Origin of the sequence: Nocardia sp. 2TAF39 (assembly GCF_052114905.1) — a bacterium.
In the GTDB taxonomy this organism is placed as follows: Bacteria; Actinomycetota; Actinomycetes; order Mycobacteriales; family Mycobacteriaceae; genus Nocardia.
Map to the genome: position 1 here is coordinate 1 of NZ_JBFRFQ010000065.1, position 55,198 is coordinate 55,198.

General features: G+C 65.8%; 53 protein-coding genes, 3 tRNA genes and 1 pseudogene. 25 read left to right on the forward strand and 32 right to left on the reverse strand.

Annotated elements, in window-relative coordinates; all coding sequences use genetic code 11:
• The 3 genes from AB4Z47_RS28085 to AB4Z47_RS28095 all read right to left on the reverse strand — a co-directional run.
• A partial coding sequence (locus tag AB4Z47_RS28085; protein ID WP_441955279.1) for a hypothetical protein occupies positions 1–629 on the reverse strand: 629 nt, incomplete at its 3' end.
• Positions 630–1,145: 516 nt separating this feature from the next.
• The gene (locus tag AB4Z47_RS28090) at positions 1,146–2,735 is read right to left on the reverse strand and encodes a DUF2142 domain-containing protein (RefSeq protein WP_441955281.1); all 1,590 of its coding nucleotides are present in this window, start codon (positions 2,733–2,735) and stop codon (positions 1,146–1,148) included.
• The gene (locus AB4Z47_RS28095) at positions 2,732–3,724 is read right to left on the reverse strand and encodes a glycosyltransferase (protein WP_441955282.1); all 993 of its coding nucleotides are present in this window, start codon (positions 3,722–3,724) and stop codon (positions 2,732–2,734) included. The genes AB4Z47_RS28090 and AB4Z47_RS28095 overlap by 4 nt, the downstream gene beginning before the upstream one ends.
• A gap of 147 nt (positions 3,725–3,871) precedes the next feature.
• On the opposite strand from AB4Z47_RS28095, the gene AB4Z47_RS28100 reads away from it, so the two are divergent.
• On the forward strand, positions 3,872–4,408 hold the full coding sequence (locus AB4Z47_RS28100) for a GtrA family protein (protein WP_441955284.1): 537 nt from the start codon (positions 3,872–3,874) through the stop codon (positions 4,406–4,408).
• A 136-nt stretch (positions 4,409–4,544) separates the two neighbouring features.
• Complete coding sequence (locus AB4Z47_RS28105; RefSeq protein ID WP_441955286.1) at positions 4,545–6,455, forward strand: glycosyltransferase; 1,911 nt, start codon at positions 4,545–4,547, stop codon at positions 6,453–6,455.
• Positions 6,456–6,711: 256 nt separating this feature from the next.
• Here the strand turns inward: AB4Z47_RS28105 and AB4Z47_RS28110 are convergent, their stop codons facing one another.
• From AB4Z47_RS28110 to AB4Z47_RS28140, 7 genes are all read right to left on the reverse strand, one after another.
• Complete coding sequence (locus AB4Z47_RS28110; RefSeq protein WP_441955288.1) at positions 6,712–7,581, reverse strand: SDR family oxidoreductase; 870 nt, start codon at positions 7,579–7,581, stop codon at positions 6,712–6,714.
• 142 nt (positions 7,582–7,723) lie between these two features.
• Entirely contained in the window at positions 7,724–8,437 is a 714-nt protein-coding gene (locus AB4Z47_RS28115; RefSeq protein ID WP_441955290.1) for a hypothetical protein, read from the reverse strand.
• Between the two features lie 210 nt (positions 8,438–8,647).
• Positions 8,648–8,995, reverse strand: coding sequence for a GTPase RsgA (gene rsgA, locus AB4Z47_RS28120; RefSeq protein ID WP_441955292.1), 348 nt, complete (start codon positions 8,993–8,995; stop codon positions 8,648–8,650).
• A gap of 93 nt (positions 8,996–9,088) precedes the next feature.
• Complete coding sequence (gene glfT1 / locus AB4Z47_RS28125) at positions 9,089–10,123, reverse strand: galactofuranosyltransferase GlfT1 (RefSeq protein WP_441955294.1); 1,035 nt, start codon at positions 10,121–10,123, stop codon at positions 9,089–9,091.
• Positions 10,120–10,956 (reverse strand): galactan export ABC transporter ATP-binding subunit Wzt/RfbE, encoded by an 837-nt coding sequence (wzt, locus tag AB4Z47_RS28130; RefSeq protein WP_441955296.1) that lies wholly within the window; start codon positions 10,954–10,956, stop codon positions 10,120–10,122. Before wzt ends, glfT1 begins: the two co-directional genes overlap by 4 nt.
• A 10-nt stretch (positions 10,957–10,966) precedes the next feature.
• Positions 10,967–11,848: a galactan export ABC transporter permease subunit Wzm/RfbD gene (wzm, locus tag AB4Z47_RS28135; protein WP_441955298.1), complete on the reverse strand. Its 882-nt coding sequence runs from the start codon at positions 11,846–11,848 to the stop codon at positions 10,967–10,969.
• Between the two features lie 229 nt (positions 11,849–12,077).
• Positions 12,078–12,683, reverse strand: coding sequence for a bacterial proteasome activator family protein (locus AB4Z47_RS28140; protein ID WP_441955300.1), 606 nt, complete (start codon positions 12,681–12,683; stop codon positions 12,078–12,080).
• Between the two features lie 242 nt (positions 12,684–12,925).
• Here AB4Z47_RS28140 and AB4Z47_RS28145 point away from each other — a divergent pair, with 242 nt between their 5' ends.
• Positions 12,926–14,128 carry a cysteine desulfurase-like protein gene (locus tag AB4Z47_RS28145; RefSeq protein ID WP_441955302.1) on the forward strand — a complete coding sequence of 401 codons (1,203 nt, stop codon included), beginning with the start codon at positions 12,926–12,928 and terminating at the stop codon, positions 14,126–14,128.
• A gap of 19 nt (positions 14,129–14,147) precedes the next feature.
• Here AB4Z47_RS28145 and AB4Z47_RS28150 read toward each other — a convergent pair whose 3' ends face one another.
• A complete protein-coding gene (locus AB4Z47_RS28150; protein ID WP_441955304.1) occupies positions 14,148–15,152 on the reverse strand; it encodes an NAD(P)H-quinone oxidoreductase in 1,005 nt (334 codons plus the stop codon).
• Between the two features lie 99 nt (positions 15,153–15,251).
• On the opposite strand from AB4Z47_RS28150, the gene AB4Z47_RS28155 reads away from it, so the two are divergent.
• The 3 genes from AB4Z47_RS28155 to AB4Z47_RS28165 all read left to right on the forward strand — a co-directional run bounded on the left by AB4Z47_RS28155 (position 15,252) and on the right by AB4Z47_RS28165 (position 17,140).
• Positions 15,252–16,490 (forward strand): lactate 2-monooxygenase, encoded by a 1,239-nt coding sequence (locus tag AB4Z47_RS28155; protein ID WP_441955306.1) that lies wholly within the window; start codon positions 15,252–15,254, stop codon positions 16,488–16,490.
• Positions 16,491–16,530: 40 nt separating this feature from the next.
• Positions 16,531–17,031, forward strand: coding sequence for a MarR family winged helix-turn-helix transcriptional regulator (locus AB4Z47_RS28160; protein WP_441955308.1), 501 nt, complete (start codon positions 16,531–16,533; stop codon positions 17,029–17,031).
• A gap of 24 nt (positions 17,032–17,055) precedes the next feature.
• Positions 17,056–17,140: transfer RNA gene (locus AB4Z47_RS28165), tRNA-Ser, on the forward strand.
• A gap of 16 nt (positions 17,141–17,156) precedes the next feature.
• On the opposite strand, the gene AB4Z47_RS28170 is transcribed toward AB4Z47_RS28165, so the two are convergent.
• Together AB4Z47_RS28170 and AB4Z47_RS28175 are read right to left on the reverse strand one after the other, a co-directional pair.
• Complete coding sequence (locus AB4Z47_RS28170) at positions 17,157–17,831, reverse strand: site-specific integrase (RefSeq protein WP_441955310.1); 675 nt, start codon at positions 17,829–17,831, stop codon at positions 17,157–17,159.
• 181 nt (positions 17,832–18,012) lie between these two features.
• On the reverse strand, positions 18,013–18,396 hold the full coding sequence (locus AB4Z47_RS28175) for an Arm DNA-binding domain-containing protein (protein ID WP_441955312.1): 384 nt from the start codon (positions 18,394–18,396) through the stop codon (positions 18,013–18,015).
• 655 nt (positions 18,397–19,051) lie between these two features.
• On the opposite strand from AB4Z47_RS28175, the gene AB4Z47_RS28180 reads away from it, so the two are divergent.
• A complete protein-coding gene (locus AB4Z47_RS28180) occupies positions 19,052–19,294 on the forward strand; it encodes a hypothetical protein (protein ID WP_441955314.1) in 243 nt (80 codons plus the stop codon).
• An 83-nt stretch (positions 19,295–19,377) separates the two neighbouring features.
• Here AB4Z47_RS28180 and AB4Z47_RS28185 read toward each other — a convergent pair whose 3' ends face one another.
• The 3 genes from AB4Z47_RS28185 to AB4Z47_RS28195 all read right to left on the reverse strand — a co-directional run bounded on the left by AB4Z47_RS28185 (position 19,378) and on the right by AB4Z47_RS28195 (position 21,714).
• Entirely contained in the window at positions 19,378–19,662 is a 285-nt protein-coding gene (locus AB4Z47_RS28185; RefSeq protein WP_441955316.1) for a hypothetical protein, read from the reverse strand.
• A 10-nt stretch (positions 19,663–19,672) separates the two neighbouring features.
• Positions 19,673–20,098, reverse strand: a complete 426-nt coding sequence (locus tag AB4Z47_RS28190; RefSeq protein WP_441955317.1) for a hypothetical protein — start codon at positions 20,096–20,098, stop codon at positions 19,673–19,675.
• 440 nt (positions 20,099–20,538) lie between these two features.
• Positions 20,539–21,714 (reverse strand): helix-turn-helix domain-containing protein, encoded by a 1,176-nt coding sequence (locus AB4Z47_RS28195; protein ID WP_441955319.1) that lies wholly within the window; start codon positions 21,712–21,714, stop codon positions 20,539–20,541.
• A gap of 312 nt (positions 21,715–22,026) precedes the next feature.
• Between AB4Z47_RS28195 and AB4Z47_RS28200 the strand changes: the two genes are divergently transcribed.
• Positions 22,027–22,287, forward strand: a complete 261-nt coding sequence (locus AB4Z47_RS28200) for a VOC family protein (protein ID WP_441955321.1) — start codon at positions 22,027–22,029, stop codon at positions 22,285–22,287.
• A gap of 220 nt (positions 22,288–22,507) precedes the next feature.
• Here AB4Z47_RS28200 and AB4Z47_RS28205 read toward each other — a convergent pair whose 3' ends face one another.
• Positions 22,508–23,605: an NAD(P)/FAD-dependent oxidoreductase gene (locus AB4Z47_RS28205; protein ID WP_441955322.1), complete on the reverse strand. Its 1,098-nt coding sequence runs from the start codon at positions 23,603–23,605 to the stop codon at positions 22,508–22,510.
• Between the two features lie 80 nt (positions 23,606–23,685).
• Here AB4Z47_RS28205 and AB4Z47_RS28210 point away from each other — a divergent pair, with 80 nt between their 5' ends.
• Entirely contained in the window at positions 23,686–24,279 is a 594-nt protein-coding gene (locus AB4Z47_RS28210; RefSeq protein ID WP_441955324.1) for a helix-turn-helix domain-containing protein, read from the forward strand.
• 279 nt (positions 24,280–24,558) lie between these two features.
• Here AB4Z47_RS28210 and AB4Z47_RS28215 read toward each other — a convergent pair whose 3' ends face one another.
• Complete coding sequence (locus AB4Z47_RS28215) at positions 24,559–25,638, reverse strand: nitric oxide synthase oxygenase (RefSeq protein ID WP_441955326.1); 1,080 nt, start codon at positions 25,636–25,638, stop codon at positions 24,559–24,561.
• A 501-nt stretch (positions 25,639–26,139) separates the two neighbouring features.
• Here AB4Z47_RS28215 and AB4Z47_RS28220 point away from each other — a divergent pair.
• On the forward strand, positions 26,140–27,171 hold the full coding sequence (locus tag AB4Z47_RS28220) for a HoxN/HupN/NixA family nickel/cobalt transporter (RefSeq protein ID WP_441955328.1): 1,032 nt from the start codon (positions 26,140–26,142) through the stop codon (positions 27,169–27,171).
• A 207-nt stretch (positions 27,172–27,378) separates the two neighbouring features.
• Positions 27,379–28,329: an alpha/beta hydrolase gene (locus tag AB4Z47_RS28225; RefSeq protein WP_441955330.1), complete on the forward strand. Its 951-nt coding sequence runs from the start codon at positions 27,379–27,381 to the stop codon at positions 28,327–28,329.
• On the opposite strand, the gene hisC is transcribed toward AB4Z47_RS28225, so the two are convergent.
• A complete protein-coding gene (gene hisC / locus AB4Z47_RS28230; protein ID WP_441955332.1) occupies positions 28,326–29,405 on the reverse strand; it encodes a histidinol-phosphate transaminase in 1,080 nt (359 codons plus the stop codon). The genes AB4Z47_RS28225 and hisC overlap by 4 nt on opposite strands.
• Before the next feature lie 118 nt (positions 29,406–29,523).
• On the opposite strand from hisC, the gene AB4Z47_RS28235 reads away from it, so the two are divergent.
• From AB4Z47_RS28235 to AB4Z47_RS28255, 5 genes are all read left to right on the forward strand, one after another.
• Positions 29,524–30,228, forward strand: coding sequence for a dienelactone hydrolase family protein (locus tag AB4Z47_RS28235; RefSeq protein ID WP_441955334.1), 705 nt, complete (start codon positions 29,524–29,526; stop codon positions 30,226–30,228).
• Between the two features lie 88 nt (positions 30,229–30,316).
• Positions 30,317–30,406, forward strand: a tRNA-Ser gene (locus AB4Z47_RS28240).
• Positions 30,407–30,441: 35 nt separating this feature from the next.
• Positions 30,442–30,514: transfer RNA gene (locus tag AB4Z47_RS28245), tRNA-Arg, on the forward strand.
• Positions 30,515–30,865: 351 nt separating this feature from the next.
• On the forward strand, positions 30,866–31,819 hold the full coding sequence (locus tag AB4Z47_RS28250; protein WP_441955335.1) for a hypothetical protein: 954 nt from the start codon (positions 30,866–30,868) through the stop codon (positions 31,817–31,819).
• A 196-nt stretch (positions 31,820–32,015) separates the two neighbouring features.
• Entirely contained in the window at positions 32,016–32,195 is a 180-nt protein-coding gene (locus tag AB4Z47_RS28255; RefSeq protein ID WP_441955337.1) for a hypothetical protein, read from the forward strand.
• Here the strand turns inward: AB4Z47_RS28255 and AB4Z47_RS28260 are convergent.
• The 5 genes from AB4Z47_RS28260 to AB4Z47_RS28280 all read right to left on the reverse strand — a co-directional run bounded on the left by AB4Z47_RS28260 (position 32,179) and on the right by AB4Z47_RS28280 (position 34,811).
• On the reverse strand, positions 32,179–33,297 hold the full coding sequence (locus tag AB4Z47_RS28260) for a hypothetical protein (RefSeq protein WP_441955339.1): 1,119 nt from the start codon (positions 33,295–33,297) through the stop codon (positions 32,179–32,181). The genes AB4Z47_RS28255 and AB4Z47_RS28260 overlap by 17 nt on opposite strands.
• A gap of 68 nt (positions 33,298–33,365) precedes the next feature.
• A complete protein-coding gene (locus AB4Z47_RS28265; protein ID WP_441955341.1) occupies positions 33,366–33,872 on the reverse strand; it encodes a hypothetical protein in 507 nt (168 codons plus the stop codon).
• Between the two features lie 99 nt (positions 33,873–33,971).
• The gene (locus AB4Z47_RS28270; protein ID WP_441955343.1) at positions 33,972–34,139 is read right to left on the reverse strand and encodes a hypothetical protein; all 168 of its coding nucleotides are present in this window, start codon (positions 34,137–34,139) and stop codon (positions 33,972–33,974) included.
• A gap of 151 nt (positions 34,140–34,290) precedes the next feature.
• Positions 34,291–34,653: a hypothetical protein gene (locus AB4Z47_RS28275; protein WP_441955345.1), complete on the reverse strand. Its 363-nt coding sequence runs from the start codon at positions 34,651–34,653 to the stop codon at positions 34,291–34,293.
• Positions 34,635–34,811, reverse strand: a complete 177-nt coding sequence (locus AB4Z47_RS28280) for a hypothetical protein (RefSeq protein WP_441955347.1) — start codon at positions 34,809–34,811, stop codon at positions 34,635–34,637. Before AB4Z47_RS28280 ends, AB4Z47_RS28275 begins: the two co-directional genes overlap by 19 nt.
• A 240-nt stretch (positions 34,812–35,051) precedes the next feature.
• Between AB4Z47_RS28280 and AB4Z47_RS28285 the strand changes: the two genes are divergently transcribed.
• Positions 35,052–36,209 carry a helix-turn-helix domain-containing protein gene (locus AB4Z47_RS28285; protein WP_441955349.1) on the forward strand — a complete coding sequence of 386 codons (1,158 nt, stop codon included), beginning with the start codon at positions 35,052–35,054 and terminating at the stop codon, positions 36,207–36,209.
• Between the two features lie 647 nt (positions 36,210–36,856).
• On the opposite strand, the gene AB4Z47_RS28290 is transcribed toward AB4Z47_RS28285, so the two are convergent.
• Genes AB4Z47_RS28290 through AB4Z47_RS28300 form a run of 3 tightly spaced genes read right to left on the reverse strand, consistent with a single transcriptional unit; the run spans position 36,857 to position 37,495 of the window.
• The gene (locus tag AB4Z47_RS28290; RefSeq protein WP_441955351.1) at positions 36,857–37,063 is read right to left on the reverse strand and encodes a hypothetical protein; all 207 of its coding nucleotides are present in this window, start codon (positions 37,061–37,063) and stop codon (positions 36,857–36,859) included.
• Positions 37,053–37,262: a hypothetical protein gene (locus AB4Z47_RS28295; protein WP_441955353.1), complete on the reverse strand. Its 210-nt coding sequence runs from the start codon at positions 37,260–37,262 to the stop codon at positions 37,053–37,055. The genes AB4Z47_RS28290 and AB4Z47_RS28295 overlap by 11 nt, the downstream gene beginning before the upstream one ends.
• Entirely contained in the window at positions 37,244–37,495 is a 252-nt protein-coding gene (locus AB4Z47_RS28300) for a hypothetical protein (RefSeq protein ID WP_441955354.1), read from the reverse strand. The genes AB4Z47_RS28295 and AB4Z47_RS28300 overlap by 19 nt, the downstream gene beginning before the upstream one ends.
• A 173-nt stretch (positions 37,496–37,668) precedes the next feature.
• Here AB4Z47_RS28300 and AB4Z47_RS28305 point away from each other — a divergent pair, with 173 nt between their 5' ends.
• Positions 37,669–38,598: a helix-turn-helix domain-containing protein gene (locus AB4Z47_RS28305; RefSeq protein ID WP_441955356.1), complete on the forward strand. Its 930-nt coding sequence runs from the start codon at positions 37,669–37,671 to the stop codon at positions 38,596–38,598.
• Positions 38,599–39,049: 451 nt separating this feature from the next.
• Here the strand turns inward: AB4Z47_RS28305 and AB4Z47_RS28310 are convergent, their stop codons facing one another.
• Positions 39,050–40,255, reverse strand: coding sequence for a cytochrome P450 family protein (locus tag AB4Z47_RS28310; RefSeq protein ID WP_441955358.1), 1,206 nt, complete (start codon positions 40,253–40,255; stop codon positions 39,050–39,052).
• Positions 40,256–40,659: 404 nt separating this feature from the next.
• Between AB4Z47_RS28310 and AB4Z47_RS28315 the strand changes: the two genes are divergently transcribed.
• From AB4Z47_RS28315 to AB4Z47_RS28340, 6 genes and pseudogenes are all read left to right on the forward strand, one after another.
• Positions 40,660–42,294: an acyltransferase domain-containing protein gene (locus tag AB4Z47_RS28315; RefSeq protein ID WP_441955360.1), complete on the forward strand. Its 1,635-nt coding sequence runs from the start codon at positions 40,660–40,662 to the stop codon at positions 42,292–42,294.
• A 287-nt stretch (positions 42,295–42,581) separates the two neighbouring features.
• Positions 42,582–43,193 (forward strand): annotated as a pseudogene (locus AB4Z47_RS28320) (transposase); the annotation flags it as partial.
• The gene (locus AB4Z47_RS28325; RefSeq protein ID WP_441955362.1) at positions 43,102–44,313 is read left to right on the forward strand and encodes an SDR family oxidoreductase; all 1,212 of its coding nucleotides are present in this window, start codon (positions 43,102–43,104) and stop codon (positions 44,311–44,313) included. The pseudogene AB4Z47_RS28320 and the gene AB4Z47_RS28325, both read left to right, overlap by 92 nt.
• Positions 44,252–48,163 (forward strand): SDR family NAD(P)-dependent oxidoreductase, encoded by a 3,912-nt coding sequence (locus tag AB4Z47_RS28330; protein WP_441955363.1) that lies wholly within the window; start codon positions 44,252–44,254, stop codon positions 48,161–48,163. The genes AB4Z47_RS28325 and AB4Z47_RS28330 overlap by 62 nt, the downstream gene beginning before the upstream one ends.
• The gene (locus AB4Z47_RS28335) at positions 48,160–49,182 is read left to right on the forward strand and encodes a ScbA/BarX family gamma-butyrolactone biosynthesis protein (protein ID WP_441955365.1); all 1,023 of its coding nucleotides are present in this window, start codon (positions 48,160–48,162) and stop codon (positions 49,180–49,182) included. The genes AB4Z47_RS28330 and AB4Z47_RS28335 overlap by 4 nt, the downstream gene beginning before the upstream one ends.
• A 104-nt stretch (positions 49,183–49,286) precedes the next feature.
• The gene (locus tag AB4Z47_RS28340) at positions 49,287–50,594 is read left to right on the forward strand and encodes a protoporphyrinogen/coproporphyrinogen oxidase (RefSeq protein ID WP_441955367.1); all 1,308 of its coding nucleotides are present in this window, start codon (positions 49,287–49,289) and stop codon (positions 50,592–50,594) included.
• 102 nt (positions 50,595–50,696) lie between these two features.
• Here AB4Z47_RS28340 and AB4Z47_RS28345 read toward each other — a convergent pair whose 3' ends face one another.
• Positions 50,697–51,422, reverse strand: a complete 726-nt coding sequence (locus AB4Z47_RS28345) for a maleylpyruvate isomerase family mycothiol-dependent enzyme (RefSeq protein ID WP_441955369.1) — start codon at positions 51,420–51,422, stop codon at positions 50,697–50,699.
• Between the two features lie 203 nt (positions 51,423–51,625).
• A complete protein-coding gene (locus tag AB4Z47_RS28350; RefSeq protein ID WP_441955371.1) occupies positions 51,626–52,018 on the reverse strand; it encodes a RidA family protein in 393 nt (130 codons plus the stop codon).
• Between the two features lie 126 nt (positions 52,019–52,144).
• On the opposite strand from AB4Z47_RS28350, the gene AB4Z47_RS28355 reads away from it, so the two are divergent.
• A complete protein-coding gene (locus AB4Z47_RS28355) occupies positions 52,145–53,683 on the forward strand; it encodes an esterase-like activity of phytase family protein (RefSeq protein WP_441955373.1) in 1,539 nt (512 codons plus the stop codon).
• Between the two features lie 7 nt (positions 53,684–53,690).
• Here the strand turns inward: AB4Z47_RS28355 and AB4Z47_RS28360 are convergent, their stop codons facing one another.
• Together AB4Z47_RS28360 and AB4Z47_RS28365 are read right to left on the reverse strand one after the other, a co-directional pair.
• Entirely contained in the window at positions 53,691–54,389 is a 699-nt protein-coding gene (locus tag AB4Z47_RS28360; RefSeq protein ID WP_441955375.1) for a DUF998 domain-containing protein, read from the reverse strand.
• Between the two features lie 244 nt (positions 54,390–54,633).
• The gene (locus AB4Z47_RS28365; protein ID WP_441955376.1) at positions 54,634–55,065 is read right to left on the reverse strand and encodes a very short patch repair endonuclease; all 432 of its coding nucleotides are present in this window, start codon (positions 55,063–55,065) and stop codon (positions 54,634–54,636) included.
• Positions 55,066–55,198: the final 133 nt, after the last annotated feature.

Consider the following 55,198-nt stretch of genomic DNA (forward strand, 5'->3'; position numbering starts at 1 on the left):
AGTTGGCCGGCGAGGGTGCCGAGGGCGCCGACGGCGATGATGCCGCCGAGGCAGCCGATGGCGGCGGCCGGGATGAACGCGCCGAACAGGCCGACGATGGTCGCCGCGGCGACGGTCGCGCCGGCGATGCCACCGAGGACGCAGCCGACAGCGCCGCCGCCGAGGCCGCCGACCATGGTGCCGATGGTGGCACCGGTCGCGATGGTGTCCTTCATGCGGTTCCAGGCGGCCTGTTCACGGTCGTATTCGGTCTTCCACGGAGCCTTGTCCTCGAAGGGAAGGGCGACCGGCTTGTAGATCGCGTGCTCCATGTCGAACTGTGGGGTCAGGGTGGCGGTGTGGTCCGCGATATCGGCAGCGACTGGGAACTCGAAGTCGTCCACCCGGAAGGTCAGCGGCACGCCGGTGAGCACGTTACCGTTGGCGGCCTTGACTTCGAAGACGCCGTCCTCGACGACCATGGAACCGGCATCGGTCGTGATGATGGACTGGGTGTCGGTGTTGTGCGCGGTGAAGTTCACCGCGTCGTTGTCGGCCTCGGTGGCCGGGGCCGCGTTGACGGTGCCTGCGGTGACGCCGAGGGCGGCGATCAGCAGTGCCGACGTCGCGGCGAATTTCCTCATCAGCATTTGTTTCGAACCTCGATGTGAAGCGTTCGGAGGGGACTGGACCAGCAAAATCTAGACCAGCTAACGCGTAGTGACCAGATCGTGACCTTTTTTAAATATGTTCGCTGTTGATTCTTGTGGTCACGCGTAATCGGCGAAACGCCTACGCTGCCCCGGTTTTTCGCAACGAGCGACATCGACCACTTCTATCGCAATGTGACTCAGATCACAATGCAACTCCGGTCTACGCTTGCGGCCTCGCTGTCCGAGTCCGTCGCCGGCGTGAGATCCCCACGTCGAGTCATGTCGGTGCGATTGCTCGGCGGCGGTGGTGCCGGATCCATCGGCGCGAACTTCGTCCCTCGCCGGCGGGATCGTGAGCGGAAGAAGGAGTGAACCCGCCGGAGATTCACCTGGAGGGGTTCCGGCTGTTCCGCGAGCAGGGGTACAACGAGACGACGATCGAGCAGGGCGATAAGCGCAGCACTGGACTGCCTCGAGCGCGGGCGCGGTGGCACGCTCGGATTCCGCTGTGGGTCAGCCCCAGACGACGGTGTAGTACTTCGCCGCGGCCGCGATCAGCGCCACGGTCGACGCCGCGACCACGGTGACAGCCGGGCCTACCGTTGGCGTCTTCCCGGCGGTGTCGGTGAGCCGCAAAGGCATCCAGCGCAGCAGCACCGCGAGCCCGACGATCGCCAAGGGCACGAAGTAGCGGCCCTGCACGCCGTCGATGATGTAGTAGCCGACCGGCGTGAACGACATGTAGAGCGTCACGTAGATCATCGCCACGCTCGCCGCCATGGTGAGCGCCACGATCAGCGTGCGCCGGAAATTGGCAGCGTTCATCCGGTCGGCGACGCCGACGCTCACCGCGAACGCGAGCAGGCAGGCCAGCATCGCCACGGCTGGAACGTCGACGTAGGCAAAGCCGAGTTCGCCGAAGAACTGGCTGAACCAGCGCTCGTCGCGCAGCGCGATGCTCTCACCGAACACGTGGACGAAATCCAGCGGGTGGCGCAGGATACCGCTCAGCTGGTCACCGGTGCGAACCGAGTGCCACTGGTGCTGCGGCCGCATCAGCCCCATGCCGTCGCCGGTCGGCGCGGCAATCTTCATCCACACCGCGAAGGCGAGCGCGCCCGCCGCGGCGAAGGCCCACGGGATACCGCGCCGCCAGCCGGTGAACCCGAACCGGTCGGCGGGCACCAGCACGACGAGCATCGCGAGCAGCACGTAGGTCGGCTTGCTCACCGGAAGCAGGATCGTCGCCGTCAGCAGCGCGCCGATCTCCACCCGGCCGAGTCGCTCGCCGAGGAACAGGGACTTCACCAGCAGCGCGGAGACCAGGATGGCCAGCGCGTTGGTCATGGTGTCGGCGGTGACCGTACCCGCCTGGAACACCGCGATCGGCAGCACGGCGACGGTGAACGCGAGCCACTGCACCCGGTGCGCACGCAGCGCGAACAGGCCGAAGCCGACCACCGCGAGGTAGGCCGCCAGCCCGGCGAGCCGAGTGAGCAGGACGAGGCCGCCTACGTCGAGCCCGAACAGCTCGGCGAGCCGGATGCCGATCGCGGCCGGCACGTAGGGGACAGGCGAGTATGCGGCGGTGTTGGTGAACCAGACCGGTTCGGTGGCGTCCGAGACCGGTGTGCTCTCCAGCTGCTCGTAGCCGCCGGGATTCTCCACCATCGGATCGGGCTCGTCCGGGTTGGTCGTGTAGTCCTTCATCGCGTAGCCCATCAGCTTGCTGATGCTGGATGGGACGTCGCCGCCATAGGAGATGCCGCGTTCGTCGTGAATCCGCTGCGGGCCGAACCCGCCGTGCGCGACCTGGTAGGCGCGGCCGAACTGGGTGATCTCGTCATGACCCCAGAACGACGGGGTGAGGACGCTGAACAGCGCGCCGAAGATCGCGGCGAGCACGGTGAAGGCGACCGTCGCGGCGCCGAGGCGTGTCCCGATCCGGCGCGCGAAACCTATGATCGCGCCGCTCGCGGGCTGGTCAGCGGTAGCCCTGGCCGCACCATCGAGGTCAGCGGCGGGCAGCGGCGCGGTGGCCACTGTGGGCAGCGGTGCGGTGTCCGAGGTCTGTGCCGCGGTCCGATCCGCCGATGTCGTCAACGCCCGGCTCCACCGTCACGGGCGTCACCGCCGTTGTCGTCGGCGGGTGCGCCGTCCGCGCTCACCGCCGCATATCGCAGGTAGGTCAGACGCGCGGTCTCATGCCGTGAGCGGCGGATGCCGTCCAGGATCAGGCCCGCGGTCCACGCAAGGCTGCCCAGCAACAGCAGGGTGAAGCCGAGGAACAGCGTGGGGAAGCGCGGTACCTCGTGGGTGTTGTAGAACTCGACGACGATCGGGATGGTGAGGACGATCGAGACCAGCCAGCTCAGCGTCCCGAACAGGCCGTAGAACGCGACCGGCCGTTCGTGCCTGGCCAGCCCGATGATCAACGCGAGGATCTTGAATCCGTCGTGGTACGTGCGCAGCTTGCTCGCGCTGCCCGCGGGACGATCGCGGAAGCCGACCGGCACCGCCGTCCGCGGCACCCGCAGGTGCAGCGAGTGCACGGTCAGCTCGGTCTCGATCTCGAACTCGCGGGAGACCGCGGGGAAGCTCTTCACGAACCGGCGAGAGAACACCCGGAAGCCGGACAGCATGTCTTCGACGTTCTCCCCGAACACCTTGCCGACTACGCCGTTGAGCACCTTGTTGCCGGTCTCGTGGCCCGCACGGTAGGCCGAGGCGCCCTCGTCCTGCCTGCGCACGCCCAGCACGTGGTCGTAGGGGCCGTCGAGCAGTGTCTTGATCATCAGCGGCGCGGCCGACGCCTCGTAGGTGTCGTCGCCGTCGATCATCAGGTAGACGTCGGCTTCGATATCGGCGAAGGCGCGGCGCACTACGTTGCCCTTGCCTTTGGTGTGCTCGTGTCGAACGATCGCTCCGGCCGCACGGGCCCGCTCGGCGGTCTTGTCCGTGCTCAGATTGTCGTAGACGTAGACGCTGATTCCCGGCACGGCGGCCTGCAGGTCGGCGACGACCTTGGCGACCGAAGCCTCTTCGTTGTGGCAGGGAACCACGGCGGCAATACGAAGCTCGGTGGAGTCCACCCGGGTCAATCCTCGCGATCGGTGGTGAATTTGGGAACACCGGGAGGGTACAGGGATCTCACAGAGAACGCGTGGCCGACCTCACCGTGCCGACTGACGAATTCGCACTCGCCGCCCGTTCGCCGTGGCCTGCGGTAGCGTCGGGCCGTGCCAACCAGTGAGTCCACCGCACCCGCAGGCGAGTCTGTGACGCAGGAGCCGGGGTCGATCGTCCGGAAGGTGCTCACCGCGCTGCGGCAGGGCGGGGCCTTCCTGGTGGTCGGCGCGATCGGGTTCCTCGTCGACGCGGGGACCTACAACCTCTTGGTGTTCTGGGGTGGAGCGGGCGTCCTCTACCACTACCCGCTGCCCGCGAAGATCATCGCGATCGTGGTGGCCACAGTGGTCACCTACTTCGGCAACAAGTGGTGGACCTTCGCACACAAGCAAACCGACAACCCTGGTCGCGAATACCTTTTATACGCGGTGTTCAACGTCGTCGCGATCGCTCTGCAACTGGGCTGTCTCGGTTTCTCCCGCTACGTACTCGACTTGTCGAGCCCGCTGTCGGACAATATCTCCGGCACGCTGATCGGGCAGATCGTGGCAGTTGTGTTCCGCTACTGGGCTTATGACACATTCGTCTTCACAGGGTCGAGCAAGGCTGGCGACAGCGTCGCGGTCAACGCTTCGGCGAACGACTAGCAATGGTGTGGCGATACGGCCGCCCTGTTCCGAAGCAGGCACGTTACCGGGCCGGTTGATATCCTCACCCCCGCCGTGAACGGCAATCCAGGGGCGTATCTGTCCCGTCCGGCACAATGAGAATTTCGAGGATTTCATGGATCAGTCGGCTACCCAAGCCGTTACCGAAACAAACGATCGCTCGACGGCTGTTGACGCGCCTGCTTCGCTGCGCGCCGACCATCGGGCACCGGATCTGCTGGTGCTGCAGCGCGGCATCTTCACCGGTCCGTCGGCCAAGGTGAGCGACGAGCTCTATGCCGTCGTCAAGGGTGGCGCGCGTCGGGAACGCCAGACGCTGAGACTGGACAAGGGCGCGACCGCGCACACCAATACCTACTTCGGCCGGTTCGCCGCCAGCTATTGGCAGCGCTGGACCACGGTCACCGAGGTACGGGCCACTATGGTGCTCGAGGTCGCGAAGAAGGCCGCGGTCCGGGTGGTCGCCTCCGACATCGCGGGGCACCGCAGGATCATCGACAGCGCACACGTGAACGACGGCGGTACGTTGACGCTGACCGCGCCGCTCGATCAGTATGTCGACGGCGGCGCGCTGTGGCTGGAGTTCGACGCCGTCGGCGGCGAGCTCGGCATCGCGGAGCTGACCTGGAGCACGGTGGCGCCGGAGCGTGTGCGGCCGGTCGCCATCGCCATTTGCACCTTCAACCGCGCCGAGGACTGCGCCGAGACCGTCGCCGCGCTCTCCTCCGACCCGACCGTGCTCGCGGCCATCGACGCGGTGTACGTCGTCGACCAGGGCACCGATCTGGTCGAGAACCGGCCGCGCTACCAGGAGGTCGCACCGGTCTTCGGTGACAAGCTGCGCTACATTCGCCAGCCGAATCTCGGTGGCGCGGGCGGCTTCACCCGTGGTCTGTACGAGGTGTCCGCGGCCAACGAGCACGCCGACGTCATCCTGATGGACGATGACATTCTCTGCGAGCCGGAAACGGTTTTGCGGCTCAACGCCTTCGCCAACATGACGGTGGAGCCGACTCTGGTCGGCGCGCAGATGCTGTTTCTGCTCAACCCCGACTACCTCAACGTCGGCGCCGAGGAAGTACACCTGCACCGGCTGCGGCACGGACAGAAGGTGCCGAAGGCGCTGCGCAATACCAGCATGTTGAAGAAGAACCAGGAGCGCCGCGTAGACGCGGGCTACAACGCCTGGTGGACCTGCCTCATCCCGGCCGAGGTGGTCGCGAAGATCGGTCTTCCGGTCCCGATCTTCTTCCAATGGGACGACGTGGAATACGGCATCCGGGCGCGCGAGAACGGTTTCGTCACCGTCACGCTGCCCAACGCCGCGGTGTGGCACGCGGACTTCTATTGGAAGGACTACGACGACTGGGCACGCTACTTCAGCACGCGTAACTCGTTGATCGTCGGTTCGCTGCACGCGGATCTGGACGCGAAGGCGATCAGCCACAAGCTGTTCCGTGAGCTGGCCGAACATCTGGTCGCCATGCAATACGGCCTGGTGCACACCACGCTGCAGGGCATCGAGGACTTTCTGCGTGGGCCCGAGGTGTTGCGCGACGGCGGTGTCGCGGCGCTGGCCGCCGCCCGCACCAGCCGGGGTGAGTACGGCGAGACGATCAAGCACCCGGCCGCGACGCCGCCGGTGCGCTCGGCCGACATCCAATTGCGCCGTGCCGGTGGGGAACCAAGCCGTGTGACGCTGGTGCTGATCAAGCGTGCACTGAACCAGTGGTTCGGCCGGACCCAGCACGGTGTCATCGGCGTCACCAGGGAAGACGCCTATTGGTGGCACGTCTCGCTGTTCGACCACGTCGTGGTCACCGATGCCTCGCAGTCCGGGGTGCGGGTGCGCAGGCGCGACAAGGCCCGCGCCCGTCAGCTGCTGCGCCGCACCTTGCGCGTGCTGCGCCGCCTGCGCCGCGAACTGCCCACAGTGCAGGCGCAGTACCGTGCCGCCGTGCCGGAACTCACCAGCCGCGCCAACTGGGAGCGGTTGTACGGCAGTTCCGCCTCTCCGGATCTTTAGGCCGTACTAGTCGGGTGGCGCGGGATTTGCGTTCAGGTCCTGCGCTGGGTGCCGATTGTGTTCTGGGCGTACCCGGCGAGTTACCCATGTACGTGCGAGATCGATTGTCGGGTTGGTAATCGGCTCCGCCGTTCTTCTGGTAGCCGCACGTCCGGCAAGAAACGTGGCGAGGCGGGTGTGCACATGGGTAGCTCGCCGGGTACTCCAAACTGGTCAAGGCCCTGAACGCTGCTTTAGGGTGCCTGACCGGTACGGCCTAAATACGCGGAGATGCGGGCAAGAACAGGTCGGTGGTGAGTTCGCCGGTGCCGGGGGTGACGCGGTACTTGTCCAAGTCGGTGATGCCGTGGGCGGCGAGGACTTCGTCGTCGATGAAGAAGTTGCCGCTGGTCTCCTCGGCCGGCGAGGTGAGCACGAGGTAGGCGGCGTCGGCGTAGATGTCGGGGGTGCGCGAGGTGGATACCATTTCCTCGCCGCCGAGCAGATTCTTGACCGCGGCCGTCGCGATGGTGGTGCGCGGCCACAGCGAGTTGACGCCGATGCCGTTGCCCTTCAGCTCCTCGGCGAGCCCGAGCGTGGTCAGCGACATCCCGTACTTTGCGATGGTGTAGCCCAGCGCCGCGCCCGCCCACTTCGGGTCCAGGTTCAGCGGCGGGGAGAGGGTGAGGATGTGCGGGTTGCGCCCGGCCTTCGCCGATTCGCGCAGGTGCGGGATGCTCAGCTTGGAGAGCAAGAAGCTGCCTCGGCAGTTGATGTCCTGCATGAGGTCGTACTTCTTCATCGGAAGCGCGTCGGTGGGGGACAGGTCGATCGCGGAGGCGTTGTTCACCACGATGTCGATGCCGCCGAACCGCTCGACCGTCTGCCGCACGGCCTCCGCCACCGACTCGTCGATGCGGACGTCGCCGACGAATGGCAGCACCCGACCGCCCGCTGCCGTCAGTTCCGCGGCGGCGGTGTGGATGGTGCCGGGAAGCTTGGGGTGCGGCTGGTCGGTCTTGGCGATCAGGGTGATGTTCGCGCCGTCGGCCGCGGCCCGCTTGGCGATCTCCAGCCCGATGCCACGGCTGCCGCCGGACATGATCATTGTCCGGCCAGCGAGCGGCTTGGAACCCGGTTCTGTCATGTGACCTGCTCCTTCGTGTCTGCCGCGGGTGGGATGCCCGCAGCTGTCGGCGCTGTGCACATTAAGCGTAAACCCCGGTAATATGCAATCAGTTGCATAGTGGGTGGTAAGAAAGGGCACCGGGTTTCGGTGCCCTTTCGCGCTAGAGCGTCGCCAGCGTCAGGATGTTCAACAGGATGATCAGCACGGCCAGCGCCCAGCTGATGTACAGGAACACCATGCCGGGCGCCTTCTGGGGCACCGGGCCGATCGCGCCATTGAGGAAGATCACCACGGGTGCCTTGTAATAGAACCGCGTGGCCTGGCCCTCGGCCATCGGCACTGTCACGGTGGCCGGACCCATGTCGAACAGCCACGGCGTGGCGACCCGGACGTGGTACTGGCCCGGGCCGACCGGAATATGGTTCGCGCCCCAGCGGGTGTTCGGCACCCGCTGCCCGTTGACCAGGATCTTCGGTTTGGTCAGCGCGAGCAGGAACGCCCAGCCGGAGTACGAGGCATCGATCGTGATGCCCGGCGGATCGGCGGGCTGGCCATAGGCCTGCTGCGGCGCGAACGGTTGCGGCTGCCCGAACGGTTGCGGCTGCCCGAACGGTTGCGGCTGCCCGAACTGCTGGGGCTGGCCGGCCTGCTGGGGCTGGCCGTATTGCGGCACGGGCTGCCCATACGGGGGCTGCCCCACCGCGGGCTGTACGAGATGCGGTTGGCTCGGATTCTGCCCCGCGGGCGGCGCGTACTGCGCGGGCACCTGTGGGGGCGGGTACTGGCCGACGGGCGGCTGCTGACCGAACGCCGGCTGTCCAGGCCATTGCCCGGGTTGCTGGCCATGAGGCGGGTACCCGCCGGGGTGACTCATGTATCCCTCCCATATAGCGAACAGTGCGAGCCGACCCTACCGTGCGCCGACGGAATCAACGCCGCGAGTTCCGCTCCTTGTTCAGTCTGCGCTGCTGCTTCGTGCTGCCCTGCCAGGCTTTTCGCGTTCGGCCTTCAGCCGCTTATCGGTGCACGCTTGGATCCACCCGTTCTCCCGCGGGTTTGGTGGTGACTGGCGAGTCGGAGCTGGTCAGCGCACCGGTCTCGACCGCCTCCAGCACCGCGCACCCCGGTTCGCCGCGGTGCGCGCAATCGCCGAAACGGCGTTGTGCGGCAAGGGATTCGATATCGCTGAAGGTCTTCTCGATCCCTTGGGGAGCACCCCACAGCTCGACGCCGCGCAGCCGAATGTATCGATCAGCGTCCCACTGCCGGGCAGTGGACGCAGCTCCCGATGCACTGTGGTGTGCCTGCCCTTCTTGTTCGCTGCACGGACTGCGTTGGTGGCGAACACCTCCGCGCCGAGCAGCGCGTTGCCAAGGGTGAACTTCCCAGCACCGGAGGGCCCGATCAGTGCGACCGTGTCGTCGAGCGGCACCGGCGCCCTCCGAAGTTCTCGCACCCTCGATTAATTTCTCGCACGCCGCTCAATTGGTGTGAGGAGGGAATCGGGTACGTGCCGCGGGCACTGTCAGTCGGGTTTGCCGAATTGTTCGTGGCGGCCGAGGGAGCGTAGATGGAACCATTCGCGCAGGCCGGCGGGGTCGCGGCGGGTGACGAGGAAGAACCAGGCGAAGCGGATCCATTCCTGGGGGAGGAGTTTGCGCATGCCGGGCTGGGACATCAGATAGCCGCGGTTGCGGTAGGTGAAGTAGCGCTTCACCGGATCGTCCGGGTACTGGGTGTGCATGCGGCCGCCGAGGATCGGCTTGAACTCGGCCGCGCCGTTGGGGTGCAGGTACGCCGTCTGCAGGCAGGTGCCGAAGGGGACGCCGGAGCGAACCAGGCGGCGATGCACCTCGACCTCGTCGCCGCGGACGAACAGGCGCAGGTCGGGAACGCCGATCACGTCAACAGCCTTCGCCGAGATCAGCGCGCCGTTGAACAGGGAGGCGATGCCGGGCAGGAAATCCTCGTCGCCGAGTTCGGAGCGCAGCCGCCGCCAGACCACGCCCCGGCGCAGCGGAAACGCGAGGCGGTCGGGTTCGTCGATGTCGCAGACCACGGGTGACACCTCGACGAGCCCGTGCCGGTCCGCGCAGTCCAGCAGAGTGGACAACACGTCCGCGCCTTCGGGCCTGCCGTCGTCGTCGGCGAGCCACACCCAGTCCGCGCCGATGCTCAGCGCGTGCAGCATGCCGAGCGCGAATCCGCCCGCGCCGCCGAGGTTGTGCGCCGAGCCGAGGTAGGTGGATTCGACCGGCTGGTCGCGCACCAGATCGGCGACCTCCGGTTCGTTGCCGTTGTCGATCACGATCAGGTGGTTCACCGGCCGCGACTGGGACGCAACGACTTTCAGTGACTCGGCGAGCAGCTCGCGGCGCTTGTGCGTGACGACGACGGCCACGATGCGGGCGCCTGGCCCGGTATCGGGCGCCGCACCGGCGTCCTGCGTGTTCGCGCCGCCGTCCTCGCCCGCCGCGGCGCCGGAGCCCTCCGGCTCGGAGCCGACCCGGGCCTGCGCCCCTGCGTCGATCGGGGTGTCCTGCCCGGTCGGCTCACTCATGCCTGATTTCGCTCCAGTTCTCGCTCGGTTCCGATGGCCCGTTCGGCTTCCATTTCGCGCAGCACGGTCGCGACGTGATTCCCCGCGTCCGGACCTTCATACGCTCGCACCACTTCTTCGATACCGCCACGCAATCGAATCTGCCCGTGATCGATCCACAGCGCGGAATCGCACAGTTGCGCGAGAAATTCATTGGAATGGCTGGCAAAAACCAGAATGCCCGATCGCGCGACCAAGGACTGCAACCGGATTCTGGCCTTCTTCATGAACTCGGCATCCACTGCGCCGATCCCCTCGTCGAGCAGAAGGATCTCCGGATCGATCGAGGTCACCACACCCATCGCGAGGCGAACCCGCATGCCGGTGGAATAGGTGCGCAGCGGCATGGACAGATATTCTCCGAGTTCGGTGAAATCGGCGATCTCATCGATCTTCGACAGCATCTGCTTGCGCGTCTGCCCGAGGAAAAGGCCGCGGATGATGATGTTCTCGTAACCAGAGATCTCCGGGTCCATGCCGACACCGAGATCGAATACCGGCGCCACCCTGCCGCGGATGCGCGCACTGCCGCGCGAGGGTTCGTAGATGCCCGAGAGCAGCCGCAGCAGCGTCGATTTGCCCGCGCCGTTGTGCCCGACCAGGCCGATCCGGTCGCCCTCTCGGAGCGAAAGGTTGATGTCGCGCAACGCCTCGACCACGACGACGTCGGACTGGTTGCGCCCGATCGCGCCGCCTGCCTTGCCGAGGAACGCTTTCTTCAACGACCGCGATTTGGCGTCGAAGATCGGGAATTCGACCCACGCCTGCTGGGTTTCGATACTCACACGACTCATCGGGGCGCTCCTATACCCAGTACGGCACGCGCGAACGGTACTGCTTCATGGCGAAGATCGCCACGATCCAGCCCACCAGTGTGATCGCGCCGACGACCACCCAGTGCCGCAGTTCCTGCGGTTCGCCGAGCAGCGGGGCCCGGACGATTTCGAGATAGTGGAACGTCGGAACGAGTTCGGCCAACCGGGCGCGGTCGCCAGTGCCCATCTGCGATTGCAGGGTCTTGGTCGTCCACATCACCGGGGTCAGCACGAACAGCATCAGGGTGGTGCTGCCGAGAATGGGCGCGATATCGCGGTAGCGGGTGCTGAAAATGCCGAACACGATCGACACCCACATGGAATTCAGGAACAGCAACACCATGGCCGGAATCGCGAGGAGGCTCGACCAGCCCAGGTTCTTCCAGACGCCGAAGGCCGCCAGCATCACCAGATAGATGACCATGTTGTGCCCGAAGAACAGCAGCTGCCGCCACACCAGCCGATACACGTGCACGCTCAGCGCCGAGGGCAGCTGTTTGATCAGGCCCTCGTTGGCGATGAAGACCTCCGAGCCCTCCAGAATGCTCGCGCTGATGACGTTCCAGATGATGAGCCCGACCGTCACATACGGCAGATACTCCCGCAGCGGCTGGCCGAGCAGCGCCGCGTACAGAATGCCCATCGCCGTGGCCTGCAGGCCGGTGGCGATGGTGATCCAGAACGGCCCGAGCACCGAGCGCCGGTAGCGCTGCTTGATGTCCTGCCAGCCGAGTGACAACCACAGCTCGCGCTGGGCGAATCCGCTCGCGAAGTCCTGGAACGCACGCCGGAACGTCTGGGAGTCCGACACGATCTTCGCCGCGGTTGCGCCGGCGGCCGCGGACTCCACCTCCGGTGTGGCCGCGCTCACCGGATCCTCCCGCGTCGAGTCGTCGCCGGAACGCACCGCGTGCTCGGTCGATGGGGTCGGTGAGCTGTCATCTGAAAACGCTTGGTCATCGGAACCAACTGAGCTCTCTTCAGGACGCACCGCACTCGGTTCGGATACCGAGTCGGGGCGAGCGGCAGCGGCGGGCACGGTGCGACACTACCCTTGCGGCTTCCCGTCGACCCGCGTGGCACACGTGGGTCGGGTGGTGTCAGAGGTACTGACCGGAACCGCCGGTGACATGATTGCCGTGTCCGCCGCGCGGGTCGGCGGCGTGGAGGCCGGGCGGCAGCGCACCTTGGCGCATCTGCTCGAGCTGTGCCCGTGCGGCCATCTGCTGTGCGAACAGTGCGGTCTGGATGCCGTGGAACAGGCCCTCCAGCCAGCCGACCAGCTGCGCCTGCGCGATCCGCAGCTCGGCGTCGGTCGGGACGGCGTCATCGGTGAACGGCAGCGTGAGCCGCTCGAGCTCCTCGCGCAGCTCAGGGGCGAGACCCTGTTCCAGCTCGCGCACCGAGGACTTGTGGATCTCCTTGAGCCGGCTGCGACTGGCGTCGTCGAGCGGAGCCGCGCGCACCTCCTCGAGCAGCTGCTTGATCATGGTGCCGATCCGCATGACCTTCGCGGGCTGCTCGACCATGTCGGCGAGCGATTCGCCGGAATCATCACTGCCGTCCGAGTCGTCTTTCTTGTCGTCATCGGTCACCACCTGAGCGGTGAAGGGCGCCCCCGATCCGGCCTCCGCTGGGAGGACCAACGGTCTGCCGTCCGGTCCGACAACGACGATGTGGTCCGGTGCCTCATCCGAGTGCGTCATGCCCCCTATCATGTCGTGTTCGCTCCGAACGCGCTAAGCGGGTGCTCCCGGCACCGGTCGTCGGCCAGGGTTGCCCGGTCCGCCTCGCGGCGCGGCGATGGCGTTCTATCCTGTCCGGGTCGTGTGGTTCGGATTTGTCGAAAGTCGGTTGCCATGCTGAGGCCCAGGTCACTGTGCTCCCACCGGAATGCGGAGGGGAACGCGGTTACACAGGCTCGCCCGCTGCCCTTAGAGTGGCCAACATGACATACGACGTCGCGAGGGTTCGGGGCCTGATACCGTCCCTGGGCGACGGTTGGATCCATCTCGACCCGCAAGCGGGCATGTTGGTTCCGGATGCCGTATCTCGTGCCGTCTCAACAGGTTTCCGAACTTCGTCATTCTCGCATATCGGGCGCCACGGCGCCGCTGTGCGTAGCGCGGCGATTCTGGACGCGGCCCGCGAGGCGGTGGCGGACCTGGTCGGCGGCGATCCGGCGGGCGTCGTGCTCGGCCCCGACCGGGCGGTCTTGTTGGCCTGGCTCGCCGAATCGCTCAGCTCGCGGCTCGGGCTCGGCACCGGCATCGTGCTGTCCAGGTTGGACGACGAGGCCAACGTCGCGCCGTGGCTGCGCATCGCCAACCGCTACGGCGCGCACGTGCGCTGGGCCGAGGTGGAGATCGAGACCTGCGAGATGCCGTCCTGGCAGTTCGAGGAGCTGATCGGGCCCACCGCGCGATTGGTGGCGCTGACCGCAGCCTCGCCGATCGTCGGCTCCGCACCCGCCGTCCGGGTGGCCGCGGACCGGGTGCACGAGGTGGGCGGCCTGCTGGTGGCCGATGCGTTCGGCGCGGCGCCCTACGCGCTGATCGACATCGAGGAACTGAACGCCGACGTGGTCGCGCTGAGCGCACCGGCATGGGGCGGTCCGCAGATCGGCGCACTCGTATTTCGTGACCCCGCGTTTCTGGACCGGATTCCCTCGATGTCGTTGAACCCCTATGCCAAGGGCGCCGAGCGACTCGAGGTGGGCGGGCACCAGTATGCGCTGCTCGCCGGGCTCACCACCTCGATCGACTTTCTCGCCGGGCTCGACGACCGCGCGCACGGCACCAGGCGCGAGCGCCTGGAAATGTCGATCACCTCGCTACAGGACTACCACGACCAACTGTTCGAGCACCTGATGGACGTGCTGGACAGGATCCCGAACCTCACGGTGATCGGTCGCGCTTCCACCCGAATTCCCACCGTCAGTTTCACCCTCGCGGGCATGCAGGCCGAGAAGGTCGCCGCCAAGCTGGCCGACAACCGGATCGGCACGCTGAGCGGGGTGCACGGCGGCAGCAGGCTGCTCGACGCGCTGGGTGTCAACGACGAGGGCGGTGCGGTGACCATCGGCCTCGCGCCTTACACCACCAGGTTCGAGATCGATCAGCTCGGCAGAGCGCTCGTGGCGCTGGAGTGATCGGCGGAACTCGCAGCGCTCAGAGCTCTTTCACCCGTAGCACCACTTTGCCGAACACTTCGCCGGAGTCCAGTAGCCGATGCGCTTCGGCCGCTTCGTCGATCGGCAGCTCGGCGTCGATGACCGGGACGACGGTACCGGCGGCGATCAACGGCCATAGCTGCCGGTTCAGTTCCGCGACGATCGCGGCCTTGCCGCCTACACCGGTCGCGGGCCTCGCGCGCACGTTCGTTGCGTAGACGGTGCCCCACTTCCGCAGCAGCGCAGCGAGATTCAGCTCCGCACTGACTCCGCCCTGCATGCCGATCACGATCAACTGTCCGTGTTCGGCCAGCGCGTCGACATTGCGCGCCAAGTAGGCCGCGCCCATGTTGTCGAGGATGATGTCGGCGCCGGCGCCACCCACGCCGGACTCCTCCGCGCGCACCGCCGAGACGAAATCGTCCTCTCGGTAGTTGATCAGCACGCTCGCCCCGAGTTCCGCGCAGCGCGCCAGTTTCTCGGCCGAACCTGCGGTCACCGCGACGCGTGCGCCCAGCGCCCTGGCCACCTGGATGGCGTGTGTGCCCACTCCACTGCCGCCACCGTGGATCAACACCAGCTGGTTCGCGCGCAGCCCTGCGGTCATCACCAGGTTCGACCACACAGTGGCCGCGACCTCGGGCAGCCCGGCCGCCGCGCCGAGGTCGAGGCTGTCCGGAACCGGAAGCACCTGCGTCACGGGGACCACGACCCGTTCGGCGTAGCCGCCGCCGGACAGCAGCGCGCATACCCGGTCGCCGACCTGCCAATCGCGCACGTCGTCGCCGAGTTCGGCGATGACTCCGGAACATTCGAGGCCGATGATCTCGCTGGCGCCCGGAGGGGACGGGTAGTGGCCTCGGCGCTGCAGCAGGTCGGCGCGGTTGACGCCGGCCGCAGCCACCTCGATCAGCACCTCGCCGGGCCCGGGCGTCGGATCCGCGGCCTCGGCCCACTGCATCACCTCTGGTCCGCCGAAGCCGGTCAGGTTGATAGCACGCACCGTGTCATAGTGCTCCGGCTGTCCGGGGCGGCTGCGCGCGGACCCCTGCTCGGCGGGCGAACAGCGGTCGGCCGGTTTGCCGCAGGGCGGGAACATCAGGTGAAACGCAATCTGGCGAGCAGGCTGCGGCTACCGCCGCCAGGGACTACCGTTCGGGTGGTGAGCGGCGGTTTCATCGATTTTCAGAACGAGATCTACCTCGGCGGCCTCGGTGGCGCGACGCCCGAATTGCCCATGACCGCCGCGGGTTTGGAGCAACACGCGCGGGAGCGGCTGGACCCCGCGGCGTTCGCGTATGTGGCGGGCAGCGCGTCGGCCGAACGCACCGCAGCGGCCAACCGGTCCGCCTTCGATCGATACCGAATCCTGCCGCGGATGCTGCGCGGCACCACCGGGCCGGGCGCACGCGATCTGTCGGTGGAGGTGCTCGGGACGCGGCTGGCCGCTCCGGTGCTCACCGCGCCGATCGGTGTCCTGGAGCTGCTGCACGAGGGCGGCGAGGTGATCGCCGCCGAGGTGACCAAAGAACTGGGTATCGGCACGGTGCTGTCCACGGCGGCCTCATCGACCATCGAAGACGTCGGTGCGGCGGCCGGAGCGTGGTGGTATCAGCTGTACTGGCCCGCGGACGACGACCTGGCCCGTTCGTTCGTCCGGCGAGCCGAGCGCGCGGGTGCGAAGGCGATCGTGGTCACCGTCGACACCCCGACCCTCGGCTGGCGTCCGCGCGACCTGGAGCTGGCGCACCTGCCGTTCCTGCACGGCAAGGGCATCGCCAATTACCTGTCCGATCCGGTGTTCCGCGCCAAGCTGCCTTCGCCGCCGGAGGAGAGCGAGGAGGCCATGCGGGTGGCGATCCTCACCTGGGTGGGACTGTTCGGCAACCACACACTGCGGCATGCCGACCTCGCACACCTGCGCGGGTGGACCGATCTGCCGATAGCGGTGAAGGGCATCCTGCACCCCGACGACGCGCGCCAGGTGGTCGACGCGGGCGCTGACGCGGTGGTGGTGAGCAACCACGGCGGCCGGCAGGTGGACGGGTCGATCGCCGCGCTGGACGCCTTGCCCGCGGTGGTCGCCAGCGTCGGCGACCGTGCCGACGTGCTGTTCGATTCGGGCGTGCGCACCGGCTCCGACGTGATCGTCGCGCTGGCGCTGGGCGCCAAGGCGGTGCTGTACGGGCGGCCGTGGGCCTACGGGCTCGGCGTCGCGGGCGCCGCGGGCATGCGACACGCGCTGCGGTCGCTGCTCGCCGATTTCGACTCGGTGCTCGGCCTCTCCGGATGTGCCGACATCGCCGCGGTGAGCCGCTCGCTCGTCTCCACTGTGCGCTGACCTGCGTTATTCGCGATTCCCGCAGTTCGCCGGGCATAGAATGACGACCGTGCATCCCGAACCAAGCGTTCGTGTGGTGGCCGAACCGCGATGGCTCACGCCTGCGCAGCAGCGCGCATGGCGGGCGTACATGGACGGCCACATGCGACTGATGACGGCATTGAACCGGCAGCTGCAGCGAGACAGCGACCTGAGCGTCGCCGAATACCGGATCCTGGTCCTGCTCTCGGAGGCCCCTGGCCACTCGCTCCGGATGAGCGAGCTGGCAGACGGTGTGTTGTCTTCGCGTAGCAGGCTGACCCATCAGATCCGGCGCCTCGAGGCCCAGCACTTGGTGCGCCGCAGCACCTGCCTCGAGGATGGCCGCGGCGTTCTCGCCGAACTCACCGACGAGGGCCTGCGCCGGCTGGAATCCGCCGCCCCCGGCCATGTCGACGCCGTTCGCCGCGACTTCATCGATTTGCTCAGTCCGGCCCAGCTCGAGGTGATAGCCGATGTCTTCGGACGCGTCGACGAGGAAATCGGAACGCGGCCCGGCTGAACCGTCCGCTACGATCGGGGGCCTGGAGACGTGGCAGAGCGGCCGAATGCACTCGCCTTGAAAGCGAGCGTCGCGAGAGCGACCGGGGGTTCAAATCCCTCCGTCTCCGCTCAGGTTTGGGCAGGTCACCCGGTGGATTTGCGCCGGGTTGACCCTGTTCGAACAGTTCGAACACTCGGCGTGGTGTCACGGCCTGTCACAACCGCATTCAAAGTCTGCGCCGCAGCCGTCAGCGCATCCGCCTGGTTGTGCGCGTACGTACGCAGCGTGAACGCGGCGTCACAGTGCCCAAGCCATGCCGACACGGTGGCAATCGGGACGCCCTGTAGGTGCATCAACGTGCCACAGGTGTGCCGGGCGTCGTGCAACCGGATCGACTGCACGCCCGCGGCGTCACACACCACATGCCAGCTGCGCGACAGCTTGTCCGGGTGCAAGGATTCGCCTGCTTCGTCACACACGACGTAGGCGCCCTCGCCGTAGCTTTCGCCGAGCGCCAGTCGTTCCGCGGCCTGCCGAACGCTGGCACGCTTCAACGCCTCGGTGATCACTGGCGTGAGCGGCAGCGTGCGCCGCGATTTCGCCGTCTTGGTTTCCTTCTCGATGATTTCGCCGTCGACCTGGATCCGCGTATTGACGATCGTCAATGTGCCCTTGATGAGGTCGACATCGGACCAGCGGAGTCCGGCGATTTCGCCGCGCCGAAGCCCGGACAGGGCTAGGTGCCAGGCGTGGCCGATTCGATGCTTGTCCGCGGCGGCGACCACCTTCCGCACTTCGTCCGGTGTGTATGTGTCCATCTCGCGCCGGTCATTCGGAACGCGGTCTACCAAGGCTGCGACATTGCGCGTCAGGAATCCTTGCGCACGCTGAGATTCCAGTACATTCCCGGTGAGCCGCAACATCGGATTGATGGTCGCCGCCGCCCATGCTGGCAGGCACGTCTGTGCGCGTAGTAGAACTCGCCGTCTTGCAGGTCGGTCACCAGATTGTCGAGATCTGCTTTCGACAGCTGTTGTATCGGCATCGTGCCGAATCGGTCGCGGACCGGCTGGAGTGCGTGCGTGGACGCCGCCCGGGTCGACTTACCGACTCGTTTGCCTGCGAGCCACTCGGCGCAAGCCTGCTCGAGGTGACTGTGGAGCGGGCAACGTAAGTGCCTTGCGCGACAGCATGATTCACCGCAGCCAGCGCGTCGCGCGCTTCCTTCTCGGTGTTGTACCGTTTGCGGGTCTGTCGCCTCCTCCCGGTCTCGTCGGTCCCTACCTCGGCGCACACTTCGTAGCGGACAGCGCCGCTCTTGAGCGTGATCTTCTCGATCTGCGGTGGAAGCTGTTGTCTCTTAGGTTTCGTCATCGCGCACATTCCCACCTTTGTGTTTCATCTCTTCTTCGAGAGTTGCGATTTCTTTGGCGTACCTGGTCGCCATATCCAATTGCTCACGCGTAGCTTGAATCTGCTCCGCGCCTTACTCGTAGCCCATATAGCGCAGGAGGTCTGTCAGTTCGATGCGCAGATGCCTGAGATGGCGCGACTTGTCCAGCCAGCGACGACAATCTCCGGGTACGGCCAGGCCTCATCGACGTAGGCGGGCCATGGTGCTTGACCACGATCACGCCAGCCCACTTCGTCAAGTTGCTGCGCCGGTTACGGTCCCTGGAGTCCATGCGGCGCGCAACAGTGTTCGCTCCGGGCAGTCAAGAAGGGAAGGTCTATTCCGTCGCGAGCATTCCGAACCGAATGCTCGGGCACGGCTCGTCGAACTCGAGTACGACGACCAGACCGAGATAGCTCGACTGCGGATCAGTGGCCAGGAACGACTGTATGGGTTCCTCTCTGACACTGGCCCCGACTTCTATGCGCTGTGGTGGGATCCAGGGCACGAGATCTGGCCATACCAGAAGTGGAACACCTAGCAGGACGCCCGCTACGGTCCGCGTGCCGATCCGGAGATCAATGCCCCGTCCGGCGGTACAAGACACAGTGACAGCGGGAGTTTCAAGCAGGCAGACCAGGGACGGTGTACTCCGCGGGTACCTGCCGGACCGTGGCCCGGGATCTACGCGACCTGTACGCGTACGAGCCGATCATGTGGGCGGAGCTGTCCAAACCCGTCGAACAGCTCGAGGCGGGGCGGCCGTACCGATTCTCCCGCTACGAGCTGCCCGTCGACCACCCCGAGCGGTGGCCGGCGGGCGACTCCAACGATCTACTTGTGCTCGATGCCGACGAGAACACATGCCGAAAGGGGCTGACGCCGTGACCTGCGTCGGTCGGCCTGTCCGACAAATAACGCACCCCGCCTCCAAATCAACGGAGGCGGGGCGGGATTCGCTGTATACCGGTCTACTTCTCCATTTTCTCCAACATCCAACTGCCGACGGCGTACATGTCGTCAGCGGGGATGGCGCGCGTGTAGTGCAGGGGTGGGGTTATCCATCGGATCCGACGCCATCCGATGGATGGACGAATGACCCAGCCGCCGTATTCGCGGCGAGAATTCCACTGGAGCTCCCTGGTGTAGCCGGGCTCGCGGGAGGCACGCCGAAACCGGTGGTAGAGGTTGAAGCGCAGCCGGAACCATCGGCTCGACCATGTGGCAGGGCCGCTACTGACAAAGACCACATCCATCGAGGTCAACCTAGCACGGGATGATGGCGGCCGCGGTCTCCTTGCGGACCTCATCTGTCCCGGTGTCCCAGGTGGCCCGCATGACGATCTTGCCCTGCCACATGCCGGGTACACAGTCCAGCGCCATCGCGGCGACGTGGACGCTCGGGTTGGGGATCTGCGTGACAATGGCGGGATCACCCTTCGGCCGAGGGTTGCTGGTGCCCGACCGATGCCATAGCTGCAACTCGAGCCGGAACTGAAGAGGGGCGGACGTGCATGTCACTGTTCCGCCTACGACGACGGCCTCGTGCAGCAGGTACGGCTCCTTGTTGAAGGCGAAGCCGCAAGCTTTGCCAGAGGTGGATGGCCCGGCCTGCGCGACCGGTGTGGTGAGCGTCTGTCCGCTGAGTAGTGTGGCGCTGAGGGCAGCTACCGTCATCAGGTTGTGAATCATCATTCCCTCCATTACTTCCCGGCTCCCGTACCCCACGGGAGCGTTGATCGCCGCCACGGACTGACCTTGTGGGCGCGGCGAAATGGACGCCCCGCCGATCGGCGGGGCGTCTCCTTGCTCGGTTCTATCTCGGATATCCCCACGGTTGCCGGGACGTTCTAGGTCCACCCCCGGTTGCGGATCTTGATCACGGCGGCGGTGAGGTGGCGCACTCGCCTGCCTGGCATCTGCTGTGTGCGATGGTGGCTGCGTCCGGGTTGGCGAATCCCCATGCGGCGTCGAGGTGGTCGCGGTGGAGCGGGACGACGAAGTCATACCGGGCCTGGCGACCGTAGGCCCGGTTCAGGGCCCACAAAAAAGGTAACGGGTTCAGGGTTCACCCGGCGTTGGGGCCTGCCAAGAGCGTGACCCGCGCAAGGGGGCGGAAGAATTATAAGGTGTTATACCGTCAAGGGATCAAGGCCGAGACTGTGCGCCAGCGACTGAATGTGACCCCCGACCGCTCGACGCCGGGCGCGACGTATCAGCGCGGAAACCGAGTCGAGAACCATCGGGTCCATCCGAACACGTTGAGGGTCAACCATTTCCGCTTCGGAGAAGGCCCGAACAGCCCCAGCGTCATCTCCGGTAGCCGTGAGTGCGTGCCCGTAATCGGTCCAGTAGTACACAACCCTATTGGGTGCCTGAACCGGGCTCGGATCAATTCGACGAGCCACGCTGACGGCTTCGTCACTGTCACCTAGTTCTGCTGCGACCGACACCTGCCATATGGCAGTACTTGTTGGACCGAACCAGAGCAGTCCGAATCCACCATCTTCGGACTCACCGAGGGACCGCGCTTCCGCGAATGCTTCATTCAGAAAGTCGGCCGCGGCGCCCGCATCTCCGGATACCGCGCTGGCGAGTGCACCGCGGCACAGCAGATTTCCGTACGCCTGCCGCACATCGATGCTGGTAAGCGTCGATTGCAGGTCGCTCGCAGTACGTTTCGCGAGTCGGCCCGCCAGTTCGGCGTTCTCCGGCGGCATCGCATTCAGTCTGGAAATCTCGGCAAGGCCGATCCATTGCGGCGAATCGAGATCGTGAGCAAGCTGCATGCCCATCCCGGCGATAGTTGCAGCGAGGTCGGGATAGCCGATGCCCTTGACCAGGAAACGGGCGTTGAACGTTGCCTCGACAAATTCCGGACCCTGGTAATAGAAGGCGTCCCGTAGAAGATCAGCCATTCCGGGCGCGAGGCCCGCGTAATCCGCAGCGTTGCGCAGGAACGACGAACGCCTCACGGCCTCAACTACGGCGTCTCGAGGCCGATCGGGCTTGCGCCGTTCACCAACCGACATCTCGATGCATGCGGACCTGATGTCAGGCACGACGGCTGTAGCGGCTGCCTTGGCTGGGTCAGTGGGGTCGCCGGGCTGCCCGAGTAGTTGCGACACGGTGATATTCAGTGCTTGCGCAATCGCTACCTGCGTGGCTCGGCGATCGAGTGCACGCTGTCCGCTCTCGATCAGCGAGATATAGCCCTGCGAGACTCCCGAACGGTCAGCCAACATCCTTTGACTGATACCGCCGCGTCGACGACGCCAGTACCGGATGCGTTCGCCGGTGTGCTCCATTATCGAGGCTACGACCGATCACTCACGGCGTACAAGGGCAGGACCGTTGTCACAACGCGGTTGGACTCAGCCGGACGGCACCGAACTTACACGCACGCGTTTCCGCAGGAACCGGCCGAATCTGGAGTCGCGCGGACCCGGCCGCACCACTGACTTCCGCCTTGAAAGCGAGCGCCGCGAGAGCGACCGGGGGTTCAAATCCGTCCGTCTCCGCAGGTAAGGTCGCAGGTCAGGGATAGTTTTCACGAGCTGTACCGGCCTGTGGCCAACACGTCGGTCAACAACTGAAGCATCTGAGAGGATGTCGGCAGGATGCTCCATCTTCACCTCGGCGGCGGGGGCACGGTGCCGGTGTACCCGAAACTGGACCACACCCCCGCCACATTCACGATATTGAACTTCCTGATCCCCGACATCGAGGCGGCTGTTGACGAGCTGATCCGCCGCAATGTGTGCTTCGAACGTTACGAATTCGCCGAACCGGACGAGAAAGGCATCCACCGCGGCGGTGGTCCCCTGATCGCCTGGTTCACCGACCCCGCGGGCAACGTCCTGTCCGTTCTACAGCAGTAGCGCGTCCGACCGAATGGGATCCGCGGCCCGTCCGCACTGAGCTGCGGGCGAGCCGCGTAGCCTGCAACGCCCGCGCATAGCTGATAGGGGTGCGTTCGCTACTCGGTTACGTATTCGGGGTATGCGCGGTGATCTTTCGAGATGTGCTGGGTTGCTGCCGTGTTCGCGTTCGAATGCCTTGGCGAAGGCGAATTCGGCGTGTAGCCGACCTGGAGCCGGTTCAGCGGCTCGGCCGTCCGGAATCGACGGATTCGAAGTCGTGACGTCGGGACGAGGCATTACGGCGATGCACTTCGGCTTCGAGTTCCCCGGAGAACGGCTGCTCCCGAGCAGCGGCGCCGCGCCGGGATGCCACGGCGGCGCGGACCTCCTCGTTGATCAGGTCCGCGTTCACCGCCGCGCCGACTGCTACTCCTTGGGCAACAGCGGAGGCGACTGTGGCGCGGACATCTGTGACGTTGCCTGCGGCCCATACTCCTTCGACGTCGGTGGCACCGTCGGGGCGGGCGGGAATGGCCGTACCTAGGACAACATCTCCGACCTTCTGCTGGACCGCTGATATTCCCAGCTGGGCCACGACGTCGGCGCGAGCTTCGAACTGGGGACCGATGGCCACTGCGTCGCAGTCGATTGTGGCACCAGAGGCCAGTTGTACGCCGATGAGCTGGTCGCCGTCGGTGCGGATGCCGATTGCCTCGCCGTCGATGACGGAGATCCCGCGGGCTGCGAGTTGTTCCCATTGGTCCCCGGACGGTTCCGGCGCGGTATGGAGCAACAAGGTCACTCTGTCGCTGAGCTGTCGGAACAATAGTGCCTGGTGCACACTCATCGGGCCGGTGGCGAGGACGGCGATCGCCTGGTCACGGACCTCCCAGCCGTGACAGTACGGGCAGTGCAGCACGTTTCGGCCCCACTGCTCGCGCAATCCCGGAATCGGCGGGAGGACATCGACCAGGCCGGTGGCAACGATCACCCGTCGCGCAACCACTTCTCTGCCGTCGGCGACGGCGACCACGAACCGGTCGCCGCGTCGGCGCACGGATTCGGCCGCCTGGTCGAGGAGGATTCCGCCGTAGCCTTGAACCTCCCGGCGTCCGGTCGCAATGAGCTGTGCCGGTGGCGCACCGTCGAGTGCAAGGAGGTTGTGTACGCCCTCGGCCGGCGCGTTACGCGGCTGGTCGTTGTCGACGACGGCCACGGATCGACGGACACGCGACAACGTCAGGGCTGCGCTGAGCCCGGCGGAACCTCCGCCGAGCACGACCACGTCGACGTGGGCGGACGGATTGTTGTTCGGCTGGTGTTGCGGATCGCTCATAGTGAATACCTCCGAGGATCATGCTGCCCGGTCGTCGCACAACGTGGCAAAGAAGTTTGCCAATATGGCAATCTTGCTGGATGGAGCATTCCGAACGCGATGATCTCGAGAACACTTTGGCGGGGATCGGACCCCGGTTGCGCGCGTTACGTCAGCAGCGGGGCGTCACGCTCAAGGATCTGTCGACGGCGTCGGACATCTCGGTCAGCACGCTCTCACGTCTCGAGTCCGGTCAGCGACGACCTAACCTGGAACAGGTGCTGGCACTCGCACGGGCTTACCGGGTGCAGGTCGATGAACTGATCGGCGCCCCCCTGACCGGAGACCCGCGGGTGCATTTGCGGCCGATCACCAGAAACGGCATGACCTGGTTGCCACTGACCCGCCGAGCCGGTGGACTTCAGGCATTCAAGGTCGTCGTTCCCTCTTCCAAGTACTCCGACCGGCCCGACCCGCGGACCCACGAAGGGTACGAGTGGCTCTACATTCTCAACGGTCGTCTCCGCCTGGTGCTCGGCGACCAAGATCTTGTCCTGTCCTCCGGTGAAGCCGCGGAGTTCGACACCCACGTCCCGCATTGGTTCAGTCCAGCCGAGAAAGCGCCGGTCGAACTCCTCATACTTTTTGGTCTGCAGGGAGAACGCGCCCACCAGCGGACCGACATCGCGACATAGCCAACACCACGAACGCGTCGCATCGGTAGCAGCAACGGCAGTCGCCCCCGAAGAAAAACAGTCCAGCGAACCCTTGACCAGCGGTTTCGGCAGGGTGCACATCCCTCCTTCTCCGCAGTTCTCTGACCCTGTGACATCGAGTTGGGGGAATGCGGTTAGAGCTTGATCAGGCATCGCTCGAGGCGCGTGTTCATCCCTAACCTTGAAATTGGCGCTGTCCTACTCCTCGATCGCAGCGGATTCGATGGTCGAATGAAGCACCTGCGGGGACGACAGGGCTCAAATCTCTTCGTCCCGCCGGACATAGTTGGGACGGATGTCCAAGTCGGGTGGGTCGTAGTAGCGGTGGAAGGTCGGGGTCAGTCCGGAGGAGATGGGCGGGTTGATCCAGGTCCAGTCGGTGGGGCAGGTGCGGCCTGCCGCCTCCTCGCGCTTGACGTGATCGCAGAACTGTTTGGCCACGGTGTGGTGGTCGACGATGTGGACGCCCGCCCTGCGGAAGCTGTAGAGCACCGCGCGATTGAGTTCGACCAGTGCCTGATCGCGCCACAGGTTCCGCTCGGATCTGGTGTCCAGGCACATCATTTCGGCGATCAGCGGGAGCATGTTGTAGCGGTTGGTGTCGCTGAGGTTGCGCGCACCGATCTCCGCGCCCATGTACCAGCCGTTGAACGGCGCGAACGGATAGGTCATCCCGCCGACCTCGAGGTTCATATTCGACACCGCGGGCAGCGCGTGCCAGCGCAGGCCGAGGCCGGCGAACCAGTCGAACTCCGGATGCTCCAATTCCACCTCGCGCGCGAGTTCCGGCGGGATGTCGAACCAGCATATCGGCTCGTCGGGCGTGCTGATCAGCAGCGGAAGGATGTCGAAGGGTGTGCCGGCGCCACGCCATCCGAGAGCGGTAGCCAACTCGGTGAGCGCGATATTGGCGGCGTCACCGATGACCGTGCCGTCTCCGTTGCGGTAGCCCGCGTAGCGGATGAGCTGCGAATTGATGACGCGGAACTCGCGTCCGTCCGGCTGGCGCGGCGGGCCGACGGTGATCATCGACTGGATGGCGCCGCCGTTGGTGGCCATCTGCAAGTGCTGCCAGCAGACCTCGGCCAGGTCGCGGGCAGACCGCACGCGTCGGGCATCGAGCAATTCCAAGGAGCGCCAATGCTTTCGGCCGACGCAGCGGGCGTGATTCCGCCAGGCCAGCTTGGCTCCGATGAGGATCTCCTCGGCGGTCTGTAGATAGCCGCCGGTCTGTTCGAGCTGCTCGAGCGCAGCGCGCCGACGCCGGGGAACAAGGTGTGCCAGCTCGGGCAGCAGGAAGAATTCGTCGCATTCCTGCATCCGGCGTTTCAGATCCATACTGAAAGGTTTTGTTTCCGGCATCTTCTCGATCGATGACAGGGGTAACACGTGATTCACGTTTTTCTCCGGTCGGGCAGAGGTTCCGCGGTGAAACAGACGAGTTCGAGCAGAGAATTCGCGCGGTTCGCGCACCGGGCACCGCCCTTCGCACGTGGCCCGCGCGACAGGGGATGCCGCAAAATAGCTTTCACCCGGGGATCGCCCGGAAAACCGGGGGTGTTCCGCGGCTCCGTACCGAGCGGCCGGTCCACTTGCCGCACGTGTGTGCAGTGTGATGACCTCGGTACCAATGGTGCGGATACGACATTATGCCCATCCTTTTTCCTGCCGGGAAGCGGCCCGGCGTTCAGCGTACGGCCGGTGTGCTGGCCGTGTGCCAAGATTTGCTGGATTTGCTGGATCGGCCCATGTCGGAGCCTGGATCAGGCTGTGTCGAGTAGCGTTGACCTGATCTGCTTTTCGAGGGTGGAGGGTCTACTCGTGCGCAGCATCATCGGGATGGCGATTACTGTTGTCGCCCTGCACGTCGTCGGCTGGGGGACACTGCTGCTGTTCGTGGCGCCCAGTCATTACCTCGTTCAGGGGTCGGTGTTCGGTGTCGGGCTCGGCGTAACGGCGTACACGTTGGGCATGCGGCACGCATTCGACGCCGACCACATCGCCGCGATCGACAACACCACGCGGAAACTGGTGGCGGAGAACGGGAAACAAAAGGTCCAGACCGTAGGTTTTTGGTTTGCGCTCGGCCATTCCAGCGTGGTGTTCGTGCTCGTCGCGTTGCTCGCTTTCGGCGTGCGCGCGCTTGCGGCCGACCTGGGGGACGAGGACTCCGCGCTGCAACAGTGGACCGGGCTGTGGGGCACCAGCGTGTCCGGCACGTTCCTGATCCTGATCGGACTGCTGAATCTGGCCTCGCTGGTGGGAATCTGGCGGGTGTTCCAGCAGATGCGCCGCGGCGAGTTCGACGAGGCGCAATTGGAGCGTCAGCTGGACAGCCGGGGGCTGTTGAACCGGGTGCTGCGGCCGATGGTCGGCCTGGTCCGCGAGCCGAGGCACATGTACCCGGTCGGGCTGCTGTTCGGCCTGGGTTTCGACACCGTCACCGAGGTCGGCCTGCTGGTGATCGCGGGCGGCGCCGCGGCGACCGGGCTGCCCTGGTATTCGATCCTCATACTGCCCGTGCTGTTTTCGGCGGGCATGACGCTGTTCGACTCGCTGGATGGTTCGTTCATGAGCTATGCCTACGACTGGGCCTTCGCCAGGCCGGTGCGCAAGATCTACTACAACCTGGTGGTCACCGGGCTGTCGGTAGCGGTCGCGCTGCTGATCGGAGGGCAGGAGATCGTCTCGATCTTCGCCGAGAAGCTGGAGGTCGAATCGGGTGTCATCGGCTGGGTCGGTAACCTCGACCTGGGTGATCTCGGTTACATCATCGTGGGTCTATTCGCGCTCACCTGGGCCGTCGCGATTATCGTGTGGCGCTTGGCCGGAGTGGAACGGCGCTGGCAAGATGGCCTCGCCACGTCGTGAGTGCGGGGTGCGGCTCGGCGCGCCATTCCCTGACATGGCGACGGCCTCCGACCTGCCACCGATGTCTCTGGCAGGATAGTCCGCATGCTGGCTCGGCGCGGGGTGCGGCGTTGGGTTTCCAGCGCCCTGACAAGCGCCGCACTCGTTTCCGGTGCGGTGGTATTCGATGCTCCCCAAGTGGCGGCGGTCCCCCCGGCCCCTCCGCCGGTGAGCACAGGCTCCTCGGACGGCCCCGGTCCGGCCGAGCCGACTACAAAACAGCCCTCGACGCCGACAATCAAGCGGATCGAGCCGATCAACGATCGGTGGCTACGGGTCTTCGTCGCCTCGCCCGCGATGAGCCGTGAGGTCGAGGTGCAGGTGCTGCTGCCGCGCGATCAGTCCCACCCGCGTCCGACGGTATACATGCTCGACGGTCGCAGTGCCGACAACGACAGCAACAACTGGACCCGGCTCGGGCATGCGGACCGGTTCTACGCGGACAAAGATGTCAACGTCGTGCTCACCGTCGGCGGTCCGGCCAGCTTCTACGCCGACTGGCAGCGCCCGGACCCGGTGCTCGGTACCAACATGTGGGAGACGTTCCTGACCAAGGAGCTGCCCCCGCTGCTCGACGCGAAGTTCAACGGCAACGGGCGCAACGCGGTAATGGGCGTCTCGATGGGCGCCGAGGCCGCGATGATGCTCGCGTTCCGGCATCCGACGCTCTACACCGCGATCGGGGCGCACAGCGGCTGCTTCTCGACGGGCACCGACATCGGCCAAGCGCAGGCGCGCGCCGTGGTGGCCACCTACCAGGGTGAGCCGGACAACATGTTCGGCAAGCAGAACGACCCGGACTGGCTGGCCCACGATGTCACGCTGCACGCGGACGCGTTGCGTGGCAAGACGATCTACCTGTCGGTCGGCAGCGGCGTGCCCGGCGTGCACGACGTGCCCGGCACTCCCGACCTGGACGTGGTCAGTGCCATCGGCTTCGGCGGGCCGCTGGAGGCCGCGACCAACGCCTGCACCCGCAGGCTCGCGGAGCGGCTTCGCAGTCTCGGCATTCCGGTGACCGCGCACTTCAGGGCGACCGGAACGCACTCCTGGCCGTACTGGGAAGACGAGCTCGCCCTGTCCTGGCCGACGATCGCGGGCGCGCTCGGCGTCCGCTAATCCAGGAACCGCGTGAGCACCGCGGGATCGGTGGCGAAGCCGAGGAACACCTCGTTCTCATGCGGGTCGCCGATGGTGACCCGCACGCCGTCGGTGCCGTACGGCCGCACCAGCACTCCCGCCTCCGCGCTCGCTTCGCCGTACTCCGCGTTGCGCTCGCCGAGCGGCAGCCAGACGAAGTTCGCCTCGCTCGGCGGCACCCGGTAGCCCGCCGCCACCAGCGCGTCGCGTACCCGCTCTCGCTCGGCGACGAGAAGGTCGGTGCGGTCCAGCAATTCGTGCCTTGCCTCCAGCGATGCGATCGCCGCTGCCTGTGCTACCTGGTTCACGCTGAACGGGATGTGTACCTTCAGCAGCGCCGTGATCACCGCGGGATCGCCTACCGCGTAGCCGACCCGCAGCCCGGCCAGTCCGTAGGCCTTGGAGAAGGTGCGCAGCACAACCACATTGGGCCGGGTCCTGCCGAGCTCGACGCCGTCCGGGCGGTCCTCGGGGGCCAGCCGCAGGTACTCGTAGTAGGCCTCGTCCAGCACGACGAGTACGTGCGGCGGCACCGCGTCCAGGAACCGGATCAGCGCCGCCTTCCCGACGGCGGTGCCGGTCGGGTTGTTCGGGTTGCAGACGAAGATCAGCTTGGTCCGCTCGGTCACAGCAGCGGACAGTGCGTCCAGATCGTGCACCAGGTCCGCGGTGAGCGGCACCTGCACGGCGGTGGCGTTGGCCACCTTCGTCACGATCGGGTACGCCTCGAACGAGCGCCAAGCGAACAGCACTTCGTCGGTGGATGCGGCGCAGGTGATCTGCACCAACTCTTGGCACAACGCCACGCTGCCGCAGCCGACCGCGATATTGTCGAATCCCACACCGAGGAAGTCGGCCAGTGCCGTGCGCAGGTCGGTGACCTGATTGTCCGGATACCGGTTGGCCAGTTCGGCGGCCTCGGCGATGGCCTTGGTGGCGGCGGGCAGCGGACCGAAGGTGGTCTCGTTGCTGGCCAGCTTGACCGCGCTGGGACGGCTGCGGCCGGGGACGTAGGCTGGGATCGAATCGAGGTCCGGCCGGATCTGCGGTGTCACACTCCGACCCTAGTCCGCGCGCCGGAGAGCCCGATCGGGTGGACCGGAAATTCTCTGGGCGATAGGCCCTCACATGCAACTTCTACCGAATATCGGGAACTCGCCCTACGCTTGTTTCATGTCGGGCACCTACGACGATATGGCCCCGCTGCGGGGCGGCGATGTGGAAGAAGAGCGGTCAACTGCCCAAGCGCAGGTGCCCATCACCGTGGCGGAGCCGGAGGGCAACGCCCGCGGCGGGATCGTGCTGCTGCACGAGTGTTGTGAGATCACCGGCGCCGTGCGCGACCTGATGAACGCGCTGGCCGGCGAGGGTTGGACGGTGGTCGCACCCGACCTCTTACACCGCGTGGACGGTGAACCGGGTGGCGCGGTCTTCGGAGACCAGCTGTTCGACGACTTCGACGCCTGCTTCGACTGGCTCACCCGGCGCGGGATATTTCCCGACACCATCGGTGTGCTCGGCTTCGACTCCGCGGGAACCGCCGCCTTCCTGGTCGCCACCAACCGTCCGATCGGGGCCGCGGTGAGCGTCGCGGCGCCCGGCATCATCGAGCCGCTTACCGACCAGGCCGACGCCCTGGTTCGCGCGGCCCCCAACCTGCAGGCGCCGTGGCTCGGCCTGTTCGGCGCCGACGACCCGGCGACCCCGCCCGCCCAGGTCGACCAGCTGCGCGACGCGACCGCCCGGGCTGCGGTCGCCAGCCTGGTCGTCAGCTACCCGGGTCTGCATCACCGCGCCGACAGTCCGGAGTTCGACGACACCGATGCCGTCGCTTCGCAGACCAGGATCTTCGACTGGTTCGACAGCAACCTGCGCTGACCAGCCGTTTTGTGATCTGGAGGGTGGCTCCTGTAACCTTGCTGCTCGGCGGTTCGAAAGGACCGGTGCCCTCGAAGAGAAGGCTCCAGGAGGCGTGCCAGAGCGGCCGAATGGGACTCACTGCTAATGAGTTGTCCCTTCACGGGGACCGGAGGTTCAAATCCTCTCGCCTCCGCCACACCCGGGAAACCGGGTACAACTGAATAAACGCATGCGCCCGTAGCTCAACGGATAGAGCATCTGACTACGGATCAGAAGGTTGGGAGTTCGAGTCTCTCCGGGCGCACAAAAAATGCCTCTGACCTGCAATGCAAGGTCAGAGGCATTTTCCTTTAGTAAGGAATCGACGAGTCCCCCGCCGGAGGGGGCTCGCACGGAATGCACAGAAGCCCGCTCCTCGCACGTCCACGAGGAGCGGGGCTCTTGACCACGGGGGTTAAGATCATCGAGGTGGGCGAACTTCACCACGTCGGTTCTGGCTGCCGAGGTTCTTGGCGTCGACGCCGCGCGGGTCCTTGTTCCAGTTGGCGCGCTAGGCACCATCAGGACCGGGACCATAAAGCGCGTTCATGCGGTCCCTTGCTCTGCAGCGGCCCGCGCGGTCGTCGGCGCGAGACTCGTCAACCACATGCGCCGGATGCGCGAAAACGCCGCACTCAATGCCGCGTTCGCTGCCCTCGGCGAAGACGACGCATACACCCGGGCCTTCCGCGTCGCCGAACAAGCCGAGCAGAGGCTCCGCACGCTTACACCCGCGCTCGACTACAGCAGCGCCATCGAGGACATCCTCGACACCGGAGCGCTGCCCGACGACTTCGCAACCTGGCTGCGCGAACACAACGACGCAGCGGCGCGGTACGACGCGCAGCGCCAGGCGCTCACCGATCTGCGCAACGACGCCACCGCCCGATGCTGGGCCATCCTCACCGCCAACCCCGGGCAGCTACTCACCAACCTCCACCAGCAACTCACCGCGCTCATCGACCAAGCGAGCGAGCCCGCCGCGGCACTGGGCAACATCACCGACGCCGAAGACATCGTCCGCGCCGGCCACAACGCCGTCCAAGCCTTCGGCACCCTCGACCAGGCTCACGCCAAGTACATCGAGATCCGCAGTGCGCAGAGCAAGGTCATGCACGAATGCGTCGACGACATCCTCGTCCGCAACTGCCGATCCACGCTGAGCAACGACAAATCCGCCACAGACGCCTACTTCCGCAACCTCGACGAGCTGTACCCCGGATGGCGACGCCGCCCCAGCCAGTCCGAACGCCAGTACCTCGGCAGCGGACCCGACCCACGCGACTCCGTGCCCTGGCCCCAGGACGGCCCGATGCAACTCGCCGGGTTCATCAACCACGGCGCTGAGTTCTGGGTGCCCACACCGGCACAGCTCGAAGCCCTGCACAAGCAGCGGCGGGACCGTAACTACGCGCTCGAGCAGGAACGCAACGCCCCGGACTACGTGCGGGAACGGATGCGTAAAGAGCGAGAGGCAATCGAGAAGGGCAAGCGCGTCCGGCCCGGACCCGAACAGCTTCGGCGCGCCAACATGCAGCGTCGCCTGTCGACGCCCGGCCTTGTCGGGTGAGGAGGCGACGAATGCCACTCGACAGCCGCACAATCCAGGTCACCCAGCTTGCCGACGCCGGACAGCCCAGCGACCAGGGCCACCCACCCCCTCCCGGGGTCGGGGGCCCTACAGGGGCGTTCTGCGATCTTCCGTCCGCGCATGCATTCGGTAGGCCCCGGGGTGAGCCCCGATATCCCGTCAGGAGGTAGTAGTCATGCGTCATACCGCTGAAGCGCGGAAGATGTTGCGTGCGTTGGATGCCGAGCTTGCCGAGGTATCGGCCCGGCTCGGTCAGCCGGTGCAGTGGTCCGAGCGCGATCGGGCTGTTCTGGAGTTGATCGCGTCGAATATCGACCGGAAAGCTTTGCAGTTCTGCACTACCGGTCGCGGCTGATGCCGCGGCTCTGCTCCGGGCCATCGCTGCCGCCGCGTTCAACCCGCGGAGCTTCATCGTCCCGATCGCGGTTCACCGCCGCTGACGGCGGCTCGGCCTGGCCGAGTCCGAGAATATTCACGACCTCCGGCGGCAGGCCCTGCCGTTGCAGCCGAGCGAGTTCATCCGCGCGTTCCTTCTCGGCTGTTGCCCGCCCGTCGCGTTCCTTGTCAGCGGCAGCACGCGCCTTGTCGGCCGCTTCACGCTCCACGCTGGCAGAGTCGGCCGTCTCTCGGGCGGCCCGTTCCCCGACCTCGACAGCTTCCTGTCTTCGCCAGAGTTCACTTGGCGGCGGGAATTCTTGCGCGACCCGTTCGGCCGCCTCACGTTCGACCTTTGCACGCTCGGCACTCTTCGCGGTTTCCGGCGTTTCGCGTGCTGGCGTAGCTCGCTCAGCTTGTTCTCGGGCCTGACGAGCACGGTCGGCGTGCTGGCGGGCGTCGGCCCGACCCTGCGCGGCAGCGCCCCGGAACTGCTGGAACTTGCGGAATTTCTCCGCCCGCTCGCGTGCTCGCGCCAGCTCCGCGATTTTCTCCCGCCGACTCTCTAGCGCATGAGCCTTTCCCTCTCGGGCTCTGTCTCGGACGCCGGGCAGTTCGAGCTGCTGCCCTCTTCCTCGCTCGATGGCGAGACCTTTAGCCCAAACCTCGCGGGCATCGGATCGAGAGATTTCGAGGTGTGTGAACTTGTCTGGGAAGTCTCGCTTCAACCCGGTCAACAGCTCCCGGCACTCTTTCGATACCGACTCGCCTTCCACTGAACGCACCAGAAGGTGCTCGATGATGCCACGCTCTAATAGGAAGCGATCCTTTTCGAGTTCCCTCCTGTCGTTCTCGCCCGTCATTGACCCGGACTTATCTTCTACCGCTAAAATCTGTCCTTTCTCGTTGACCTTTTCCTTGTCGTAGCGGCGGAAACCTTCCGGGGTCCAATGCTCCCGCGACTGCGGCGGCTTAGTATAGCCGTTCTCACGGTCGCGATATAATCTGTCGGTACCGTTTTCCCAGATTCGCCCCCGCGCGTTATTGTTGAATTCTTCACGATCTTTGTCGTAGCCATCCATGGCGCGGAATCCACCCCCCGATATGGACCGTTCAGTAAAAGTCTGACCCCCTAACCGTCATGTGGCGATTATTGGGGCTCGGCCTGCTCCTCGGCGTACCGGGTCGAAAATTCTCGCAGCAGTGCGGCGATGCGAGAGAAGCCACCGCCGGTAGCATCCTTCATCAATCCCCATGCGGTGTCGGCTTGGGCATCGGCGAATCCGTATTGCAAGGCTGGATTGACGTGATCGTAGAACGAATATTCTCGACCGAACCACGGCGCATCGCGCCACTGCGCCCCGGTGAACTTGATAAAACATTCACCGATAAAACAAATGAATGCGTCTGCCATATCGGCGTTCTCGGGAGCCATTGCGGTAGCCATATCCGGGAACAGTTCAGACACTACGGCGTCAAGGTTGGACAATTCTGGGGCACCTTCGGGCCACGGCTCCGAAGGGAAGTCGGCCATACCCGCATGATCCACGAATTTCTGGACTTGGGCGGCCCTTCGGTCGGGGTCGACCCACTTGCCCCACTCGGCCCGCTCGACAGGCACCCCGAGATCCATGCTCATCTGTTCGTCGTCACTCACGTTGTCTACCCCTTCTCGTCATGGCCCGAACGGGCCAGTGCCCCATTTCGAGGCTCAAGGTACAGGCGTTCATTCGGTAGCCTCGGCAAGCCGTTCGGGCTAGGTCCACCTCCGGTTGCGGATCTTGATCACGGCGGCAGTGAGGGTGGCGCACACGCCGACCTCGCACCTGCTGTGCGCGATGAGTGCGGCGTCCGGGTTGGCGAATCCCCATGCGGCGTCGAGGTGGTCGCGGTGCAACGGGACGACATTGTCGGGTTCGCTCACAACTGCGGCGGCTCGAGCGCCAGGCGCAGCAGCGCGCCGCGTTTCCTCGGGCACGGCGGCTCACACGTCTCGTGGAGGTGCAGAATCCCGCGGGCCCACTCCGGTGACATGGTCGCCGGCGGGTACTTGTCGCAATGGTCGTTCACCCAGTTCATCCGCGGTCCGCCCACTCGCGGATAGGACCGACGAACAGCTCTACCGTTTCGATGGGCGCCCCGAAATGGCCTTCCGGCGGTCCCATGAGCGGCGCGCGCGCCGGCAGCTCCAGTTCGCTGCTGCAGGGGTGGACCTCGAGGTGTTCGTCATTCGCCATGTTCGGCTCCGTTCCCGTACCGAACACGTACGCGCTCGCAGACAGGTACTGCTTGCAGCTGGGGCCGTGGCCCGAGTGGACGTTGACGACGAACTGGGCTTGCTCGAGCGACCGGAATGCCCCGTCCTGCCAGCAATTACGGTGGAAGTGACGCCACATCTCGGCGTCGGCGAGAGTGATCGTCATCGGGCGGCCCGCCACCGTTTGACGATCTTGGCTTCGATGAGGACATCGAGCGCGGCGGCCTTGTCTGCGCACGTTTCGGTGTCGCAGCCGATCCGGGCCTGCCACACCAAATGTGCGTCATCGACGGTGTACGGGAAATCGGGCGCTTCGTGGCACGTCTCAGCGCTTCTCACGGGCCGATCGAAGAATACGATCGTGCCGCAGATGAGAGCAGCCACCGCGAAGGCGGTCAATAGGGCGATGGGCATCTTGTCTGTACCCCCGGGCGCGTTGTGGTGTGGGTTGGTGGGCACTCGACGCCGGGAGTCGGGGTTCACCGGCGCCGAGTGCTTTCTCGAGAGTCGCGCTCCGCGAACGGATTCGATATGGATTCGCGTCCACAGTCGTCCACAACCACGCATACGATGACCTGCATGGGCAATCCCGAGCGCCCCGAGTCGGCCGATCTCGGCACCCGACTGCGCATCGCGCGCGAGTCTGCTGGCGTCAGTCTGGCGGCCCTAGCTGCGCGTACTCACTTCAGCAAGTCGATGCTCGGCTCGCTGGAGACAGGACAGCGACAGGTCCGGCCAGAACACATCACCGCTTACTCCGAAGCACTGAACGTCTCCGTCTACGCACTGACCGCGCCCCCCGATGACCCGGTCCGCATCGCTCACGAGTGGCTGGTCACCGATTCAGTGGCAGTCACACATTCCGCTGCCGGACGCAGAGTCGGAGCCGATTTGGCCGGAGCTCTGGAGCAGCGCGTGATCGAGCTACGCCACCTCGACGATTCGATCGGCGGACGCGACCTGTACCCAGTGGTTCACAAGGAACTGATCGATGCACAGGCCGTCGTTCTGGAAGGCAGCTACACCGAGCGAGTCGGGCAACGCCTGCTGACCGCCATCGGGGAGCTCTCGCAACTGGCTGGGTGGGTCGCCTCGGACGCCGGTCGCTACCAGGACGCACAACGGATCTACCTCGACGGGGTATCAGCCGCCAGCACTGCGGGACACCACGCACTCGCCGGGCAACTGCTGTCGTCACTCGCCTACCAGATCGCGAATGTCGGCAATCCGACCGACGCCGCATTGCTCGCCCGGAGCGCGGTGGCTGGCGCGACCGACGCAACCCCCGTCGTGCGTACCCTCCTGCTCGAACGGGTGGCCTGGGCGAGCGCACGGACCCGAGATCATGACGGTACCCGCCGTGCCTTGGACGCCGTCGGCGACACCTTCGAATCCCGGTCGCCGGGCATCAAAGAACCCGAGTGGGTGTACTGGGTCAACCGAACCGAAATCGATGTGATGGCCGGACGGTGCTTCGTGGAACTCAGCGATGCACCACGAGCCGCGCCCCTGCTGTCACGCGCCATCCAGAACTACCCGACCGGCCATGCCCGGGAAGTGGCGCTGTATCGGACCTGGCTCGCCGAAGCCTATGCCCGCAGCGGGGATCTCGACGCCGCACGAGCCAACACCGAGCGTGCCCGCCGCGCCGCAGCCCGCGTGAACTCCTCACGGCTCGACCGGCGCGTCAGCGAAGTCGAACGGATGTTGGAGTCGAAACGCGCAACGTGGGTGTGACGTCCCGCGCGCGATGGGGCACCCGTAGCCCCTGTGCCCACGGTTCGGCGCGGCGCACCATTTGCCGACGCCGACAAAATCTCCGGTCAGCCAGGTTGTCAGCGTCGGCAACCTGGGCCCACGGTTGGGATGGGTATCCCGTACTTTCCCCTTACAAACGACCCTGAATTCGGCCGAATCGGGACGGACGATTGCGGACGCAATTTGCGCCGTAATCGGTTGAGGCGCAAAACGATTACGGACGATTGTGAATATGTACGGCCGTGCCGAATGGGGCCGGAATCTACCCAGAAGGTCGGGAGTTCGAGTCTCTCCGGGCGCACAAAAAATGCCTCTGACCTGCAATGCAAGGTCAGAGGCATTTTTGTTTAGTAAGGAATCGACGAGTCCCCCCGCCGATTAAGATCATCGAGGTGGGCGAACTTCACCACGTCGGTTCTGGCTGCCGAGGTTCTTGGCGTCGACGCCGCGCGGGTCCTTGTTCCAGTTGGCGCGCTAGGCACCATCAGGACCGGGACCATAAAGCGCGTTCATGCGGTCCCTTGCTCGCCCGCGCGGTCGTCGGCGCGAGACCCGTCCGGATGCTCAGTTCCTGCGTTGTCAGTGGCTGTCCCTGGGCTAGGGCACCGAGGACCATTGCCTGCGATCTACTGAGCGCCATCGGATTTTTTCGCCAGCACGCGCAGCGCGTCACGGATTCGTTGAAGCAACTCCAGTGACTGGTCGCCGCTGATGTCGCTGAGGAGCTCGGCGGTTTCCTCGGGGCTGTAGGGCCAGCCGTCGGCGCCGATGATCGACCATGTGCCGTCGATGTGGCTCTGCCTGATGCCGATTGGCTCGTTGTTACTCGGCATGTTCGGCTCCGTCGCCGGAGCCCATGATGTGTGCCGTCGCGGCGAGGTACTGGAGGCAGGTGTGTCCGTGACCGGCGTGGACATTGATGACGAATCGGGCCTGGTCCAGTGAACGAATTGGGCTCTCGGCGTGGCAGTTGCGGTGGAAGTGGCGCCATTGTTCGGCGTCGGCGAGGGTGGTCACCGGATAGCCCGCCATGGTTTGACGATCTTGGCGTCGATGAGGACGTCGAGTGCGGCGGCTTTGTCGGCGCACGTTTCGGTGTCGCAGCCGATTCGGGCCTGCCACACCAGGTGTGCGTCCTCCGGGGTGTACGGGACAGCGGGTGCGGGATGGCACGTCTCAGTGCTTCTCACGGGCCGATCGAAGAAACAGATCGTGCCGTAGAAGACGGCGGCGACGGTGAAGGCGATCAACAGAGCTATGGGCATTCGGGCTGTATCCCCTAGGCGCGTCGGGTGTGTGTTCTGTTGGTGGGCACCCGACGCCGAGGATTCAGGGGTCAACCCGGCGTCGGGTGCTACCTGGAGCATCGACTGAAACGGATTGAAGCCGATGTAAATACGCGTCCACAGCCGTCCACAGCCGCGCTACCGTGATCTGTATGGAACCCGGTGCGCTGCTGCGTGCCGCTCGCGAGGCGGCTGGTATCTCGCTGCGCGCGATGGCCGAGCGGACCTACTACGGCAAGACGTACCTGTCACTGATCGAGACCGGCCAGCGCCCGGTACCTGCCGGTGTCGCTGCCGCCTACGAAAGGGTGCTGGGCGCGGACTTGGAGCGGCTGACGGCAGTAGCGCGAACGCCAGCCAGCGTGGACACCGCCGCCCTGTCCGATGTGGCGGTGATGCTGGCGGCTACGCGGCGGATCGAAGACGTGGCCGGGGCTGTGGCAGTTCTCCCGGCGGCGCGGGGCATGTCTGCCATGACCGAGACCTTTGCCCGCGAGGCGCGCACGGCACGGACCGAGGCGGCGTCCCTCGCGTCTGAGGTCACGCAGTACCGGGGATGGCTGGAGCACGCGATAGGGGCAGACGCTGCCGCCCGGCGTAGCCTCGGCACGGCAGTGAGCCTGGCGAAGGAGTCCCGCGACCCGGACCGGCTAGCGCACAGCCTGGGGTTCCTCGGCTACGTGACTGTGAGCGCGGGGAATTACGGCGAGGTCATCGCCCTGTCGGACGCCGCGCTGGCGGTCCGGGACGCGCATCCCACTATCAGGGCCTACGGACGAATGCGGCGTGCTGAACTGTTGGCCTCGCACGGGGAGACCCGCCAAGCACAGCGCGCGCTGGCTATGGCCGACGCGGCGGCGGAAGCTGCGGACGGCATCGAACCCCCCGCGTCGATGTATTGGTGGGGTGCTGGATTCGGGGCCGTACAGCGTGGCGGCATTCTGGCGCTGCTGGGGCACACGGCCGAAGCAATCGAGGAAGCGACACACGGGCTGGCCGCGATGCCGAACGAGCACCGTCGGTCGGAATGGTTGGCATCGGCACTGCGCCGCGTCGACCCGGACATGAGTGCCGACACCTGATTCACCTCAGCGAACACAAGGGCACCGGTCGACACTCTCGATATCCGATACTTTCCCTTGGGAACAGCGCCGGATTCGGCAGAATCGGTGCGGCTGATTGCGAACATAATGGTGCCGTAATCCTGTGGGGCACAGGATTATTGCGGACAGGTATGAACCCATACGGCCATCCTGAACGGGACGGGAACCTAGCAGAAGGTCGGGAGTTCGAGTCTCTCCGGTCTCACCCTTCAGAGCAGGCCCCTCCGATATCAACGGTGGGGCCTTCTCGCATGACGCCAGCTGGCGGCAAGTCCGGCACTGGGGTTACTCGGGCGGTCGCGGAATGCGGCCGGTGCTTCCAACCGGGCTGGTACGTGGCGTGCAACACCACACGGCGGTCGCGGCGCCGAGATCCGGATCGGATAGGAAACGTCGGCTGACCGAACCGGCCGGCCCGCTGACTCCGTTGTCACACAGTGGGTTCCAGGTGCACGGGGAGGCAGAGTGGCCCGGAGGTCATGATCTGGGGAGGGTACGGGAGCTGTGCGGGATCGCAGGCCAGGCTCAATTGTGGGAATCGGCTGAACAGCGTGGACAGCGCTATCCGGAGTTCCAGCCGGGCCAGCGGCGCGCCGAGGCAGACATGGGGTCCGCGGCCGAAGGCGAGTTGGTCGCGGTGATCGTGGTCGATATCGAAGGTATCGGCATCGGGGTAGTGCTCCGCATCCCGGCCGACGCCGCCGTACCACGTGATAATCGCTCCCTCGGGAATGTCGACTCCGGCGATCATGACGTCTTTCACGGGAAAGCGGAGATTGGCGGTGAACACCGAGGAGCAGTAGCGCAGGACCTCTTCGACGACATCCTTCCAACGGTCCTCGGAGCGGGCCTTGGCGAGCTGTTCTGGATGGGTACACAGGGCTATGACCGCGTTGCCCAGCGTGTGCACGGTCGTCTCGTGTCCGGCTGCGATCGCCAACCACAGCATGCTGACCAATTCTGCGTCGGTCAGTCCGATCTCGTCCGCCTCGAGCAGCGCGGAGGTGAGGTCATCGGCCGGCTCGCGCCGCTTGCGTTGGATCAGCTCGGCGAGGTAGCCGGTCATCTCCAGCATCGCTGTCTGCATCTGCTCGCCGGTACTGGTGTGCGATACGAGGGTGGCGGTCCAGTCGCGCAGCTGTGGTTGTTCGGATTCCGGCACACCGAACAGCTCGCAGATCACCCGTACCGGAAGGGGGGTGTTGAAGGCAGAGACGAGATCGACTGCGCCGTCGCCGCGGGGAATGGCATCGATGAGTTCCGACGTGATCTGCTGGATGCGCGGTTCGAGCGACGCCACCCTGGCGGGGGTGAACGCACTGCTGATCGTCTTGCGCAGCCGCCGGTGATCCTCGCCGTCCTTATTGAGCATGTGGTCCATCTCGGCGAGGGCGCGCATCGGCCAGTCGGCCGCAATAGTGCCGTCGTGCAGCGCGGGGCAGTTCATGGGATTCTTGCTGATGACGGTGCTGTCGCCGATGAGCAGCTCGCTCACGGCGCGATGACTCACCGCCGCCCAGGCCGCGACGCCTCCGGGAAGTTCGATAGGAACGATCGGTCCCTGCTGGCGAATGCGCTCATAGGTCTGAAAGACCGTCTCGCCGACGGTCGGTAGCTGGATAACGGACTCGGTCATGTCGTCTCCCACGGTGTGATGGACAGGTGGCACGCGGACTGCGCGAGTCCGTGCCATGCCAGTGTCGATCGGCCTCGGATGTGGGACCAGCCGAAGCAGTATCTTGTGCCTCGCAACGAAATTCCGAGGCGCAAGAACATAACTCGACGGTGCCGTGCTGGCCGCAACACCATGTCAGGCGGTAGGTCGACACGAGTCGCGTTGCCGCCCGGCAGATCACGCACCGCGTGCGTGACATGCCCAATGGTGGGAAGAAAATTGGGCTGCGACCAGTTCCCGCTATCTACCATCGAGGCGGCGGCGGGCCAGCGCCGATCGCAGTGCCACGCTGATGTGCACGTTGTTTCAATTCGCCAATGAGAGTGGATGATCATGATGGCAAGTGATCTGAGCGGATATTTATGATGAGTGGCACCGCGTTCATGTTTCCGGGCCAAGGCGCCTATCTGGAATCGGTTTTCACAGACCTCGGCATGCACCGCCGAGAAGTCCGGGAGGTGTTCGACGAGGTAGACGGTGCTCTCGACGGCGGCTTCGGGCCGGCATTGTCAAGATTGTTCGTCAACGCACCATCTCTACAAGCGCTGCTTGCCGACGACCCGGATATCGCGCAGCTGGCCCTGTACGGCACCGCAGTCGCGATCAACACCATTCTCGCCAATGAGGGTGTGCGGCCGTCTGTGTTGATCGGCCACAGCCTGGGCGAGATCGCAGCGCTGGTGGCGGCGCAGGCGTTGAGCGTCGGTGACGGCGCCATTATCGTGGCTCGCCGCAACGAGGCGCTGCGCGCGGCTGCGCCGCAGGGAGGAATGCTGGCGCTGAATGCGGGCGTGCCTCGGGTGTCGGCCTTGATCGACGCCGTCGATGATCCTGGCTTGGCCGTCGCCGTAGTGAACAGTCTTCGACAGGTCGTGGTTTCGGGGCGGACGTCGGCGCTGGAAGTGGTCGCCGACGTTGCGCACCGCGTCGGCATCGCCACGGCGCCTGTCGGTGCGCCATACCCATTTCACAACCCGTTGCTCGCCGATGCGGCCGTGCTGTTCGAGAGCAGCATCAGGTCGATCCGTCGCAGGCCTTTGCGGTCGCGGGTGTACTCGCCGATTCTCGGGCGCTATTACGCGGATGGCGACGATCTGCCACAACTGCTTGCCGGTCATCTGACCCGCAAAGTCGACTTCGTGTCGGCCTTGCAGTATCTGTACGGCGCCGGGGTCGACCGCTTCATCGAATGTGGCGCACGCAAAGCGCTGACGGGGATCGTCGATATGACCCTGCCCAACGTGACGGCTCTCGCCACTGTTGTGAAAGGCGTTCCGCCGGTCCAGTCTTTACTCGGTGTCGCACACGGTGCGGATCAGACCGCTGCGCCTCGAACCGCGTTGTCGACAGCGTCGACGTTCGTTCCGCCGCCTATCCCGGTAGCGGCGGCTCCGGTGGATCGGGGGCGGGTGTTGGCAGAGCTGGCGGGGTTGTATGCGGAGGCGGTGGAGTATCCGGTTGATGTGTTCACCGAGGATGCGGATCTGGAGGGGGATCTCGGTATCGATTCGCTGAAGCAGACGGAGTTGATGTCGCAGGTTGCGGCGAAGTTCGGGTTGCCGTTGTCGCCGGATGATTTTCGGGTCGGCGAGCACGGGACGCTCAGTCGTATCGCTGATCTCATCGTGGCCAATGGTGGTTCTTCTGCATCGGTCGCCGCTGTTCGCGCCCCGGATGGCGCGACGTTCGACGCGGAACCTGCCGGCTCACCGGTAGTGGTGGCTCCGGTGGATCGGGGGCGGGTGTTGGCGGAGCTGGCGGGGTTGTATGCGGAGGCGGTGGAGTATCCGGTTGATGTGTTCACCGAGGATGCGGATCTGGAGGGGGATCTCGGTATTGATTCGCTGAAGCAGACGGAGTTGATGTCGCAGGTCGCGGCGAAGTTCGGGTTGCCGTTGTCGCCGGATGATTTTCGGGTCGGCGAGCACGGGACGCTCAGTCGTATCGCTGATCTCATCGTGGCCAATGGCGGACCGCGTCGCCGCGTAGGTGTCTCTTGATGCTCAACGTCGAATAAACCACAGCGTCAGCTCATCCGACCCCCGAGGACCTAGCTTGAGTTTTAACCTCTGAGCTGGGTTTTCAGTACCCCGGGTGATCATGGGTGAAGCCCTTGGTTGAGCATGTCTCCTTGCGACAGAAAGACTTTCGATAACCAAGGGCTTCGGTGAACAGTGTGCACGACACCGGCTGCGCCGGTGCGGTCGGGGAGCTGTCGGCGTTCCGGCAGGAGTTGTATCGGTGCCTGCCCCGGCGGGCGGATGCGGTGTTCGATGTGGTGGACGCGGTGTTGTGCGCGGACGGGCCGGTGCGGTCATTGCCGGAGCTGTCACTGGTCGGCGAGCACCGCCGGGGTCACGGCAGCGTCTATGCGGCACTGGACCGTGGTCGGATCGACATCGCACGATTGCGGCGGGCACTGGTCTCGGTGCCACTGCCGCGGGCCGCGGACGGCCGGTTGGTGCTGGCGGTGGACATCACCTCCTGGTTGCGACCGGAAGCGCATACCTGCCCGCAGCGGATACTGTGTCACACCTACGGGCGCGCCAAGAACACCCATCAGATGATTCCCGGCTGGCCGTACTCGGTGGTCTGCGCGCTGGAATCGGGGCGTAGTTCTTGGACCGCGCCACTGGATGCGGTGCGGCTCGCACCCGGTGACGAGGCCGCCACGGTCACCGCGGACCAGCTACGCACCGTGATCGACAATCTGATCGAGGCCGGGCACTGGCGAGGGGGTGATCCGGATATCTGGATCGTCGCCGACGCCGGCTACGACGCACCCCGGCTGGCGTTCCTGCTGGCAGATGTTCGCCGAGGTGGGCGAGCTGGTCGGCGGCATCGACATCCTGGTCAACAACGCGGCCAGCGGCACCCTGGCCCCCAACGAGGAGCTCGAGCAGCGGCATTGGGACCGCGCCTTCGACACCAATCTCAAGGGAAGTCTCTGGTGCGCCGAGCATGCCGCGCGGATGATGGCCGATCGGGGCGGCGGCGCGATCGTGAACCTGTCGTCGCTCGGAGCGGGCAATGTCCTGGACAACTATATGTCCGTCGGCATCTCCAAGGCCGCTGTCGAGGAGCTGACCAGATACCTCGCAGTGCAGTTCGCACCGGCGAAGGTTCGCGTGAACACCGCGTCGTGCGGCCCTATCGACGGCGAAGTCGTGCGGTTGTTCCCGCAAGCGGACCAGATGTACGAGTCCATCGTCGCCGCCACGCCGTTGGGGCGGATGGCGACTGAGGCCGACCTGGCCGACGTCGTCCTGCTCCTGGCGTCGGATTTGGCGGGATGGATCACCGGCCAGACGATCGTCGCCGACGGCGGATTGACGCTGCGGGGCCCCTTCGCCCCACCAGTGCAGGACACCTTCAGTCCAGGGTCTGTCGCACAAGTCTCCGACGGTGCCTCTGGGGCGAGCTCCAGCATCGCCCGGACCGACGGTGTCGTCGCCGACAGTGCTGCGATCGGCTCCTCCGCCGCCTCTCCGGGCCAACGACCCCATCCCCGGAGGCAGCCACCGTCACCTTTACCGCCGGTCCTCGCGCGGCAGGCCGAATCAGCTGTCTTGGACTGGTATTCGATGCCGGTGCCGCAACAGAATCCGCCTCCCGTGGAGCGCGCACCGGAATCGGAGCAACCGGCCCTGGCCGATGACGATCGCGTCATCGCCGTCGTCGGCATGGGCATGGTCGTGCCGGGAGCGAGTAGTCCGGAGGAGTTCTGGAGACTGCGCCTCGACGGCACGGTGATGCTTACCGAACCCGGTGAGCGTTGGGATCTCGAGTCGTACTACGACCCGGACCCCTCGGAGGAGGACCGCACCTACTCGCGCATCAGCGGATTCATCGCGGACCCTGGCCGGTTCACGACCGACCCGCACGAGGATTACACCACCGGCCACCTACGTCACCTCCAACAAGTCTCTTATCGGGCACACCGGTTGGGCCGCAGGCGTGGTCTCCCTGATCGAAGTGCTGCTCGCCTTCCAGCACAGCCAGATCCCCCCGCAGCATGAATTCGACAAGCCGCCCGCCGAGTTCGAGATAGCCGAGACGAATCTCGAGATACCCACCGCGGTTCGGCCGTGGCCCGCCGCGAAACGACCGCGCACCGCCGCAGTGTCGGGATTCGGATTCGGGGGGACCAACGCCCACCTCATCGCGCGCGACCGGGCCGAGGCGGACAACGTGATCGGTGACCGGCGCTGCGACGAGCCCATCGCCATCGTCGCCTGGAGCTCCGCTCTTCCCGGCGATCCCGGCCAAAACGAGGTGACCGCATGGCTGCGCGGGGCGGGCCGTGCCCCGGCGGCCGGATACGGCGACGAATACCCGCTGCCATCGTTTCGCGAGGTGCGCATTCCCCCGGCGACGTTGCGGACCATCGACCGATGCCAGATGATGATCTTGCAGTGCGTCGGCAAGCTGGCGCCCGAACTGAGCGATTTCTGGTCGGCGAAGCGAGACACGACCGGTGTGTTCGTCGGACACCTCGGCCCGACCCGTAACGGGACTCTGTACGCATCGCGCTGCTACCTCAACCACCTGCGCCGCGTGCTGGCCGAGCAGCCTGAAGGTGTTCGGACCGCCGAGATGCAAGCTGCCTTCGAGTCTTTCGAGGCCACAGTGCGGTCGCTCGTACCACCGGTGAACGAGAACTCCTTCCCCGGCCTGATGCCGAACGTCATCCCCGCGCGGGTATCCAACTACTACGACTTCCATGGCCCGAACATGACGATCGACACCGGCTTTCCCGCCGGGCTGACGGCCGTGCAGCAGGCGGTCGACAGCCTGCGCTGGGGTGCGGTGGACCTGGCATTGGCGTGCGGCGTCAACGGGAATAACACTCCCGAACTGCACCACATCCTCGCGCCCGCGCTCGCCCCCGAAGCAGAGATCGCGGAAGGAGCGTTCATGGTCGCGCTGGCCCGCGAGTCGACCGCGCGCGCCGCCGGGCTGCCGATCCTCGGTGTGATCAGAGAGGGGAATGGTGCGGATGGGACGGAGATCAGGTGCGACCCGCGCCGAGCCGACCGGAGTTACCTGTCCGGCGACGGAGTCAAGGCGCTGATCGCCGCCGTCACCAGCCAGGAACCTACAGTCCGGGTGGTCGTCACCGATCCGCTGACCGGGCATAGTTCGCAGGTGACCGTCGGCACTGCGGCTGTACCCGAGACGGACCTCGGCACTGCGGCTGGACCCGAGACGGACCTCGGCACTGCGGCTGGACACGAGACGGACCTCGGCACTGCCGACAGGGAGGTGGATCGGCATGTCGTCAGGCTGGTGCCACGGCCACTGGAACCGGTCCGCACCACCGCCGTTCACATCGACGCGGGCACTCTCGTCATCACCGACAGCGCCGACCATGCGCGAGGACTGCTGCAGCGTGGGGCGATGGTGGTATGCACGGATCCCGACTTCGGCGCAGCGGACGGCGTCTGCATGTCCGGCAACCTGAATGAGACGGCATTTCAGCAGCTGCCGACGGGATGGCTGGAGCGGATCCGGCATCTTCGGGTGGTTTCGACACTGCCCGATCCGGCAACCGGCCTGGCAGAGACGACGCTGGGGCTGCACGATGCGACGTTCTTGGCGCTGAAGGCGCTGCACCCGCGGCTGGAGCAACGGGAGGGAAGCTTTGCGGTGCTGCTGCTTTCCGCCGTTCGAAGGGGTGTGCCGCACCCGGCGGGCGGGTTGTTCACCGGGCTTGTCAAGAGCATGACGGTCGAACTCGCTCCCGTGCAGTGCTATACAGTGCTGTCGAGCGCCGAACGGCTGGACACCGGTCTCGAGCAATTGGCAGCCGAGCCGACCGCCCGCCACATGTTGCCGGTAGTGGTGTACGACGGCACTACTCGTCAGGCATACGTGCCGATACCCGAGCCGGTATCGGCTACCGAGCAAGTCCGACTCGGCCGGTCTTCGGTCGTCGTCGCGATCGGCGGCGGGCGCGGCATCACGGCCGAATGCGCCGTCGCCGTGGCAGAGAAGTCCTCGGCGAAAGTGTGGATACTCGGCTCCAATCCACTCGATACCCGTCCAGACGGCACCGTGATCGATGATGGCGCGGCGTCTGTACCATCGCGCTCGGAGTTCATTCGCGACAGCTTGCGCAGCGAACCGGGCGTGTCGGTCGCCGAACTGAACACTCGCTATGACCGGATGGCACAGGCACGCACGGTGCGGGCCAATCTCGCACGGATCGCCGCGCACAGCGGTGCGGACCGGGTCAGGTACCTGACCTGCGATGTCGGCGACTATGACATGGTGCTCCGGGCGATCTCGACGATCCGCGACGAAGACGGCCGGATCGACCTCATGGTCAACGGAGCCGGGCTTCATCGCGGCGGTTCGCTGGCGGATAAGAGCCTCGCCGAATTCCGTCGGATTCGCGACATCAGAGTGCGCGGATACGAGAACCTCAACCGGGTGTTCGCCGAGGCGGGAATGCCGCGTCCGGCGATCTGGTGCAACTTCGGCTCGGTGGTCGGATTCATCGGGGAAGCCGGAGAGGCCGACTACGCCTCGAGCCATGAATTCCTGTCGTTGGCAGCGAGCTACTCCAGTAGTGTGCACGGCCACGACGAGGTGACCATCGGGTGGACATTGTGGCGAGACAGCGGCTTCGTGTCCGACCCGGTGACCGCGGCGTTCATGATGCGTGCAGGCACAGGCACTTTCATGGGCAGTGCGGAAGGCAGACAGCACCTCCTGGACGAGCTGCGGCTGCCCCGACGGTATCCCTCGGTGGTGCATCTGGGAGCCGCGGAGTTGGCCACCCTCTACGCTCGGGCACCGGGACTGCGCAACGTAGCCGAGCCGAGCGTCGACTCGGCTACTAGGCGGCAATCATTCTTTCTAGGCCGTCGTCTGGTGGACGAGCCGAGCCGAATCGTCGCCGAGCGGGTGCTGGATCTGACGACCGACAGCTACCTCGCCGACCATATAGTCAAGGGCCTGCCCACGCTTCCGGGAACATTCGTGACCGCGATTGTCGCGGATGCGGCCCTGGCGCTGTCGCCGGACTGGAAGATCACCGCGATGTCCGATCTGACATTCCAGAAGTTCCTGCGGGTCTATCCGGGGGGAACCGGTACGGAGTTTCGAGTCGTCGCCGAAGTCGTCGCCGACGCAGGCGGTGAACGAGTCGTCACGGTGCGAGTGGTCTCCGACGTCCGCGCGCCCGACGGGCGTATATTGCGCCGCGACCAGGTGCACTTCCAGGCCACCGCACACCTGCGTCGCGATCTTCCGCCTGCGCCGCGGGCACAGCAGCCACAACCCGTGGCCGAGAAGGCGGTTGTCGATCCCTACCATGTGTCCAACGACGCGGTGCACCTGACCTGCAGTCTGGTTTCCACCCGGTCGACTCGCGTGTACACCGGCGGGGCTCGCGCAGAATTCTCCTTGCCGCCGCAGCGGCGACACAGGGCCTATGACAGCTTTCGGGTTCCGGCCGTGCTGTTGGACGGCCTCGCTCGAGTGGGCGTGCTGACACCGGGTCGCTACGCGCCGCTGTTCGCCCCGCTGTCGATCGCTCGAATAGATTTCTACGACGACCGCAACGACGTCGAACTGGCCGATGCTTTCCCGGGCGGACTGGAGCTGTATAGCAGCGGTGGCTTCGAAATAGACGAGGCCGATAACGGTCTCGTCGGGAAGCTCAGCGCCGTCGGCGCCGACGGACGGCTCATATTGACGATGTCGCAGATGCGGGGGATCGTGTTCGGGCGTCTCGACACCGAGACCTCGGAATTCCTCACGGCCGCGCAGATGAAACGCAGAACTGGGACCGGAAACGGTCACGACAGCCTGGGTACCGGTACTGCGGCAGGGAACGGCTCATCCGGAGGGCATCGATGAGCATCGTGGCAGGCAAGATAGGGAACGGTGCCGCAGCACCGGTCATTATGCCTGCGGTCGTCGGCGAATTGCAGTACCAGCAGAGCGTGCCGCGCCATGTCGTGCACCGGGCGGCGGTAAACGAGGTCTTCCTGACCGATTCGTGCGCGGCCGGGATCAATCGGTACGCCGTGGCAGCGCAACTGCCCCGGGGGCACGAACTGTATGCCGATCGACCGGTCCGCAGGCACGACCCGATGCTGCTCGCGGAGGTGTGCCGCCAGTCGAGTCTCCTGGTCGGGCACAAGTATTTGGGCGTGCCTGCCGGATGGGTATTCGTGTCCCGCAAGCTGCAGATGGCGATCTTCGACCACGAGTTGTTCGCCGTCGGCGACAAGCCGACGGATATCGTCGTCGACGTCGAGGTGGATCGAAACTTCAAGAACAAGGGGTTTCTGACCAATGCGGGCATGACCTACACGGTCGTAGTCGACGGCAAAGCCGCGGCAAAGTGTGGATCTTCGCTCATCTATCTGCCCCCGGAGTCCTATGGCAAACTGCGCGCGGAGGGTATGGCGAAGAAATCCCTGCCGGGGCCTGATTTCGGAGGAGGCAGTGAGCGAGTGGCCCCGGAAGAAGTGGGACGATCGAACAGTAAAAACGTGGTGATCGGGCGCGGACGAGACCGAATGTATCCGATATGCATAGCGACCGAGCACCCTTCGTTGTTCGACCACGAGGTCGATCACATTTCGGGTGCAGTGCTACTGGAAGCAAGTCGTCAAGCGGCTTTGCAGGACATCTCCGCAATGTCGCCGGAACTGTGGCCCGGATCGGCGAAATTTTCGCGATTGGAAGTCGCGTCGCTCGAAGTCACCTTCGCCGACTTCGCGGAACTGTCGGCCCCGGCATTCTGCCGGGTCGTTCGCTCTTCGTTCGGTCGAGGGTCGAGGGTCGGCGAGCCCGTAGAGATGGAATTGGCGATCGTGCAGTGCGATGCGCAAGTCGCAGACGTGCGCCTTTCGCTACTCATGGTCTGAGGCCTGTTCCATGAGTGACGGTAGCTGCGTCCGGCCACGGAGGCGCCGCCACGGACTTATGAAACAGGCCTGAATCCTGCAATTTCAATGGAAAGCGAGTCGGTATGACGACGAGAGTCGCGGTGATCGGGTCCGGGATCTCCGGCATCAGCGCTGCGGTCAAGCTGCACCTGGCGGGCCTGTCGGTGGATCTCATCGAAAAAGACGGCGTTCTCGGCGGTCGATTCGGCGTTTCGAAACTCGGCGACCACGATGTGATGCTGGGCGGCAAGAACATCGGTCGTAAGTACCGTGTGCTGCGCGCCATGCTCGACGATCTCGGTGCGACCGAGTACGAGCACTTCGGGATCAACACGTCGAGGGTCCGAGACGGCGTCGTGCTCCCGATCGACAGCAACCGGCGGCTCGCGACTCTGGTCAACTTGGCCAAGCTCAGCGGGCCGTGGGATTTTCTCACGCTGGCCCGCCTCGCGGCTCGAGTCCGTAGCGACGAGTCGGCCCGCCTTCTCGGGTCGGATTTCGCTCGGAATATGGCTGCGCGGTATGACGACAAGCCGCTCGCGGACAATCTCGGCTCCGATTTGGTCGACAATGTCATCCGTCCGGTGACTGTCCGCATGAATGGGGCCGAGCCCGACGAAGTGTACCTCGGCAATTTCGGGACGAATCTGGCCATGCTGATGGATACATTCGATCAGCTGACCTCCGGGATCAAGCCAGTGCTATCCGTAGTGGAGCGACTGGTGAATGTCCGGCTGGGTACGCAGGTGCATCGGATCGAGCAAAGCGCACGCGCAGACGGCGAGATTTCGGTCACGATGGCGACGCCCGATGGCGGAGTGGATACTGTCGGCTACGACGGGGTCGTCCTGGCGACACCCGCCCATATTGCAGCGGATGTACTCCCCGAGCAGTCGGCGGAACTCGCCGGGCTGCTGAGGTCGGTCAATTACTTCCCGGCCACGGTTGCTGTCGTCGAGTATGCCGAAGACGTATTCCGGTCAGACATTCGTGCTATCGCGATGGACGACGGTCCATGCAGTAATGCGGGCAGCTACGGCATAGACCAGCGCAATGTGGTCCGCTACACGTTTTCGGGCCGTCAGGGACGGGTCACCGCGCCGACGGACGACGATATCGCGGGGCTGATCGGCGATGCCGAGCAGCTGCTCGGGAAGTACCTCGGCATCGAGCAGCCGGTTCGAGTCGATATGGCGTGCAGGCACTGGGAACAAGCGTATTGCGCCTATGGTCCGCATTACGGCGATGTGCTGGCCGGTATTCGATCGCGACTCGCGGATTTCGGCGGAAAGCTGACTCTGGCTGGAGACTACATGCTCGGGGTATCGCTGGAGAACTGCTGTCGGTCCGGAAAGGCGGCGGCGGCCGGTCTGCTCGGGAACCTCAGGTAGCGGTGGTCGCACGATAGGTACCTTCAGCTGCTGAGGGAGTGGAAGTTCGGGCTCGCGCTCGGCAAACAGGCCTGCTCGGCCGTAGTTCCCCGGGTTCGGGCTTCACTTCCAGGCAGGAAGGGGCGGCAACGTTCCGTTCAGGTCGGTGCCGCCACTGCGGCCGAGTAGCCAGGCGACCAGGGAGGCGGCGGGGCCGGAGATCGTGTGGGTGGCGGGGGTGGTGCCGATGGTGGCGGTGAAGTCGGCGTCGGTGGCGTGGACGGCGAACGGCTCGAGCGAGGTCTCGGCGGTGCGGCGGTTCAGGTCGGCGGTTGCCTGGGGGAGGATGCGGGCGACGAAGGTGTCGGGCCAGTCGGACGGCCGGTAGCCCGCTTTCAGGTCGATGTGGTGGATCTCCACCTCCTGCAGGCGCATCCAGCGCACCTCGGTCGCCGGAATCGGGCGGCCCTGGCGAGTGCGGACCTCGGCCTGCCAGGCATCGTCGGTGAGGGTGCGCGCCAGGCTGAGCCAGCGGTTCGCGGCGGCGTCGTTGTCGGCGAGCTGATCGGCCAGCGGACGCGGTGCGCCCGCCTCGATGTCGTTATCGCGGAGAAAAGTGCTGGCGTACTGCGGGATTTCGACGCCGGTGTGTGCCCACAGCAGCAGGTTCACCAGGCTGTCGGCGTTGCGAGCCAGGTGGGCGAGCACATGGCCCCGACTCCAGCCGGGCAGCAGCGAGGGCTCGGCGACGGCCTGATCGCTGAGGCCACGGATGGTGTCGAGCAGCCGGACGGTCGCCTCGGCGACTGTGTCGAGCGGCACGGGGGTCTGCGAAGCGGTGCTGGTCACGGTTCCGACCCTAGCGACAGAAAATCCGGTCGGTCGCGCACGACGTGCCGGCTCGCGGAATCGGCCGCGGCGCGATCCGCACCGGCGAGGGCTCGCACACGGTCTCTCCCGACCGTCATTTCGTCGTGGCTCGTGCTGATCGAGAGTGAGTGTCGCGGCCGCTGGACTGCGGGGGCGGCCTGGCAGGAACCGGGTAGGGCGCTTTAGTCGGCGACGATCGCGTCGGCTTCGATCTCCACCAGCAGAGCCGGGGTGATCAGGGCTTTGATCTCGTACATGGCCGCGGCGGGCCGGATCTCGCCGAACACCTCGGCGTGTGCCTCGGCGACCTCCGGCCAGCGCGCGATGTCGGTGACGAAGATGCGGGTGCGCACCACGTCGGCCAGGCTCGCGCCTGCTTCGTTCAGCGCGGAGCCGATGCGGCGCAGGGTTTCCCTGGTCTGCTCGCCGATGTCGTCGCCGCCGACGGCCGTGCCGCCGGGCTCCGAGGCCGTGGTCCCGCTGACCGCGATGACATTGCCGAGCCGCACCGCCCGGGAGTAGCCGACAATATCTTCGAACTCCGAACCCGAGGAGATGTTCACACGATCGCTCATGGCCCCAGCATGGCACGGGCCATCGATGCACTGGAGTACGCCGAACCTCACCCGGTGTCGACCATTTTCGGATCAACGCGATAGGCAATGACGGTGAAATCTCATTCTCGTTCTCGAATCACTGCCGTGGCCGCCCTGTGCGTCGGCGTGCTGGCCGCGAGCTGCTCGTCCACAGACCCGGCCACCGACTTCACCGCGGCGAAAAACCAGCCGCTGGTGATCTCCCTGGACGACCTGCTGGCGAACACCGGAGGGAGCGCGGCGATCGCGACCGCCGACCCAGCGCACGGCACGCTGAGCCGCCGCACCGACGGCGCGCTGGTCTACACGCCGAACGCGGACTACACGGGTACAGACAGCATCGAGGTGACCACTACCGACGCGGTCCGGTTGTACACCACCGACATTCCGCCCCTCGGCGAGTTCGGTGGAACCACTGTGCAGGGCGGCGGTTTCGGGTCGGCATGGACGTCGGTGCCCGGCAGCACGGCCGAGTTCTACGGGCTCACCGATCGCGGTCCGAACGTGGACGGGCCTGGCAAGAACGAGAAGATCGCGCCGACACCGACCTTCGTGCCGAAGATCGGCCGTTTCCAGCTGGTCGGCAACCGCGCCGTGCTGCGCTCGGCGATCGAGTTGCGCACCGCCGCGGGCGTTCCGTTCAACGGGCAGGTGGACGTCTCCGCGAGCACCGGCGAGATTATCAAAGATCTGGCCGGAAACGTGTTGCCCCCCACCGACCACGGTCTCGACCCGGAGGGGCTCGTCGCGCTGCCGGACGGCACGTTCTGGGTGTCCGACGAATACGGGCCGTTCCTGGTGCATTTCGACGCCAAGGGTGTCGAGCTCGAACGACTCGTCCCCGGACGAGGCCTGCCGAAGGAACTTTCGCTGCGCACACCGAACCAGGGCATGGAGGGCCTGACCGTCACGCCGGACGGGGCTACCCTTGTCGGCCTGATGCAAAGCGGCCTGAACACCCCGGGTCTGGCGGGATCGGCCAAGGACGTGCCCATGACCCGCATCATCGCCGTGGATCTGCGGACCAAGGCGGTCAAGGAGTTCGTGCTCGCGCTGGAGAACCCGAAAAGCACGAAGGTCGCCGACTCGGAGATCACCGCGCTGAGCGCCACCACCTTCCTGGTCGATGAACGGGACGGCAGTCCGGCGCCGAAGGCGGACAAGAAGCTGTGGACGGTAGACATCTCCGCCGCCACGGACATCGGCCCGGACTCGAAGGTCGCCGGCGCGCAGTACGACCGGGAGGGCGGCCTCCAGGTCGACGGCAAGCCGGTGGAGACGTTGGTCGGCGCGGTCTCGACAGCCGAGGGCGCCGCGGCGCTGAGCAAGGCGGGCATCACCCCGGCCGTGAAGTCCACGAACCTCGATCTCGGTGCGCTGGTCAGAACGCTGAATCCGGACGGAACGTTCTTCGGTCACGACAAGATCGAGGGCGTCGCCACCCTGGACGGCGGTAAGACCCTCTACATCGCCGACGACAGCGATTTCGGTCTGGCCGCGAGCACAGGCGAGCAGCCGCCGTTCGGGCTGAAGCCGAAGACGCTGCCGGGCGGCGTGCAGGACACCGGCGAGATTCTGTTCGTCGACACCGCGAAACTGCCCGCGCGCACCGAACGCCACACTGTTCGGCTGAAGGTCGGGTAGTAGGCGATCAGGTCGGGTCGGTCCAGTCCCTCCCCTCCAGGATCACGGCGGCGGCCAACGTGAGCAGCCACAGCGACATCGCCCCCACCTGGATGCGCTGGGCGATCCCGAGGGCGTAGTTCCCGGTCAGATTGTCCGCGACCAGCATCCACACGGTCGCCGCCGACCCGACGACCAGCACGACCAGACCGATTTCGCGCAGGATCCGCCAGCGGTGGTAGCGGAACGCGGCCAGGCTGAACGCGAAAGCGGCGACCGCGATCGAGGTCACCGCCAGCGTGCTCGACAGCGCGTGCGGCTGATGCAGTTGGGGGAACAGCTCGCTCGGCCCGCCGCACGTGCTGTCGCCGGGAACGCAGTCGTGCAGCGGCAGCAGCACATCGGCGATGGTCGCCGCGCCGAAACAGAACAGCGCCACCCAGCCGGTCGTGGTGAACCGGCGGCGCGGGAACAGCAACAGCCCCGCGACCGCCGCGGGCATCAGCACCGCCCCCACGATCGTGTCGGCGACAGCGAAGACCTGCCGGTACGGTTTGCCTTTTGCGTCGAGCTCGCTGAGGAAGGAGTTGACCGGGTCGACACCGATCTTCAGCACGAATTCGAGCACCCAGGACGAATAGCAGAGCCCCGCGATCGCGATCGCCGACGCGATTATCGCCGATGCCAGTCGCACGCGCCATCCGGCGACTTTCGGGCTACCAGTCACCCCCCTATTGTCCTGGTCGCTCGCGCGGCCCCCGCGGGACCCCAGATCGCACACGCCATTGCCACCCGGCGCACAGGGTGCTACCAGGCTCATCGAACACCCTGTCGGAACAGGTGAAATTCGAGGAGGTTTCCATGCTCGGCTTCGCGACAGCAGCCGCCGGAATCGCGGTGATGGCGGTGATGGCGGTGTCCGGTTATCTGGCTGCCCACGCTCCGCGCTCGCTCGTGCGGGTCCGGCACCGCTAGCACGGCAGCTGCAACGCCGCCTGGACTCGGTTGGCAGCCGCGACCGCGTCCTCGTGCTCCCATACGCGGACCACGCGCCAGCCCGCCGCGATCAGGGTCGCGTCGGTGGCGCGATCCCTGGCCACATTGCCCGCTAGTTTGGCGGCCCACCATTCGGCATTGTTCTTCGGATCGGTCGCGTGCAGCGGGCAGCGATGCCAGAAACAGCCGTCCACGTAGACCGCGACCCGTCGTCGCGGAAAGACCAGGTCGGCGCGGCGGCGCTGCCCGCGGATCGGCGCCCGATCGACGAAATAGCGCAACCCCCGCCGATGCAGCTCACGGCGCAGCGCGAGTTCCGGGTCGGTCCCGGCGCGCCGCTGGCGCGCCATCCGGGCACTGGTGGCCGCATCCGTGCGTGGTCGGTCGCTTGCGCTGCGCTCGCTCATGCCTGCGCCTCGCTGGCGCTCGGCTCCGGCATGACCGAGCGATGCTCGGCTGTGCTTGTTGTTCGCTCGCTGCGCTCGCTCATGCCTGCGCCTCGCTGGCGCTCGGCTCCGGCATGACCGAGCGATGCTCGGC

What these genes read in the sequence shown, in the direction of transcription:
- AB4Z47_RS28105 (WP_441955286.1), top strand. Translation starts at nt 4,545, where the DNA reads ATGGATCAGTCGGCTACCCAAGCCGTTACCGAAACAAACGATCGCTCG.
- AB4Z47_RS28200 (WP_441955321.1), top strand. Translation starts at nt 22,027, where the DNA reads ATGCTCCATCTTCACCTCGGCGGCGGGGGCACGGTGCCGGTGTACCCG.
- AB4Z47_RS28210 (WP_441955324.1), top strand. Translation starts at nt 23,686, where the DNA reads ATGGAGCATTCCGAACGCGATGATCTCGAGAACACTTTGGCGGGGATC.
- AB4Z47_RS28255 (WP_441955337.1), top strand. Translation starts at nt 32,016, where the DNA reads ATGCGTCATACCGCTGAAGCGCGGAAGATGTTGCGTGCGTTGGATGCC.
- AB4Z47_RS28195 (WP_441955319.1), bottom strand. Translation starts at nt 21,714, where the DNA reads ATGGAGCACACCGGCGAACGCATCCGGTACTGGCGTCGTCGACGCGGC.
- AB4Z47_RS28325 (WP_441955362.1), top strand. Translation starts at nt 43,102, where the DNA reads ATGTTCGCCGAGGTGGGCGAGCTGGTCGGCGGCATCGACATCCTGGTC.
- AB4Z47_RS28305 (WP_441955356.1), top strand. Translation starts at nt 37,669, where the DNA reads ATGGAACCCGGTGCGCTGCTGCGTGCCGCTCGCGAGGCGGCTGGTATC.
- AB4Z47_RS28340 (WP_441955367.1), top strand. Translation starts at nt 49,287, where the DNA reads ATGACGACGAGAGTCGCGGTGATCGGGTCCGGGATCTCCGGCATCAGC.
- glfT1 (WP_441955294.1), bottom strand. Translation starts at nt 10,123, where the DNA reads ATGAGTGAGCCGACCGGGCAGGACACCCCGATCGACGCAGGGGCGCAG.
- AB4Z47_RS28290 (WP_441955351.1), bottom strand. Translation starts at nt 37,063, where the DNA reads ATGCCGAGTAACAACGAGCCAATCGGCATCAGGCAGAGCCACATCGAC.
- AB4Z47_RS28185 (WP_441955316.1), bottom strand. Translation starts at nt 19,662, where the DNA reads ATGGATGTGGTCTTTGTCAGTAGCGGCCCTGCCACATGGTCGAGCCGA.
- AB4Z47_RS28205 (WP_441955322.1), bottom strand. Translation starts at nt 23,605, where the DNA reads ATGAGCGATCCGCAACACCAGCCGAACAACAATCCGTCCGCCCACGTC.
- AB4Z47_RS28215 (WP_441955326.1), bottom strand. Translation starts at nt 25,638, where the DNA reads ATGGATCTGAAACGCCGGATGCAGGAATGCGACGAATTCTTCCTGCTG.
- AB4Z47_RS28300 (WP_441955354.1), bottom strand. Translation starts at nt 37,495, where the DNA reads ATGCCCATAGCTCTGTTGATCGCCTTCACCGTCGCCGCCGTCTTCTAC.
- AB4Z47_RS28335 (WP_441955365.1), top strand. Translation starts at nt 48,160, where the DNA reads ATGAGCATCGTGGCAGGCAAGATAGGGAACGGTGCCGCAGCACCGGTC.
- AB4Z47_RS28170 (WP_441955310.1), bottom strand. Translation starts at nt 17,831, where the DNA reads ATGGACACATACACACCGGACGAAGTGCGGAAGGTGGTCGCCGCCGCG.
- AB4Z47_RS28115 (WP_441955290.1), bottom strand. Translation starts at nt 8,437, where the DNA reads ATGAGTCACCCCGGCGGGTACCCGCCTCATGGCCAGCAACCCGGGCAA.
- wzt (WP_441955296.1), bottom strand. Translation starts at nt 10,956, where the DNA reads ATGAGTCGTGTGAGTATCGAAACCCAGCAGGCGTGGGTCGAATTCCCG.
- AB4Z47_RS28190 (WP_441955317.1), bottom strand. Translation starts at nt 20,098, where the DNA reads ATGATTCACAACCTGATGACGGTAGCTGCCCTCAGCGCCACACTACTC.
- AB4Z47_RS28260 (WP_441955339.1), bottom strand. Translation starts at nt 33,297, where the DNA reads ATGGATGGCTACGACAAAGATCGTGAAGAATTCAACAATAACGCGCGG.
- AB4Z47_RS28160 (WP_441955308.1), top strand. Translation starts at nt 16,531, where the DNA reads ATGACGACCGTGCATCCCGAACCAAGCGTTCGTGTGGTGGCCGAACCG.
- AB4Z47_RS28350 (WP_441955371.1), bottom strand. Translation starts at nt 52,018, where the DNA reads ATGAGCGATCGTGTGAACATCTCCTCGGGTTCGGAGTTCGAAGATATT.
- AB4Z47_RS28310 (WP_441955358.1), bottom strand. Translation starts at nt 40,255, where the DNA reads ATGACCGAGTCCGTTATCCAGCTACCGACCGTCGGCGAGACGGTCTTT.
- AB4Z47_RS28235 (WP_441955334.1), top strand. Translation starts at nt 29,524, where the DNA reads ATGTCGGGCACCTACGACGATATGGCCCCGCTGCGGGGCGGCGATGTG.
- AB4Z47_RS28250 (WP_441955335.1), top strand. Translation starts at nt 30,866, where the DNA reads ATGCGCGAAAACGCCGCACTCAATGCCGCGTTCGCTGCCCTCGGCGAA.
- AB4Z47_RS28365 (WP_441955376.1), bottom strand. Translation starts at nt 55,065, where the DNA reads ATGAGCGAGCGCAGCGCAAGCGACCGACCACGCACGGATGCGGCCACC.
- AB4Z47_RS28220 (WP_441955328.1), top strand. Translation starts at nt 26,140, where the DNA reads ATGGCGATTACTGTTGTCGCCCTGCACGTCGTCGGCTGGGGGACACTG.
- AB4Z47_RS28175 (WP_441955312.1), bottom strand. Translation starts at nt 18,396, where the DNA reads ATGTGCGCGATGACGAAACCTAAGAGACAACAGCTTCCACCGCAGATC.
- AB4Z47_RS28315 (WP_441955360.1), top strand. Translation starts at nt 40,660, where the DNA reads ATGAGTGGCACCGCGTTCATGTTTCCGGGCCAAGGCGCCTATCTGGAA.
- AB4Z47_RS28295 (WP_441955353.1), bottom strand. Translation starts at nt 37,262, where the DNA reads ATGGCGGGCTATCCGGTGACCACCCTCGCCGACGCCGAACAATGGCGC.
- AB4Z47_RS28285 (WP_441955349.1), top strand. Translation starts at nt 35,052, where the DNA reads ATGGGCAATCCCGAGCGCCCCGAGTCGGCCGATCTCGGCACCCGACTG.
- AB4Z47_RS28140 (WP_441955300.1), bottom strand. Translation starts at nt 12,683, where the DNA reads ATGACGCACTCGGATGAGGCACCGGACCACATCGTCGTTGTCGGACCG.
- AB4Z47_RS28145 (WP_441955302.1), top strand. Translation starts at nt 12,926, where the DNA reads ATGACATACGACGTCGCGAGGGTTCGGGGCCTGATACCGTCCCTGGGC.
- AB4Z47_RS28110 (WP_441955288.1), bottom strand. Translation starts at nt 7,581, where the DNA reads ATGACAGAACCGGGTTCCAAGCCGCTCGCTGGCCGGACAATGATCATG.